Source organism: Bacillus sp. V59.32b, assembly GCF_003429085.1.
GTDB lineage: Bacteria > Bacillota > Bacilli > Bacillales > DSM-1321 > Peribacillus.
In genome coordinates this window covers 1-57671 of the sequence record NZ_QVTC01000055.1, presented here as the reverse complement: position 1 = coordinate 57671, position 57671 = coordinate 1, and the positions used below count along the sequence as shown (strand labels likewise).

Sequence of the window (57671 nt, the reverse complement as noted above, 5' to 3'; positions counted from 1 at the left end):
TTATATTTTAAAAACCTTATAGCCATGCATGTGTAAGCGTATACAATTTCCGTGACTAATTTGAATAGTCAAATAATTCTAAAAAAATGTTGACGTGCCAATGAAATGAGCGTAATATAATCCACAAATAACAGGAAAATATTCAACTTCAGAATTGTTCAACACATTCATAACGCTGAAGTGAGGACTGTATCACAGACAATAACTTTAGTCTTTTAAAGCTTTTTATCATTAAAAGAAAAATAAGTGAATAAGCAATCGCATTGATGAGGATAAGTAGTTTTTTGTCGAAGCATTCACAGAGAGCCGGGTAGCTGAGAACCGGCAGTGCCACAAAAAACGAACTCCCCTCGGAGCTTCAGCTTGAACGTCAACCAGTAAAGCTGAACGGGTATACCAGTACCCGTTATCAAAAACAGAATGGCGACAGTCATTCAAAAGTGCGCGCAGGATCGGTCCAGCGCGAATAAGGGTGGTACCGTGGATAGGCCGTTAAAACCTTTTCACCCCTTAGCTTGCTAATAGCGGGCTTATTTGGGTGGAGAGGTTTTTTGTTGTTGTTAAAAGAGTGCTTGAGAGTGATTTAGGTTATGGGAGGAGGAATTTTTCATTATGATTGAAAAGGCAGTAGTGGCGGAAAGAAAAGGTGAAAAAGTGAAGAAAAGCGGTGCGGAGTTTTTAATTGACGCATTAAAAAGGCAAAATGTTGAAGTCATTTTTGGATATCCGGGAGGTGCTGTACTCCCTATTTACGACACGCTGTATGATTCAGGTGTATTCCATGTATTGTCAAGGCATGAACAGGGATCAATCCATGCGGCGGAAGGATATGCGAGGATAACAGGAAAACCGGGAGTGGTAATCGCGACTTCAGGGCCTGGGGCAACCAACATCGTAACTGGACTCACGGACGCGATGATCGATTCTATTCCGCTCGTTGTGCTTACCGGCCAGGTTGCTACAAGTGTAATCGGCTCAGACGCTTTTCAAGAAGCCGACGTACTTGGGATCACAACTCCGATTACCAAGCATAATTATCAAGTTAGAAAGCCGGAAGACCTTCCAAGAATCATAAAAGAAGCATTCTATATTGCTTCGACTGGACGACCTGGACCGGTTTTGATAGATATTCCGAAGGACGTGGCCGTGCTGTCAGGGGAAGCTGAGGAAGATCCAGCGATGGATTTACCGGGCTACCAGCCTACGATGCAGCCGAATTACCTCCAGATTAGGAAGCTGGTTGAAGCAGTAAGCGGCGCGAAGAAACCGGTAATTTTGGCAGGAGCCGGTGTCCTTCATGCAAAGGCATCTGAAGAGTTAAGGAAATATGCAGAACAGCAGGAAATCCCGGTCGTTCATACCCTTCTCGGCCTTGGTGGTTTTCCGGCTGATCATCCATTGTTTGTCGGGATGGGGGGCATGCACGGAGTTTACGCAGCGAATATGGCCTTGCACGAATGTGATTTATTAATAAATGTCGGCGCAAGATTTGATGACCGGCTTACAGGAAACCTTGCCTCATTTGCACCTGATGCTACCGTAGCTCATATCGATATTGACCCTGCTGAAATCGGCAAAAATATACCAACGAAAATTCCGGTCGTAGGAGATGCCAAAGAAGCTCTGAATCAATTAATCTCCCAAAATGGAAAGCTGCCTGAAGCAGCCGCTTGGGTCCAACAGGTTAATGACTGGAAGGAAAATTATCCTTTATTTTATGAAGATAACAGCAGCGAGTTGAAGCCACAAAAAGTGGTTGAAATGCTCCACAAAAAAACAAATGGTGATGCGATTGTCGTGACCGATGTCGGACAGCATCAAATGTGGGCAGCGCAATATTACACGTTTAACAAACCCCATGCCTGGGTAACGTCGGGCGGACTCGGGACGATGGGCTTCTGCGTTCCGGCGGCAATCGGTGCACAGCTCGCTGAACCTGATGCGACAGTGGCAGCAATTGTTGGAGATGGCGACTTTCAAATGACCAGCCAGGAGCTGGGTGTTATCGCCGAATTGAATCTGCCTATCAAGATCATCATTTTAAATAACCAGTCTCTTGGAATGGTTAGACAATGGCAGGAGATTTTTTATAAAGGCAGGTACTCTCACAGCTTGCTCCAGAATCAGCCATCCTTTGTAAAACTGGCAGACGCATATGGCATTAAGGCTTACAAAGTGACAACAATCGAGGAAGCTGAAGAAAAAATGAATGAAGCATTGTCGATGAATGGACCGATTTTACTAGATATGCATGTAACTCCAGGAGAAAACGTCTATCCGATGATTGCTCCGGGCAAAGGGCATCATGAAATGGAAGGGGTAGTAAAGAAATGAAAGGAATCCTCACGCTGACGGTAAACAACAGGCCGGGAGTTCTTAACAGAATCACCAACCTGTTTTCGAAAAGGAATTATAATATCGAAAGCATTACAGTTGGACATTCAGAGCAAGAAGGGATTTCTAGAATTACCGTAGTCGTTCAAGTGGACGATGAAAAAGTAATCGAACAAATGACAAAGCAGCTAAATAAGCAGATCGATGTATTAAAGGTGATGGATATTAGCAATCAATCCATTGTAGCGAGGGAACTTGCGCTAATAAAAGTGTTAACCACATCTCAAAACCGGTCTGAAATCTATGCTTTGATAGAACCTTTCCGGGCTTCTGTCATTGATGTCAGCAAAGATAGCCTAACGATTCAGATTACTGGTGAATCAGACAAAATCGAAGCTTTTATCGAATTATTAAATCCTTACGGAATTAAGGAACTGGCAAGAACAGGTACAACCGCATTCCCGCGCGGAACCCAGCGTAGCGGCGGCAGTAAAAGTCTACTAATCGTGTAAGTAATCCAATTTATATACTAGGGAGATGCAAAACTATGACAAAGGTTTATTACAATGCAGATGGAAACGAAGCTTATTTTGAAAACAAAACGGTAGCAGTAGTCGGGTATGGCTCACAGGGTCATGCTCATGCACAAAACCTCCGCGACAGCGGCGTTAGAGTAATTGTTGGTTTAAGACAAGGCAAGTCTTGGGATAATGCTGAGCAGGATGGTTTCGAGGTATATCCAGTACGCGCAGCTGCTGACCAGGCAGACGTCATCATGATTTTATTGCCGGATGAATTGCAGCCGAAAGTATATAAAGAAGAAATCGAGCCTGTATTACGATCCGGCCAAGCATTAATGTTTGCCCATGGTTTTAATGTACATTTCCATCAAATTGTTCCGCCGGCAGATGTGGATGTCCTCCTCGTAGCACCTAAGGGTCCCGGTCATCTCGTGCGCAGGACATATGAACAAGGTGCGGGTGTACCGGCACTATTTGCGATTCAGCAGGACGTAACCGGTCAAGCGCAGGAACTAGCCTTGTCATATGCAAAAGGAATCGGTGCGCTACGAGCGGGTGCATTGGAAACAACCTTCAAGGAAGAGACTGAAACGGATTTATTCGGAGAGCAGGCTGTTCTGTGCGGAGGATTGACTTCCCTTGTGAAAGCCGGTTTTGAAACCCTGACAGAAGCAGGATACAAGCCAGAGGTTGCCTACTTTGAATGCTTGCACGAATTGAAATTAATCGTTGACCTTATGTATGAAGGCGGTCTTGAAGGAATGCGTTACTCCATTTCCGATACGGCGCAATGGGGAGACTTTGTATCAGGCCCGCGTGTTGTCAATGAAAATGTAAAAGAAGAGATGAAAAAGGTATTAAAGGATATTCAAGATGGTGAATTCGCTAAAGGATGGATTCTTGAAAATCAAGCGAACCGCCCGGTATTTAACGCAATTAACGAAAAAGAAAAAGAGCATCCAATCGAAACGGTTGGCCGTGAATTAAGAAAAATGATGCCTTTCGTACAACAACAACAAAAGAAGAAAGAAGTGGTGTCAGTTGCGAAAGATTAATATTTTCGATACTACGCTGAGAGATGGGGAACAATCAGCTGGCATCAATCTTAATTTTTCCGAAAAATTAGAAATTGCGTATCAGCTGGAAAGACTGGGCGTTGATATTATCGAAGCGGGTTTTCCGGCTGCGTCAAAGGGTGATTTAAATTCCGTCCGGGAAATTGCCACTAAGATCCGAAACAGTTCGGTAACAGGACTAGCGCGTTGTATTCAAAGTGATATGGACGCGGCCTGGGAAGCTTTAAAGGTAGGGGCAGAACCAAGAATTCATATTTTTCTGGCCACATCGCCGATCCATCGTGAGTATAAGCTTAAGCTTTCAAAAGAACAAGTGATCGAAAAAGCAGTGGCATCTGTAAAATATGTGGCTGAGCGCTTTCCAATCGTGCAATGGTCAGCTGAAGACGCAAGCCGTACTGAACTGGACTATCTTGCTGAAATTGTAGAAGCAGTGATTCGAGCGGGAGCGAAAGTCATTAATATTCCTGACACGGTAGGTTACGGAACGCCGGTGGAATACGGCAGCATTTTTAAATATTTAAGAGAGCATGTTCCTTCTATTAATAAAGTCGATCTTTCCGCTCATTGCCACGATGATCTAGGCATGGCAACGGCCAATTCCTTGGCGGCAATTGAAGCGGGTGCCACGCAAATTGAAGGAACAATCAATGGCATCGGCGAAAGAGCAGGAAATGTCGCTCTTGAAGAGGTGGCTCTCGCTCTTTATACACGAGCAGACTTTTATCATGCGGAAACTAGATTGCAGTTAAATGAGATTAAGAGAACGAGTGACCTGATCAGTAAGTTGACCGGAGTTTCCGTGCCGCCGAATAAAGCGGTCGTTGGACAAAATGCTTTTGCCCATGAATCAGGAATTCACCAGGATGGCGTGTTAAAGGAAAGAACCACTTATGAAATCATTTCGCCTGACCTTGTCGGTATTTCAACGAATGCCATGGTTTTAGGGAAGCATTCAGGACGCCACGCGTTCAAAAGCAGGCTTGAGGAGCTCAATTTAGCTGTGACAGATGAAGAAATGAACCGTTTGTTCGAGCAATTTAAAGAGCTGGCTGATAAGAAAAAAGAAATGACGGATGATGATTTGGCTGCCCTTGTCCTGGAAGAGAAGCTGTCAAAAGACAACCATTTCTTTGAATTGGTATCGATGCAGATTTCCTATGGAACGAACCAGGTTCCAACAGCAACCGTGACCTTAAAGGGAAGCGAGAATGAAACAATCCAGGAAGCGGCAACCGGAGCCGGCAGCATTGAGGCCCTCTATAATACTCTCGAAAGATGTGTCGGGGACAAAGTGAATCTCCTGGATTACCGAATTCAATCTGTTGGTGCCGGACGGGATGCGCTGGCGCAGGTTTTCGTAAAAATGAAGTACCGTGACACGGAAACGAGCGGGCGCGGACTTGCGCAGGATGTGCTTGAAGCATCAGCTAAAGCCTATTTAAATGCTGTGAATCGCGTAGTTTACTTGAATGATAGAACAACTGTTTTACAATAACTAAAATGAAAGGAGAAGATTCATATGAGAAGGACAATTACTGTCTTGCCCGGTGACGGCATTGGAAAAGAAGTAACAAGGGGTGCGGTTGAGATTCTGGAAGCTGTCTCGGAAAGATATGGCCACGAGTTCCAATTTCAATATGGAGAAATTGGCGGTGGAGCCATCGACAATACAGGTTCACCGCTTCCAGATCAAACGGTCGAAATTTGTAAAAGCGGTGATGCGGTCCTTCTCGGTGCAGTAGGAGGTCCGAAATGGGATAACCAGCCATTGCATTTAAGGCCGGAAAGAGGTCTGCTTAAGATTCGCAAGGAATTGAACCTTTACGCTAATCTGCGGCCTATCAGCTATTATTCCAGTCTTTCCGAGTCTTCTCCATTAAGAAAAGAAATTATTGAAGAAGTAGATTTTGTTATTGTAAGGGAACTGACTGGCGGCTTGTATTTTGGCAAGCCGAGTGAAAGAACAACGCACGAAGGAAAAGAAGCGGTAGTCGATACGTTGTTTTATCAAAAAGATGAAATTAAAAGAATTATCGAGTGTGCCTTTGAACTAGCCAGTAAACGAAGAAAGAAAGTTACATCGGTTGATAAGGCCAATGTGCTGGAATCAAGCAGGCTATGGCGCGAAACAGCGGAGGAAATAGCGAAACAGTATCCTGATGTGCAGCTTGAGCATATGCTTGTAGACAATGCAGCGATGCAGCTAATCCGCAATCCTAAACAGTTCGATGTAGTGGTCACTGAAAATATGTTCGGCGACATCCTAAGTGATGAAGCTTCAGTTCTAACCGGGTCGCTTGGAATGTTGCCTTCAGCCTCCCTTTCGATTCAAGGCCCGAACCTTTATGAACCGATCCATGGATCAGCTCCAGATATTGCCGGCAAAAACATCGCGAACCCGATTGCGATGATTCTATCGGCGGCTTCGATGCTCCGTCTATCCTTTGGATTAGAAGAAGAAGCCGAAGCAATTGAAAGAGCGGTAAGAGACACATTGGATACCGGTGCCCGAACAAGCGATATCGCGGGGAACCAAACGAGAAATCTTTCAACTAAAGAAATGATTGCCGAGATAAAGGAGGCAATCCTCGATCAGGGTGCTATCTCTCATATTATGGGGGCCTATGCGTAATCACAATTTATTCATGCACGGCCTAATCAGTTAGGCCGTGTTTTTTAAACACTGAAAGGGGTTAAGAATCGTGAAGAAGTCAATCATCGAAAAAATATGGGATCGCCATGTTGTCGTTCAAGAAGAAAATAAACCCGACTTGTTATATATAGATTTACATTATATTCATGAGGTCACCTCACCGCAGGCCTTTGAAGGATTACGCCTAAAGGGGCGCAAAGTAAGAAGGCCTGATAAAACATTTGCGACGATGGATCATAATGTACCGACAATCAACCGCTACTTTATTAGTGACCCGGTCGCCAAGAAGCAATTAACCGCGCTTGAGCAGAACTGCAAGGAATTCAATATTTCATTGGCTGACCTTGATAGCCCGGATCAAGGAATCGTGCATGTTATCGGTCCTGAACTGGGATTTACAAAACCAGGCATGACAATCGTCTGTGGCGACAGCCACACTTCCACTCACGGCGCTTTTGGAACGATTGCTTTTGGGATTGGAACAAGTGAAGTCGAGCATGTTTTTGCGACACAAACACTATGGCAAACGAAACCGAAGACGCTGAAGCTTGAGATAAATGGAGAGCTTGGGACCGGCGTCTCTGCCAAAGACGTGATCCTTTATGTGATTTCGAAATACGGAGTGAACTTCGGGAATGGACATATCGTGGAATATTGCGGTGATGTCATCCGCAATATGTCAATGGAGGAAAGAATGACAGTGTGCAATATGTCCATTGAAGGCGGAGCCCGGGCCGGTCTTGTCAGTCCTGATGAAACCACCTATTCCTATTTAAAAGGAAGAAAACATGCGCCAGCACCGGAGGAATTCGAGAAATATGTTGAAGATTGGAACAGTCTGGCCAGCGATGAAGGTGCTGTCTATGACAAAGAGATCGTGATTGACGGAAGCGAAATTTCTCCAATGGTCAGCTGGGGGACAAACCCTGGAATGGCGAGCCCGGTCGATGGAAATGTACCGCAGGAAGGCGCGGCAGACAGGTCTTTACAAAGGGCGCTTGAATATATGGGATTGACGGGAGGGATGGCGATTACAGATATCCCCGTTCAACACGTGTTCATTGGTTCCTGTACGAACTCCCGGATAGAAGATCTAAGGCAGGCTGCCGGTATCGTAAAGGGGAAAAAGGTATTTGATGGGGTTAAGGCGATGATAGTACCCGGCTCGCAGAACGTTAAGAAGAAAGCCGAGGAAGAAGGGCTGGACAAGGTGTTTATCGAAGCGGGGTTCGAATGGAGGGAATCGGGCTGTAGTGCCTGCCTTGGTATGAATCCTGATATCGTACCGGCGGGTGAGCATTGTGCATCCACCTCAAACCGAAATTTCGAAGGCAGACAGGGGAGCGGAGCACGAACACATCTTGTGAGTCCAATGATGGCCGCCGCCGCCGCATTGCATGGCAAATTTGTCGATATTCGTGAATGGGAAGGTAATCGCGAAAAGGTTGAGCTAGCTTATTAAACAAGATTAGGAGGTGCTGATACACATGAAACCTATTTCAGTGTATAAAGGTAAAGCGGCAGTATTGGACAGAGATAATGTAGATACAGACCAAATTATCCCCAAGCAATTTTTAAAGCGGATTGACCGGACCGGTTTCGGTGAGTTTTTGTTTTATGATTGGCGCTTTGATGAGGCCGGGAATGAACGGAAAGATTTTGAACTGAACCAGCCCCAAAATAAAGGGGCGGGAATAATGCTTGCGGGTGAAAATTTCGGCTGTGGTTCGTCGAGGGAGCATGCCCCCTGGTCGCTTCAGGACTATGGCTTTGATATTGTCATAGCCCCTTCATTCGCTGACATTTTTCAAAATAATTGCTTGAAGAATGGGATGCTGCCAATTGCTTTAGAGAAGGATCAAGTTTCTTATTTAATGGAGAAAGCAGCTAATCAGGGATATGAACTTAAAATCGACCTGCCTAATCAGACGGTAACTGACAACGAAGATTTTACAGCTTCCTTCAATATTCACCCTTATTGGAAGGAAATGCTCATCAATGGCTGGGATGAAATCTCGATCACGCTTCAATATGACTCCCAAATCGCTGAGTTTGAAAATAAAGAAAATCCAGTTTCTACTATATAAAAGGTGATAGAAAACAGACTGCGCAATTATGTGCAGTCTGTTTTCATGTTAATTTTGTATTTCCGCCCATTACATGCTAAACTGATTTTCATTAAAAAGGAAAAAATGAGGCGGAGTTACCGATGAGCGGAAAAGACAAACCAAATAATAAAGATAATATCATCCTTTTTCCGAATCTTGCTGGACGGCTGGTGGACAAAGGATTGGATCAGCTTGCGAAAAAGGATTTCAGACAAGCGGCCGATTTGTTTACCCAAGCAAGAGAGCTTGAGCCGGAAAATCCGGATTTGAACGTTGGGCTGGTCGTTTCTCTAGTGGAATTGGGTTATTATTCAGAAGCAAAAGATTTGTGCAAGGAGTTGCTGAATAAAGGGATAGGCGATTATTTCCAGGTTGTAAATATCTATTTGATGGTGCTTCTTCAATTAAATGAGCATGACGAAATGGCTTCAACAATCAAGGTGCTGCTTGAAGATAACCATATTCCCTTTGACAAGGTCGAACATTTTGAAAAAATGCTTCAATTCAGCCAGCGTGTTACTGAGGAAAAACAAAACCAAGAAATCATAAGGGAAGAAAAAATTCACCATGATATTGAGAAAGACGGCTTGTTTGAGGACAAAACGGAGAGCGAGATTTTAGTAACGATTACAAGGCTTACTGAAGTCAATATCCGGCCGTATGTACTTGAAATCAAGCGATTCCTGCTTGATGAACAGGCGAATCCATTTTATAAGACACTGCTGATTAATATTTTGAAAGAGCAGGAATACGACAAGGAAGTAGATGTCTGGAAGTTTGATGAAACGGTAACGTTAATCCCTATCGATTTAGGCGATGTACTTGAAAGCAAATTTCTAGTCGGAGTCACGAAACTTGTCGAGGAGCGTCTTGGACAGAAAAATCCAACTCTATATGAGATGGTTAAAAGCTTGATTGAAAGACATAATTTCATCTTGTATCCGAACGACCCCTCGGACGGCCGTTTTGAAGAATGGGCAGCTGCTTACCAAATGCTTGCGGAAGAATACCAGGGCATCAATCTGGATGAAGAGGATAATCGATCGGACCCCGATTCTGTCAGGCAGATTGTCGCCTTTTTAAAGCGGATTGATCAAATTTCTTTCCCGATAATTTAACGTATTGTTATTGAAACGAAGGAAACCTGTGTTATAATGTAATGGCTGTAAAATATACAATTTATTCGGGTATAATTGAAGGATGACTTTTTTTAGATCTTTCATCCTCATGAAGTATATAGATTTTTGGAGGGAAACACATGTCTGTAAAATGGGAAAAGTTAGAAGGGAACCAAGGGGTTCTTACAGTTGAAGTGGAAGCGGCTAAAGTAAGCGAAAGCTTAGACGCTGCATTTAAAAAGGTTGTCAAACAGGTAAATGTACCTGGTTTCCGTAAAGGCAAAATGCCGCGCCAAATGTTCGAGAAACGATTCGGTGTGGAATCTTTATACCAGGACGCGCTTGATATCATGCTTCCGGATGCGTATGCAAATGCTGTTGAAGAAGCAGGAATCAGCCCGGTTGATAACCCGGAAATCGATGTTGAGCAAATGGAAAAAGGACAAGACCTAATTTTCAAAGCGACTGTTACGGTGAAGCCGGAAGTTAAATTAGGCGAGTACAAAGGCCTCGAAGTTGAGAAATTCGATGCCGAAGTTACAGACGAAGATGTAGAAAACGAATTGAAAAGCCAGCAGGAGCGTCATGCTGAGCTTGTTATTAGAGAAGAAGGAACGGCTGAAAATGGCGATACAGTCGTAATTGATTTCGAAGGGTCCGTTGATGGGGAACTATTTGAGGGAGGCGCTTCTGAAAACCATTCCCTTGAGCTTGGTTCAAACTCTTTCATCCCTGGTTTCGAAGAACAATTAGTTGGTCTTGAAACAGGAGCGGAAAAGGAAGTTGAAGTAACATTCCCTGAAGAATATCACGCTGCTGAGCTTGCTGGTAAAAACGCGGTATTCAAAGTGAAGATTCACGAAATCAAAACGAAACAGCTTCCTGAATTGGATGATGAGTTCGCGAAAGATGTCGATGAAGAAGTAGAGACATTGGCTGAACTTAGAGAAAAATTAAAGAAAAACCTTGAACATGATAAGAAACATCAGCAAGAGCACCTGGTTCAGGATACGGTTGTAGAAAAAGCAGCTGCGAATGCTGAGATCGATCTTCCGGAAATTATGATTTCCAACGAAGTAGACCGTATGATGGATGAATTCGAACAGCGCCTGCAAGGTCAAGGCATGAACCTCGAATTATACTATCAGTTCTCTGGACAGGATAAAGAAGCGCTTCAAGGACAAATGAAGGAAGAAGCGGAAGGCCGTGTGCGTACAAGCCTTACTTTAGAAGCGATTGCAGATGCTGAAAACATTGAAGCAACTGAAGAAGACGTCAATGAAGAAGTAGAAAAAATGGCTGGAATGTACAACATGGATGCTGAAACAATTAAGCAAGCTCTTGGAAGCATGGACGGAGTAAAATCCGATTTAAGAATTCGTAAAGCAATTGACTTCCTTGTTGAAAACAGCAAAACAGTAGAATCCGAATAATCATACGTTATCATATGGGACAAGGCGCGAGTGATCGTGCCTTGTTTTCATACATAACTGTTTATTGACGGGTAGGAAAGTAAAAAGTGTAAGTCTTCCAAGCCTTGAATTGACAAATTTTCTTTAAATATAGCGGCAATTGCTGTCGATGGTTTCCTAATTGATTTTTTCTGCATTTCAGTGTAGATTTATTTTAATAAAGCATATACATATTTAATACCTCCCTTCCTTTTTTTATTTGAAAGGTTTGGGATTGCCGGCAAAGGGCAAAATACATATTAACGAATTTTTTCTTGCAATTATGGGACAACTTGCATGGTGTCAGGCATTTTTATTACAAAACTTCCAAGAACATGCTACAATGCAATTCATACCTTCAAAAAATAGAAGGATAAATTTTTCTTTTACCGAATTATTACCTTCTTGAAGATAAATTGGAAGAGTTAAAAGGGGTGAAGTTCATGTTTAAATTTAATGATGAAAAAGGACAGCTGAAGTGCTCTTTTTGTGGTAAAACTCAGGAACAAGTACGTAAACTGGTAGCTGGCCCTGGTGTATATATTTGCGATGAGTGTATTGAACTTTGCACAGAAATCGTAGAAGAGGAACTTGGAACGGAAGAAGAAGTTGAATTTAAGGATGTACCTAAGCCAAAAGAAATTCGCGAAATTCTTGATGAATATGTAATCGGTCAGGAACAAGCTAAGAAATCTTTGGCGGTTGCTGTTTATAATCATTATAAGCGTATTAATTCCAACAACAAAGTCGACGATGTTGAGCTTGCCAAGAGTAATATTTGCTTAATCGGACCGACAGGGAGCGGTAAAACCCTGCTTGCCCAGACACTTGCACGTTTATTGAATGTTCCATTCGCGATTGCGGATGCTACTTCTTTAACAGAAGCGGGATATGTAGGGGAAGATGTGGAGAATATCCTGTTGAAATTGATTCAGGCCGCTGATTATGATGTCGAGAAGGCTGAAAAAGGGATTATTTATATCGATGAAATTGATAAAGTGGCCCGTAAATCAGAAAATCCTTCTATCACACGTGATGTATCCGGTGAAGGTGTACAGCAGGCATTATTAAAGATTCTTGAAGGCACGGTCGCCAGCGTTCCGCCTCAGGGAGGACGCAAACATCCGCATCAGGAATTCATTCAAATCGATACAACCAATATCTTGTTCATCTGCGGCGGAGCATTTGATGGCATTGAACCAATCATCAAACGCCGTTTAGGACAAAAAGTCATTGGCTTTGGCTCTGATATGAAGAAAGATGATGTGAAGGAAAAAGAATTATTATCAAAGGTTCTTCCTGAAGACATGTTGCGTTTTGGCTTGATTCCGGAATTCATCGGACGCCTTCCAGTCATTGCTACACTTGAGCAATTGGATGAAGCTGCGTTGATTGAAATCCTGACAAAACCGAAAAATGCGCTTGTCAAACAATATCAAAAGATGCTTGAGCTTGACAATGTCGAGCTTGAATTTGAAACTGACGCACTGGTTGAGATTGCCAAGAAAGCAATCGAACGTAAAACAGGTGCCCGCGGACTGCGTTCCATTATCGAAGGCAATATGCTGGAAGTGATGTTTGATTTACCTTCACGTGATGATATTGAGAAGTGTGTCATCACAGCTGAAACGATCACTGACAACAAGCCACCAAAATTGGTTTTGACCGATGGTACAACTGTTAAAGGTAAGGAAAAGAAAACTTCAGCGTGATAAATAAATAGTGAAAAAAAGCTGCCGAATTTATCGGCAGCTTTTTTTATGGAGGAAAGGAAAGTAAATTCTCGCTACAAAAGATGAAATATAGCTACAAAGAGGAGAAGTCGACTACAAAAAGAGAGATGCCCGCTACAAAAACGGCCCTCGGCTACAAAAAGTAAATTCCCGCTACAAAAGATGAAATATCAGCTACAACCCAGAAGAAGTCGGCTATAAAAGGAGAGATGTCCGCTACGAAAAAGGTCCTCGGCTACAAAACATAAATTCCCGCTACAAAAGATGAAATATCGGCTAAAACCCAGCAGAAGTCGCCTACATAATGAGAAATGCCCGCTACAAAAACGGGCTCGAGCTACAAAAAGTAAACCTTTCCTTTCTGCATAAGTGCAATTACGTCTAATCTCCCCTTAGGCTCGCCAAATAGGCGGATTTTCTTTATAAACGTTAGCTGCGACGTACAGACCACTTCCGCTTTTCTTACATGAACGGTAGAAATTAGCATTCAATAATCGTATAACAGACCCCGAAATGTTGGAGTAATTCCATCCTGCCACGGAGATACTAGCATTATTACTTACAAGGTATCCAGGAGGGAATATGATGGGCTGGACAGGTATAGCATTGTTTATCCAACTGTTTTTTGGGGTTGTAATTGGATTATATTTTTTGAATCTGTTAAAGGGACAACGAACCCAGAAAGTCACCATCGATCGCGAGTCTAAAAAAGAAATGGAGGTCTTAAGGAAGATGCGTTCGATTTCATTATCGGAACCTCTTTCAGAGAAAGTGAGACCTGCTTTTTTTTCAGACATCGTCGGTCAGGAAGATGGAATCAAAGCATTAAAAGCAGCCTTGTGTGGACCGAACCCGCAGCATGTGCTGATTTACGGTCCTCCTGGGGTTGGAAAAACAGCGGCAGCCCGGTTAGTATTGGAGGAAGCCAAAAAGAATTCAAAATCCCCCTTTAAACATTCATCGGTTTTTGTGGAAATCGATGCAACAACGGCGAGATTCGATGAGAGAGGAATAGCGGATCCGCTGATCGGCTCCGTTCATGACCCGATTTATCAGGGAGCCGGAGCGATGGGACAGGCGGGGATTCCTCAGCCAAAACAGGGAGCCGTCAGCAATGCCCACGGCGGTGTGTTATTCATAGATGAAATCGGTGAGCTCCACTCGATTCAAATGAACAAGCTGTTAAAGGTGCTCGAAGACCGAAAAGTATTTATGGAGAGCGCTTATTATCAGGAAGACAACACAAATATCCCGACACATATTCATGATATCTTTAAAAATGGATTTCCTGCAGACTTTCGGTTGATCGGGGCAACGACAAGAACGCCAAATGAAATTCCTCCGGCGATCAGATCGCGTTGCATGGAAGTGTTTTTCCGTGAGTTGGACCGGGAGGAAATCATCCAGATTGCCAAAGGGGCAACAGAAAAAGTGAAAGTAGCGATAAGTGACAAAGGACTGGAAACGATATCTGAATATGCCCGAAACGGCAGGGAAGCGGTCAATATGGTACAAATATTGGCGGGAATTGCGATAACGGAGGAAAGGCCCTACATCAAGGATGAAGATATTGAATGGATTGCTCATAGCAGTCAATTAACCCCAAGGCTTGATCGGACAATTGGTTTAAAACCAAAGGTGGGGTTGGTGAACGGATTGGCGGTACACGGACCGAACAGCGGATCCTTGCTTGAAATAGAGGTGACCGTCATCCCGGCATTAGAGAAAGGTAGCATAAACATTACGGGGATTGTTGAAGAAGAAAGCATCGGCGGCAGTGGAAAATCGATTCGCAGAAAGAGCATGGCTAAAGGATCTATCGAAAATGTCATCACCGTCCTTCGGACAATGGGGGTGCCTGCCGATCAATTCGACATTCATGTGAACTTTCCGGGAGGGATACCAATTGATGGACCATCAGCCGGGATTGCGATGGCAACGGGTATCTATTCAGCGATATACAAAATCCCCGTTGACCACTTTGTAGCCATGACCGGGGAAATCAGCATTCATGGGAATGTTAAACCGATCGGCGGGGTTGTCCCCAAAGTAAGGGCGGCAAAGCTTGCCGGCGCGAAGAAGATCATTATCCCGCAGGAAAACATGCAATCGATTCTTCATGATATAGAAGGAGTCGAAATCATTCAGGTCAAGAGCATAAAGGAAGTATTTGAAAAAGCTTTGAAAAAAGATGTGATACCTGATCAAATTATGCCTGAATTAAATGCGAAGAAAGAAAGTGTATAAAAGATATGGCCTCGGTTTTCCCGTGAACCGGGGTTTCTTTTGAAGTATCCTTTATCTCAAGTAAGTTTTATCACGTGCGTTTCGTCGTTTTATTGTACATAATAGAGGGAAGAAAAGTATTATATCAAAGATTAGACACTGCATTATAAATAGGATAGAATTGTTAAAAGGCTCGCAGCATTGGTGAAAAACTATAAAATGATGCAATAAATGAGTGGAGGTGTCATGCTATGGCTGACAATGAAATCATCGTCCCCCTCCTGCCGCTTAGAGGATTGCTTGTATATCCGACTATGGTGTTGCACTTGGATGTCGGACGTGAGAAGTCTGTACAAGCTCTGGAAAAAGCTATGGTAGAAGACCATCTTATCTTTTTAACGACACAAAAAGATATATCACTGGATGAACCAGGTGAAGATGACATATATAGAACAGGTACACTTACGAAGGTTAAGCAGATGCTGAAGCTTCCAAATGGAACGATCCGTGTTCTCGTCGAAGGATTAAACCGGGCGCAGGTAGTCTCTTTTTATGACAATGATACACACTTTTCCGCGAAGCTCGAAGTGTATGAAGATAGCCCGGAAAAGGAAATTGAACATCAGGCACTGATGAGAACGCTGCTCGAATATTTTGAACAGTATATTAAAATGTCTAAGAAGATATCCACAGAGACATTTTCCTCAACGTCTGATATTGAAGAACCAGGCAGATTGGCTGATATTATCGCTTCACATCTTCCGTTAAAGCTGAAGGAGAAGCAGGAAATCCTTGAGACCATCGATGTGAAAAAGCGTTTAAGCCGCATAATCGAAATCATCAATAATGAAAAAGAAGTACTGAACTTAGAGAAGAAAATAGGACAGCGCGTCAAACGTTCCATGGAAAGAACCCAAAAAGAATACTATTTGCGTGAACAAATGAAAGCCATCCAAAAAGAACTAGGCGATAAAGAAGGCAAGACAGGTGAGGTAGCCCAGCTCACTGAAAAGATTGATGAAGCTGGAATGCCTGACCATGTAAAAGAAGCAGCATTCAAGGAATTGGACCGATATGAAAAGGTCCCAGCAAGCTCGGCAGAAAGCTCTGTCATCCGTAACTATATTGACTGGCTCATATCCATTCCTTGGTCCGAGGCGACTAAGGATGACTTGAATATCCATAAAGCCGAGAAAATTCTGGATCGTGAACACCATGGTTTAGAGAAAGTAAAAGAACGGGTGCTTGAATATTTAGCGGTTCAACAGCTAACCAAATCATTAAAGGGACCAATCCTTTGCTTGGCCGGGCCTCCCGGTGTCGGGAAGACAAGTCTCGCAAAATCGATCGCGACCTCTTTAAACCGTAATTTTGTAAGGGTTTCACTTGGCGGTGTCCGAGATGAATCCGAGATACGCGGGCACAGACGTACGTATGTCGGTGCCATGCCGGGCAGAATCATTCAAGGCATGAAAAAAGCTGGCACGGTAAATCCTGTCTTCCTGTTGGATGAAATTGATAAGATGTCAAACGATTTCAGGGGAGATCCTTCATCAGCCATGCTTGAGGTGCTCGACCCAGAACAAAACAACAATTTCAGTGATCATTACATTGAAGAAACGTATGACCTATCCAAGGTTATGTTCATAGCGACGGCCAATAATCTTGCAACCATCCCGGGACCACTTCGCGACCGGATGGAGATTATTCAGATTGCCGGCTACACGGAAATTGAGAAGCTGCATATTGCCAAAGATCATTTGCTTGCCCGCCAGTTGAAAGAACACGGTCTGCAAAAATCACAGCTGCAAATTCGCGATGACGCATTAATGAACATTATCCGCTACTATACCAGAGAAGCCGGTGTCAGAAGCCTTGAACGCCAGCTTGCAGGCATCTGCCGCAAAACAGCAAAAATTATGGTTTCAGGCGAGAAAAAGCGTGTCGTCATCAATGAAAACAATATTGTCGATTTTCTTGGCAAACCTATTTTCCGATACGGTCAGGCAGAGCTCGAGGATCAAGTTGGCGTCGCAACAGGATTGGCTTACACCACTGTCGGCGGAGATACGCTGCAAATCGAAGTTTCCTTATCCCCGGGAAAAGGAAAGCTTGTACTGACTGGAAAACTCGGAGACGTCATGAAGGAATCGGCACAGGCCGCTTTCAGTTATATACGCTCGAAGACAGAAGAATTAAACATCGATCCAAACTTCCATGAAAAACATGATATCCATATTCATGTTCCGGAAGGCGCTGTACCGAAGGATGGCCCTTCAGCCGGGATTACAATTGCCACTGCCCTCATTTCTGCCCTGACAGGCCGCCCGATCCGCAGGGAAGTAGGCATGACCGGGGAAATTACTCTCCGAGGGCGCGTGCTTCCAATCGGCGGGCTGAAGGAAAAGTCATTAAGTGCGCACCGTGCAGGCTTGACGAAGATTATCCTGCCTAAGGACAATGAGAAGGATATTGACGATATACCGGAAAGCGTACGAAATGAATTGGAGTTTGTTCCTGTTTCCCATCTGGATGAAGTGCTTAAGCATGCATTGGCAGGTGGCAAAGAGTGAAGGTAACGAGTGCAGATATTGTCATCAGTGCCGTCAAGCCTGAGCAATATCCTGCAGAAAAGCTACCCGAATTCGCTCTTGCAGGACGCTCAAACGTCGGAAAATCCAGCTTTATCAACAAAATGATAAATCGGAAAAGCTTGGCCAGAACCTCATCGAAACCGGGCAAGACGCAGACGCTTAATTTCTACATCATTAATGATGAGCTGCATTTCGTCGATGTTCCCGGTTACGGGTATGCGAAGGTATCTAAAACAGAGCGGGCGGCATGGGGACGGATGATTGAAACCTATTTCACGTCCCGCGAACAGCTTCGCGCGGCCCTTTTAATTGTGGATTTACGCCATCCCCCATCCAAGGATGATGTCATGATGTACGATTTTCTGAAGCATCATGGTCTCCCTTGTATCGTAGTTGCGACAAAAGCGGATAAGATTCCGAAAGGAAAATGGCAAAAGCATTTAAAGGTAGTCAGGGAAACGCTTGATGTGGATCCGGATGATCAATTGATCGTATTTTCCGGCGAAACCGGGCAAGGTAAGGAACAGGCGTGGGGCGCTTTAAAATCGTTTATGTAAGGCAGGGGAATTTTCTCCTGTCTTTTTATTATGAAAAATAAAAAGCTTGAACATTATTTCAACGTTAAATTTCGAAAGTGTAGAATTTGCTTATTTAATTAATGATAATAAGAAAGTGATCATTCCAATATATCGAAAGAGAGTGGATGTAGTATGGATACTCAAGTAACTACGAAATTTAATATCCTCAAGCCAGCTAAGGAAGTGTTTGAAGCAATTGTAGACCCTGAAAAAATCGGGAATTTTTGGTTCTCATTGAGTTCTGAAAGATGGGAACAAGGCAAGACGATTACATTGAGATATGACGAATATGATGCTCAAGGGGATATAAAAGTGTTGGAGATAGAGGACGATAAGAAAATCGTATTCTCGTGGGGGGAGGATGGTCAAGAGACGATTGTTGCCATTACTCTAAAAAGGACGGATGATTCGAGTACCATTATTGAAGTAACCGAATCAGGTCTGAAAGAAGATGACCCCGAAATCGTAAACAAAATGCTTGGGAAAAAAGAAGGCTGGGTTTATACGTTGATTTGTTTAAAGGGTTATTTGGAAAATGACGTTAGTACTTTGAGGGCATCATTGATTCATTAAATAAGTTTAAATCGTTTATGTAGGCAGGAGGAGTTCTCTCCTGTCTTTTATTATGAAAAATTCCCTCTTGGAGTGATGGCGCTTTTTTTGTCCTAAAATTTTAAAATATTTTTAATAAAATTGTAATATTCTGTACTTTGGACCTATTTATTGTCATATAATTCACCTGTTATAATTACAAAAAAAGGAATCATTCCTAAATATAGGAGGTGATGGTATAAGATAACTATCAAGGTGGAACATATTATTTATTTTTTTGTTTTTTATTGGGAAATCGGATTTCAAGTGCTTTATTTTAATCTTCCTTTTATCGAACATATGTTCTATAATATTATTGAGAGAAACCAAGAGGTGGAAAAAAATATCTGATGTCCAATTTTGAATAAACAATTAATCTTTTACTATTTAATAATTCTGCTCTCATTTTATATGAAACAAGAACCTCTTAAATTTCGCCTGTATATCATTAAAAGAAAGGTAGGATGATATGTATAAAAAGTGGAAGCAATGGTTAATAAGGAGCCTAGTTATTCTCTTGGTAATCAGCAGCATACCACCAATTGAGACAATCGCTGAAACTACTGATAGTAAACGAATTTCACCAAATTTGACGGTACCATCAGTTGAAGAACCTGCTGTGGGAGAAGTGATAGAACAACGAACGGAAGATGCAAAGGTTTTTTATGAAGGGAAAGGTAAATATAGAAAAGATATTTTTTTTGAACCGATTCATAAAAAACAAAAAGGAAAAAAAGGATACGAAGAAATATCCGCAGATTTAGTGGATGATTCTGCAAATGAAAAAGAAGTAAAAACCGAAAATACACTGATTGATACCACTTTCAATAAAAAAATGGAAAATGGCTCATATGCTAAGTTTGATATTAATGGTAACAAGATTAATTATTCACTGATTTCAGCGTCAGGAATTGATATTGAGCCTATTACCGTTAAAGACGCAAAAGCACAATTTAAAAAGAAAACCAATAAAATTATTCACAAAGATGTTTTCCCAGATATAGACTTACAGAACATTACGTTTGGTCAAAATATAAAAGAAGATTTAGTGATGAATTCATATAAGGGGTTACATATATTCAAATTTAAACTGGAAACTGACCTTAGTGCAGAACCACAAGAAGATGGTTCCATTATCTTTAAGGATGAGAAGTCTAAACAGGTATTCGAGCTTCCGAAACCATTTATGACAGATTCTAATTATGATGACCAAAAAGGAGAACCTCAAAAATCTGAAAATGTTAAATACGAATTAGCAAAAATTAATGATGGATACACACTAACGGTGAATGCAGATCCAAAATGGCTAGAGGATAAAAACCGTAAATATCCAGTGCATATAGATCCAACGACATCCATCACTACTTCTACTGATACATTCGTCATGAGTGCTTATCCAACTACGAATTATAGTTCTTCATCCAGCAAATGGGATGCAGGACAAGGTCAATATGTATTAAAAACGGGATATTATGATGGTACAACTGGGACAAACTATGCATTCTTGAATCATAGTATCACCAGCTTTCAGAATATGAATGTGACTAGTGCCACCTTCAATGTATACGTGACTCACTCATATTATGCGACTACCGCAAATGGGCTGTGGCTGGATGCTGTTAATAGTTCATGGTCTGCTGGATCAATGACTTGGAATAATAAGCCTGCTTCTACCAACATCACGAAAGATGATGTAGCAAGAGAACAATGGGCCCAGTTTAATGTAACGAATAAGGTAAAAGAATGGGCAACAGGTGCTAAAGCAAATTATGGCTTTAAGCTTCACACTAATGGAAACGGAATGGACCATTGGAAAAAGGTTGTTTCCTCAACAAACTCAACCAATAAACCTTATCTTTCTGTCACTTATACGATACCAACAGCAAGCACTCCAACCGGTAAAGTTTATTCAAACGGAAATGGAACCGGTTATGCAGATCTTTCCTGGCCGGCTGTAAAAGGTGCAACAGGTTACAAGGTTTGGATTTTTAACGGAAAAGATTATGAGGCATTCAATGTAGGAAATGTAACCTCATGGTCAACGAAAGGCAAAAAAATCTGGCCAACAGCAGCTGAAATTAGCAGCGGGAAGTTTGACTTGCATCAAGACTCTACTGGAGCTGAACTTGCCATTGATCCTTCCCCGGTATATAAAAATTCAGGTGGAAGCTATCCAACGAATAAAAATTACTGGTTTAGGGTTAGTGCTATTTTTGCGCAAGGTGAAGGCGCACAATCCGGTGCTTACCAACCAACTTTGCCAAATCTAACATTACCTTCCACCCCTGCAGGAACCAGTTATTCTAATGGGAATGGCACCGGTTATGTTGACTTTAAATGGAATCCGGTAAGCGGCGCGACAGGATATAAAATTCTATTATTTAACGGTAAAGAATATGAATCACTTAATGTTGGTAATGTAACATCTTGGACTACAAAAGGCAAAAAGTATTGGCCAACAGCCAGTGAAATTAGTGCAGGGCGCTATAAACTTCATTTGTCTGATGGTCTTGGTACAGAGTTAGCTGTTAATCCAGCCCCTGTCTATAAAAATTCGGCGGGAAATTATCAAACAGCTACAAACTACTGGTTTCGAGTAATTGCGTATAATGCCCAAGGAGAAACCGTAAACTCAAACGCTTACACACCTTCGATAACATCAATGCCTAAACCAGCCGCTCCTACTGGATTTACGTATACAAATATGCTTACCAGCAATTCTGGATATGTTGTTTTAAACTGGAATGAAATTGCTGGAGCTGCAGGATATAAAGTCTGGGTGTTTAATGGGAAAGAATATCAAAGTTTTGATGCGAAAAATCAAAATACATGGACAACACAAGGCAAAGGTATCTGGCCAACAGTCTCGGAAATCAGTGAAGGAAAATATCAACTGCATACGGATGGCAATGGAGCGGAATTGGCACTTGATCCTTCTCCTGTTTACAAAAATTCTGCTGGAAGCTATCAAACTAGTAAAAATTATTGGTTTAGAGTCAGTGCCTATGATACTAAAGGGGAAACGATTCAATCAAATGTTTTCATGCCGACATTCGGTCAACCAGTTGAGTTCCTTGGTGAAGAAGAGTATTGGTCAATTCTTGATGTTCCCTATAGCAAGGTCAATATGGCCACGGGAAACCTTATTGTTGATGAAGAAGACTTTTCAATTTCCGGAAGAGGCCCGGAGTTAGGACTAAACCGATCGTATAATAGCTTGTCAACTTCAGTTGGAATGTTCGGCCCGGGATGGCACTCAGATGCTGAAATGTCAGTTACTAGTTCTCCTGAAAACAATAAGGCAACTTTGGTGGATGAAGACGGCACTGTTCATATCTTTACCAAGTTAACGGATGGTACGTATAAAGCACCAACTGGCGTTTATTTAGAACTGACTGAAGACAGCACACATTTCATTTTAAAAACTAAAGACCAAACAAATGCTTATTTTTCTAAACAGAATGGTCGACTTGTAAAAATAGCAGATGGATATGGTAATACATTAACTTACACATACGATGAAGCTGATAAGCTCACTACTATGACTGATGCATCAGGCAGGGATTTGAAATTCTCATATAACACGGATGGTTATGTAACAAATGTTACGGGTCCAGAAGATAGAAAAGTTTCATATTCTTATCAAGATGGATTTTTATCAAAAGTAACCCAAACAGCGGATGAAATTACTTCTTATGAGTATAATGCAGGGAAATTAGTGAAGTCCTATGAGCCAAATCATACAGAAACGAAACCTGTGGTTAATCAATATATTTATGAAACTGAAACTGATCATCTAAAGGAAGCTATCGATCCAAAAGGTAATAGGTATCTATTAGAGTATGATTTAACCAATAAAACACTTTTATTTAACCAGCCAAACGGTAGGAAGATTCAATATTCGTATAATGAAGCTGCTAATCCTACTGAAATGATCGAGGATGTTGATGGATTAAAAATCACGACAAGTTATAAATACGAAGGTAATAATCTTATTGAATCAAAAGATCCTAATGATCAAAATTCAACCACACCTACAGAGAGCTATAAATATGATTCAAACGGTAATGTCATTTCGGCAACAGACAGCTACGGTACAGAATCCTATGAATATAACAGTAATAACGATGTTACTTCAGTTACTGATACTGAAGGGGACCAAACTACCATAGCTTACGAAGGCTTGGATGCTGTATCTGAAACTGACCAAACGGGAAAAACTTCTTCTGTTGCCAAATATCAAAAAGATGAAAACGGAAACAGTAATGGAAATCTTCTTGAATCAAGTTATGCCTTAGGTGTTGCAAACAATGTTGTTCAAAATAATAATTTTGATAGCGATTTAAGTGGCTGGAATAAACTAAGTGCGAATGATTCAGGAAGTATAACTGTAGACAATACAACGAAAACCTATTTTGGTCTTTCAGGCAATAAATCATTAAAATTAAATGTTCAATCGACTAGTGCTACAAGATCATATATCGCTGCCGTACAGGAAGTCCCTGTGAAGGCTAACAGCAATTACTCGCTAAGCGGGCTAATTAAAACGGATACGAATAAGGCTAATGCCTTCTTTAATGTAAAATTTTTGGACGCTAATAATGCACATATTTCATGGGTCGACAATCGCTACAGTCAAATTAGCGGTACTCGGACATGGACTGAAAGGCAGTTGTCCTTTAAGACACCTGAAAATGCTGCAAAAGCAATAATATATCTGGAAGCAGAACATACAGATGCCGATGCGTCTGGTGAGGCCTGGTTTGACATGATCCAGCTGGAACAAGCAGAAGTCTCTTCGAGCTACAACCCTCTCAACAATAGCGGCTTTAGTAATGCGTTAACCGGTTGGACAGGGTCAGGAGGAACTGCTGATTCTTCAGGTGGTTTTGAGGACAATACTTCATTAAAGTTAGCAAGAACTGCAGAAACACAGGCGGCAAGCGAATACAAACAAACGATTAATATTGGTCAAAGTGCGTCAGATGAAGCATTTGATATGACATTAACAGGTCTATCAAAAGCAGAAAATGTATTGAAAAAAGGAAAAGTTACAGACCGCGATTATTCATTAGTGGCAAAGGTGTTTTACACAGATGGTACAACAAAAGAATATGTCGCTGGTTTCCCGGCAGGAACACAAGAGTGGAACAGGGCAGCTGTCAAGATACCAGCTACGAATCCTGTCTCAAAAATTGAAGTTTCTACAATTTTCAAAGGGAGTTACACTGGTTCTGTCTGGTTTGATGGTATTCGTTTATTGAAGGGCTATGTAATATCTAAATACATTTATGATTCTAATGGAAATTATGTTATACAAACTGAGGATGAGTTCGGATATAAGGTCAAAAGCTCTTTTGATACGTATGGCAACAAAACGAGTGAAACAGATGCTAAAGGCATAAAGAAAACTTATGAGTACAATCTTGCAAATCAGCTTCAAAAAATATTGTTTGAAAGTGAAACCTCTATTAATTATCAATATGATAAAGATGACAACATAATCTCGAAAAAAATTATACTATCTAATGGTGCATCTCAGGATTATAGCTATGATTATGATGAACTTGGAAATTTAACGGAAGCCGTGGGGTCATTAAATCATAAAATTGTAAATGAATATGATGAGAATAGCAATAATGTAAAAACTATTCTTCCAAATGGCAACACTCTTACTTGGATTTACGATGCCAAAGATAGAATGAAAAGCGTGGCCTATAATGGGAACCCAACATACTCCTATACTTATGACAAGAATGGAAATGAAACATCTGTTCTATATTCTAAAGAAGGTCGTTCGAAAAATAGAACGTACGATTCATCAAATCGAGTGGTTAAACAAGAGGATAGAGGTGGCACTCAAGAATGGAAATACTCTGCTTCATCAGATAAATTAAAAGAATTCTTGTTGATACATGAGGATTTCGTTCTTAAAAATACGTTCCAGTATAATGAATTAAATCAAAACATTATTGTCAGTGACGGTGAATTGAATTATCGTTTTGACTACGATGAACGAGGGAATATTAAAACGTTTACCACTGGAAACGGAGGAGGCTCCTCTTTAAAGTATGATGATAAGGGGCTAATTCAACAGTTGGCAGTAGGAATGATTAATGGAAAGGATATTACTGATGAAACCTACGAGTATGATGCTAATGGCAACCGTACACAGATAAAATACCGAGACGGCAAAACAATATCTTATGAATATAGTAAGCTGGATCAACTCGAAAAAGAGTCATTAAAAGATGGAACAGTAATAGAGTACACTTACGATGGGTTTGGAAACCGCACCCTAATCAAGCAGACACAAAATGGAAAAACAACAAGCACAGCTAGCGAATATAATGCCGCCAATCAACTGACAAAGTTTGGAACAGAAACAATCACATATGATGCAAATGGTAACCGTAAAGAAGACGGAAGCTTAATCTACACTTGGAATTCACAAGACCATTTAGAATCTGTTACGAAGAAGGGGGAATCGTCTCCTTTTGTCACGTACAAGTATGATGAAGATGGCCGCCGAATTCAAAAGACTGTAAATTCGCAAACTACCAACTATTTTTATAGTGGGGATAGTTTGAATGTTTTATATGAAACAGATGAAAAGGATCAGGTTTTAAGATCATACATTTATTCCGAATCTGGGGAACTCCTTGCGATGCAGAAAGGTGCTGAAAAGTTTTTCTATCATTATAATGCACATGGAGATGTTATTGCATTATCTGACAAACAAGGTAACGCTTTAGCAACCTATGAATACGATGCTTGGGGTAATCAAATAAAAATTGAAGAAAGCGATCAAGTCAAGGATAATCCTTATCGGTATGCAGGTTATCGATATGATATTGAAACTGATATGTATTACTTAATTGACAGGTACTATAATCAAACCCAAGGAGTTTTTTTATCCGTAGATCCAGATCCTGGTGAGATTGATGACGCACTCACTCAAAATGATTATGCATATGCTAACAACAATCCAGTTATGCTTGTTGACCCTGATGGGAATGCAGCTGTTGTTGCAGTTTATTTTGTACCAGGTATAGGTCAAGTAGCGTTAATGGCAACAGGTGTAGTTATTTTAGGAGGAGTAGCATACAAGGCTGGAACCTGGATTGGTAAAAAGGCAAAGGATTATTATTACAAAGCTCAAAATAATAAACAAATAAAAAAGAGAATAGAAGGTTTAGAAAAACAAGTTAGAAAACATAAACAAAAACTAGCTAATAACCCACGTTCTAGAGATAGGAATCACTGGGAGAAAGAAATTAGAGCTTGGGAAAAGGAGATAGCTAGACTAAAAAAACGATTAAAAAAATAACGGAGGTAGAAAAATGTGTATGATATTAAATTAGAAGAGATTAAAAAAAACTTTCACTTTTATCGCATACAAAAAAACCGGTTAAATCTGCAGTTGATTTATATGATATCTATGAAAGTAGTAATGACCTAATGAAATTAATTAATGACATTGAATCTATAAAAGATAAAGACGCATTGGTAGAAAAATTAATCGAAATTGAGATTGAACTCGATCACATTAACTGGCACTATAAAAGCTTGAAAAAAGATTTAAAAAGGTTATTTAAGCTTAATTGATTGCAAAAAAAGAAATTCATAGGAGTAAGCCTACTTAGCAATCAAGTCATTGAACACACTTATGTATTGATTATTATTTGATCATCAAATCATCTGAAAAACCGTGTAGATTATTCTACACGGTTTTATGTGCGCTTGGCAGCGCTTCGCTCTAATGGGTGAAAGTCCCTAACATGACGTTGTGGCGGTCGTTGGTCCCCCGTTCACAGGAAATACAGGGGTGGGTGAAATGGACTTCGGCCCACCTTTTTTATTAATGGTTTAGAAAACCCCTGGCTATGCCGGGGGTTCCAGAAAGCTTATAGCGTGGTAATAAAAAAACCTCACTTCATGGTAAGATAAAGTTGGTTTCCCGACCACTTCATTTCACCATAGAATGAGGAGTGCCCTATGAAGGACATGAACAGTAGCACATACAACATGAAATTGTAAGTATCACGTTGTATTTGCCCCAAAATATAGAAGACAGATCATTTATGGAAAATATAAAAAAAGCATAGGACAAATTATCCGAGAATTATGTGAATGGAAAGGTGTAACGATACACGAAGCAAATGCCTGCCCTGATCATATCCATATGTTAATTAGCATTCCACCAAAACTAAGTGAATCTCAATTCATGGGCTATTTAAAAGGGAAGAGTAGTCTCATAATATTTGATCGACATGCCAACTTGAAATATAGATACGGGAATCGCAAATTCTGGTGTCGAGGCCTCTATGTAATATATTAGAAATCAGCTGAGGATCCCGTTACACAAAATGGGTACACGTATGCAGTTAATAATCCTATCAAATTCATAGACCCAGATGGAAGGAAACATGCATATACTGGTGGAGGCAATTATGGATACGGTGCCTCCTTTGGTAGATATTCTAAGCCTAAATCTGCGGGTAAAAACCAAAAAAAATTCATGGAAATAGTAAAAAAAGTAAAAAGATACATCATGGTTATGAAATATATGAGAATGGAAGAGGAAAGAAACGAATTGTAAAAGTCGGTATAAGTGGAGGAAAACTAAATAAAAATGGAAGTTCTCCGAGAGCAAATGGTCAAGTGAATAAATGGAATAAACAAGCGGGTTATAAGAAATACTCTGCAAGAGTTGTAAAAAGAAACATAAGGGGTAGAGAGAGGGCTCTGAACTGGGAGAGGGGAAGATCAATCGCAGTTAGAAAAGCTGGAGGTAAAATGTACCGTCATAGTAGACCTTAATACTTAAAGAGGGAGAAAAAAATGTATTTAAAAAAATTTCTTTTATTTGGTGAAGAAGGAGTAGCAAAAGTAAGTGAAAGTTTCTCTTATCAAACTAGGTGTATTACAAAATTATACGAAAATGTTTTTACTAAAAAATTCAAAACAATGGATTGTAAACAATTAAATTTTCATTGTGGTGATTATTCAAGCTATAAAAGCTTGGGGAATGTGGATGGATTTTGTGATGTACAAGTTCCTTATGATATAGAGTGGTTTTTAAATTTATCCGATGATAGAAAAAAAAGAGAGACACTAGAATTGATATTAAGAAGTATAAAATATGTGTTAGAAATTAAGAAATGGGACGAAAAACCTTTCTTAGAAGCCTATAATAGAGTTATAGATTTAAATTATCAAAATCAATATATTTGGGGAAAACCAAAAAAGAGCCCAGATAAAACATACACTGCTGAAGTATTTTGTGTTCATGGCTTATATGAGTTTAAAATTAATCTTATTATAAGAAATAATAGTGGTCACAAAGTAGTAGAGCAAAATGTTATTTCAGCAGAACCTGACGAATTGATATATAGTAGATTTCTCGGTGAGCTAAAATGGGTAGATAAAAATAAGGTTACCTTATTTGAAAATTATTCATCAGGAAGTGTATCTATTTCACTACCTTCATAAAAAAGATTTCTTTTGAAGTTGGAAATTAAAGAACTTAAAAATGAATGCTATTTAATGAATTTTAGAACTGGCCAATTTATATAAGCCAGTTCTATTCTGTTTAAGTTGATTTACACATGAAATGAAAAAAATTTGCTCTTCTCGGTAACATTCCGAATTGGCCAACTGTTTGCGATGCAAAAAGGAACAGTAAGATACTTTTTATCTACAATGTTTTAACGTCTACAGAAAATGATTCTGTAAAAGACAACCCATATCGATATGTAGGGTATCAATTTGAACACGAAACCGGCATGTATTACTTAATAACCTGATATTACCTGCCGGAGCAGGGAGTATTATTATCCTTTGATCCAGATGGTCATTATGTACAGTTTGTTGTAATGGAATGACTCTGTCGTTAATTTCTTCGTATAGTAATCTAATTTCATCATTTTTACCTGTTCTTCAAATAATGGAAGATTTATTGGTGAAAACCATTGTCCAAATGAAGTTTTTCGTGTAATCTTGTCCATGAGTTTGGTCCTTTTTTAGTGGATTTGGACGGGTTACCACCTGACTTTATCCATTATAAAGGACTTTTTCTTTGCACGAAATGAAATTATTGAAGATTTTGAGTGTTTTCAATACTTAAATGATATTAGTGCAACACTAGTGGTATTAAATTATTGAAATATTTTTTGGACACCCATCCAAACAGCAATGACAAGTTTGGATGGGTGTTTTTATCAGTTATATAGGCAAACATCATATGCATGTAGCAAAAGGGTTATAATAGTTTCAGGAGGTGCAAACCCTTTGAATAACCAAGAAAAAATCGTACAACTTAAAATCTGGATCGATGAGGCGGACCGGATTGTCATTTTGACAGGAGCCGGAGTCAGCACCGAAAGCGGGTTAAAGGATTTCAGGTCCGAAGATGGAATCTTTACTGATGAAGAACCCATTGAATATTACCTATCCCGCGATTACTTTAACCGGAATCCGGAGGAATTTTGGGAGAACTACAAAAAAACATTTCAGTTGGAGCATTTACATACGTACGAGCCGAATCTTGCTCATACTTTTTTTGCCGAGCTTGAAAGAAGCGGAAAAAGAGGCACCATTATTACCCAAAATGTAGACGGACTGCACCAGAAAGCCGGAAGCAAGAATGTAATTGAGGTGCACGGGACCGTCACAAACGCGACATGCCTTGATTGCGGCAAACATTTTGATTTTAATCATATTATGAAAACTGATCTGCCGGTTTGTTCAGATTGCGGGCAAATATTAGATCCTGATATCGTGCTGTACGGGGATGCGATACACGGCTGGCATGAGGCGGAAAAAAGCGTGCGAGACGCTGATCTTTTCCTCGTAATGGGGACGTCGCTTTCAGTTACGCCGGTAAATATGTTCCCGGCGATTGCCGAACAGGCAGGAGTCCAGCGCAAGGTATTGCTAAATAATGAATCGACAATTATGAATCGATATTTTGATTTATTCATTGAGGAAAAGCTGGGGGTTATCTTTGAGGCAATCTCTAAATGAAAAAACAGGACCAGGATAACCCCTGGTCCTTATTTCTTTTTAATGAAAATCAAATAGGCACCAGCCGCGATCAGTACATAGGGCAGGAAGTTAAAACCGGTTTCCAAAAGTCCCAGCCAGCCAATAAGTTTGTCATAATATAACATGATAACGGCAATAACTAATAAAAGAATCCCCTGCAGCATGCCGCCGTTTGTTTTTCTGGCATGAAGGATCAGGCCGAGGGCAATGATCAAAATAAAAATGCCGATATGATCCGGCCAGATCTGTAGCTTGTTCACGACATGGAAGTGGAAGCCGAATCCAAACAGAATGACACCAGGGACGATTGCGTCATGGTCTTTCCCAGCGTATGCCTGGCCCAAAAAAGCGAGGCCGACGATGCAAAGCAGGGTGGGCCATGTATAAAATCCAGGGAACATTTCGATATTGGATTGCTGCAGAAAAAAATAAAGCCCGAACCCGATTAAGATGGTTCCGGGAAAAATGCGCTTCGCTTTCATAAGTTACCTCCTGAGGCAGTTCGATTACTTGAAGAAATCTATTATTTTTGATATGGTACTTTTGTATCGCATTGTCGAAATATGTATAGGTGTTACCCTGTTTTATATACATAGTAGCACATCATTCACGAACTGTTCATAATTTTTTCAGTTTAAACACTATGTGCATGTTATAATAGTATAGGTTTAAATTTCATTCATTCTTGGGGGTGCGAAAAAGAAATGCATATTGTATCAATAGGACTAAACTATAAGACTGCCCCTGTAGAAATTCGTGAAAAACTTTCATTTGATGAAGCCGAACTTGCAGAGGCAATGAAGGCGCTAAAAACTAAAAAAAGCATTTTGGAGAACGTGATTGTTTCCACTTGCAATAGAACGGAAATTTACGCCGTAGCGGATCAGCTGCATACAGCGCGTTATTATATTAAAGAATTTCTTGCAGAATGGTTTAACATCGATCAGCAGGAAATTTCGCCATATCTCTTCATTTACGATGGAGAGGGTGCGATTGAGCACTTATTCCAGGTCAGCTGTGGTTTAGATTCCATGGTTCTTGGGGAAACGCAAATTCTTGGACAAGTCCGTTCAAGCTATTTGCTTGCTCAAAAAGAAGGAACGATCGGAACTGTGTTCAACCATCTGTTCAAGCAGGCCTTGACTCTTGCGAAAAAAGGGCATGCTGAAACAGAGATCAATACGAATGCTGTTTCTGTCAGCTATGCAGCGGTGGAACTTGCTAAGAAGATATTCGGCAGCCTGATCGGCAAGAATGTTTTAATCCTTGGTGCCGGAAAAATGGGTGAGCTAGCAATTCAGAATCTTCATAGTAATGGCGCGGACAACATTACGGTCATCAACCGGACCTACGAAAAAGCCGTCGCCCTTGCCGAACGTTTCTCTGGGCATGCCAAGCAGCTGCAGGAGCTTCAATGTGCCCTGGTTGACGCGGATATCTTAATTACCTCAACAGGCTCGAAGGAACTTGTGATCACACAGGAAATGATGACCTTTGTGAATAAACTAAGAAAAGGCCGACCTATTTTCATGGTCGATATCGCGGTGCCACGCGATCTGGATCCACAGCTTGCAGAACATGAAAATGTGTTTCTTTATGATATCGATGATCTTGAAGGTATTGTAGAGGCCAATATGCAGGAACGGAAAAAAGCGGCTCAAAAGATCCTGCTGATGATCGAAGCGGAAATCGTAGAGTTCAATCAATGGTTAAGCCTTCTAGGCGTTGTGCCTGTCATTTCGGCGCTTCGTGAAAAAGCGCTTGCCATTCAAACTGAGACGATGAACAGCATTGAAAGAAAGCTTCCGCATTTAAGCGAGCGCGATAAAAAAGTCCTGAACAAGCATACAAAGAGCATCATTAACCAAATGCTTAAGGACCCAATCCTTTATGCAAAGGAATTGGCGGGCGAACAGAACGCTAATGATGCATTGAACCGATTTGTAAAAATCTTTGATTTAGAGGAAATCGCTGAGGCCGAAGCCGGGACTCCTCAAAAAGAGTCCGTTCCTAGTGCTGCAAAACTCAGTTCATTTCCCGCCAAGGCATAGGGGTTTATATGCTGGAATTATTGATGACAAGATTACATGAAGCTACCGTTATTTTGTATGCATTCAGTGTGCTCTTATACTTTACTGATTTTCTTCATAATAACCAGAAGGCAAATCGTATCGCCTTCTGGTTGCTTGCGATTGTTTGGGTTTTTCAAACAATTTTTTTATTTCTCTATATGTTTGAAACGGGCCGGTTTCCGGTTCTGACCATATTTGAAGGGCTTTATTTTTATGCCTGGATTCTCATCACCCTGTCATTGGTCATTAACAGGCTGCTGCGGGTGGATTTTATCGTCTTTTTTACCAATGTTCTTGGCTTTATCGTTATGGCGATTCATACGTTTGCGCCGGTCCAGATTGAATCAGCTGTGCTGGCGGAAAGGCTCGTATCGGAGCTTCTGCTTATTCATATTACAATGGCGATCTTTTCGTACGGGGCGTTTTCGCTTTCATTTGTGTTTTCGCTGCTCTATCTGATCCAGTACGATCTGCTTAAAAGAAAGAAATGGGGTAAACGGCTTTTACGGCTGGGGGATCTGGCAAAGCTCGAGCAAGCGTCGTATATCCTTGCGGTCATAGGGGTGCCGATGCTTGGTATTGCGCTAATATTGGGTTTGCAATGGGCGTATATAAAAGTTCCCGATATCTTTTGGTATGATCCGAAGATTATCGGTTCGTTCGTTGTTCTGGCCGCTTATAGCGTGTATTTATATGTGAAAGTTCGGAAACAAATGTATGGGAAGACATTGGCTTATTGGAATATTGGTTCTTTTTTAATTGTAATCATCAACTTCTCCCTGTTTGGGAGTCTTTCAACCTTCCACTTTTGGAATACATAGGAGGAAATCATGAGAAAAATTATTGTCGGTTCCAGACGGAGCAAATTAGCAATCACCCAGACGAAATGGGTCATCGATCAATTGAAGCAGCTTGGTGTTCCTTTTGAATTCGAGGTGAAGGAGATTGTGACAAAAGGGGACCAAATCCAGGATGTGACGCTTTCCAAAGTAGGCGGCAAGGGCCTTTTTGTAAAAGAAATCGAACAGGCAATGCTGAACAAAGAAATCGATATGGCGGTACACAGCATGAAGGATATGCCCGCCGTGCTCCCTAGCGGATTGACGATAGGCAGTATTCCTCCGAGGGAAGATTATCGGGATGCCTTAATTTCAAAGAATCATATTCCTTTTGAAGAACTAAAAGAAGGGGCTGTCATCGGGACGAGCAGCCTGCGCCGCAGTGCCCAGCTGCTTCACAGGCGGCCGGACATTGAGATTAAGTGGATTCGCGGCAATGTCGATACCCGTCTGGAAAAGCTGGCGAACGAAGACTATGATGCCATCATTTTAGCGGCGGCAGGCCTGTCCCGTCTCGGCTGGAAACAAGAAGTCGTGACACAGTTTCTGGAAGCCGACCTTTCTTTGCCTGCAGTTGGACAGGGAGCCCTCTCCATCGAGTGCCGCGAGGATGATCATGAACTCCTTGCAGAGCTAAAAAAGCTGACCTGCGAAGAAACGAGATTAGCTGTCGAGGCGGAAAGAGCGTTTCTTGATAAAATGGAAGGCGGTTGCCAGGTACCGATTGCGGGATTCGGAACGGTCAACGAAGACGGTACGGTTTCTTTAGCCGCACTAGTAGCCTCCCCGGACGGGAAAACGATTTACAAAGAAGTCGTGGAAGGAAATGATCCGATTGAAGTAGGAAATGAAGCCGCCCGCCGATTAAGCTTAATGGGCGCGAAAGCATTAATTGATCGAGTTAAACAGGAGTTAGATCAGTAATGCTTAAAGGCAAGCCCCTAAAAGGATATAATGTCCTGGTTACCAGAGGGAAAGAGCAGGCGGCAGACCTGCTTGAAAAAGTCGCTGCAAACGGAGGGATCCCGCATGCGATTCCTCTTATTGACTTTGTTCCGGTGTCCGGGGAGATAGAACATTTAACTCGTCTGGATGACTATGATTGGCTCGTTTTTACAAGCCAGAACGGTGTGGAGTTTTTCTTTCGCTTGTTGGAACAAATGACAAAACCGGCTTGTATGCCTAAAATGGCAGTTATAGGGAATAAAACCAAAGAAGCGCTTGAGAGATTCGGATTTCTTCCTGATTTTATGCCTGACGAATATGTGGCTGAGGTGTTTGCCGCGCAATTCCTAGAGCATTTAGATCAAAATGATAAGGTACTGATCGCAAAGGGAAACCTTGCCCGTTCCGTTATTTGCGATGAGATCAGCCGTTTCGGGGCGGTTTGTGAAGAAATCATCGTCTATGAAACCATATTTCCGGCAGCAAGTGAGCGTTTATTGATTGAATTGCTTCAGACTGGAACAATGGATATTGTTACGTTTACGAGTTCTTCGACGGTACATCATTTTATCGAAGCCGTGAAAAAGCATGGAATGCAGAAGGAAATTGAGAAGCTTATAATTGCTTGCATCGGACCGGTAGCCAAAAAAACCGCAGAAAACCGTGGCCTGGTTGTCGATGCGTGTCCTGAAAATGAATATACTGGTAACGCAATGATAGAATCGTTGATACAATATTTGCAAGATAAGAATGATAAGGAGGAAAAAAATGAGTAACCTTCGATTTAACCGCCATCGCCGCTTGCGTTCAAGCGAAAGCATGAGAGCATTGGTACGTGAAACCTATCTCCATAAAGAAGATTTGATTTATCCGCTTTTTGTCATTGACGGGGAGCAAGTGAGAAATGAAATCTCCTCGATGCCTGGTGTTTTTCAACTATCCATGGATAATTTGAAGTCTGAAATGGAGGAAGTGACAGGCCTTGGGATTAAATCTGTCATTCTGTTCGGTGTGCCCCATGAACACGATAAGGATGAACAGGGAACAGGTGCGTTCGACCATAACGGACTCGTTCAGCAGGCGACCCGTCTCATTAAGAAAGAATTCCCTGATGTCATGGTTATTGCTGATACTTGCTTATGCGAATACACAAGCCATGGGCATTGCGGCATCGTCGAAGACGGGAAAATCTTAAATGATGCCTCGCTTGATATGCTCGCGAAAACGGCAATCAGCCAGGCGGAAGCGGGTGCGGACATCATCGCTCCTTCCAACATGATGGACGGGTTTGTAGCAGCGATTCGTGCCGGATTGGATGAAGCGGGCTATATCGATATTCCGATCATGTCTTATGCCGTGAAATATTCATCTGCCTATTATGGTCCATTCCGTGAAGCAGCAAACGGTGCTCCACAGTTTGGCGATCGTAAAACCTATCAAATGGATCCGGCCAACCGAATGGAAGCGTTCCGGGAAGCGGAGTCCGATGTCATGGAAGGCGCCGATTTTCTGATTGTCAAACCGGCTCTATCATACATGGATATCATCCGGGACGTGAAAAATAATTTTACCCTTCCGGTTGTTGCCTATAATGTGAGCGGAGAGTATTCGATGGTGAAAGGCGCGGCCTTGAATGGCTGGATTGATGAAAAGGCAATCGTCACGGAAATGTTAACAGGCATGAAACGAGCAGGGGCCGATTTGATCATTACGTATTTCGCTAAAGATGTTGCTCGTTGGATAAAGTGAAACTAACCATCGGTGGGGGTTTTGTTTATCCCCCATCCCCACCGATGGTTAGTTGAACCAATCGGACTTTTACGGGCAGTTATTCCCCCACTTATCCTTGTTTTTCATCCAAGTCTTGAAGTGGGGGTCTTACTGCCCGTTAAAGCGGGATAAACGAAGAGAAATAGTCGAGGAGATGAATGTATGCGTTCTTACGAAAAATCGAAGCAGGCTTTTGCAGAAGCTGTGAACTTGATGCCCGGGGGTGTAAACAGTCCGGTACGCGCGTTTAAATCAGTCGATATGGACCCGATTTTTATGGAACGGGGCAAGGGATCGAAAATATATGACATTGACGGAAATGAATATATCGATTATGTCCTGTCTTGGGGCCCGTTGATTTTAGGGCATACAAATGACAGAGTCGTAGAAGCGTTGAAAAAGGTGGCTGAAACGGGGACAAGCTTTGGGGCTTCCACTTTGATTGAAAATAAATTGGCACAGCTGGTCATCGACAGAGTGCCTTCCGTTGAAATGATTCGGATGGTATCCTCAGGCACGGAGGCGACAATGAGCGCCCTTCGTTTGGCCCGCGGCTACACAGGACGCAATAAGATCCTTAAATTTGAAGGCTGCTATCATGGCCATGGCGATTCGCTTCTGATCAAAGCTGGTTCCGGTGTCGCTACACTCGGTTTGCCGGACAGCCCTGGGGTGCCTGAGGGGACAGCGAAGAACACGATTACTGTTCCTTACAATGACCTGGAAAGCGTGAGAGTTGCTTTCGAACAATACGGTGATGACATCGCCGGTATTATTGTTGAACCAGTTGCAGGCAACATGGGCGTTGTACCGCCACAGCCGGGATTCCTGGAAGGACTCCGTGAAATCACGAAAAATAATGGCTCGCTGCTCATATTTGATGAGGTCATGACTGGTTTCCGTGTCGGCTATAACTGCGCGCAAGGCTACTTTGGCGTCGATCCCGATATTACTTGTCTTGGCAAAGTAATCGGCGGTGGTCTCCCGGTAGGGGCTTTCGGCGGTAAGAAAGAAATCATGGAACAAATCGCTCCAAGCGGTTCGATTTACCAAGCGGGAACCTTATCGGGAAATCCGTTGGCGATGACTGCCGGATATGAAACGCTTAGTCAATTAACACCGGAAGTGTATGAGGAATTCAAGCGAAAAGGCGATATGCTTGAAGAAGGCATTGGTGCCGCGGCGAAGAAATATGATATCCCGCACACGTTTAACCGTGCCGGTTCGATGATTGGTTTGTTCTTTACGAATGAAAATGTCATCAATTACGAAATGGCAAAAACTTCGGATCTGAACTTCTTCGGCACCTATTATCGTGAAATGGCGGAACAAGGAGTGTATTTGCCTCCGTCTCAATTCGAGGGGCTATTTCTGTCCACCGCACATTCGGATGAGGATATTGAAAAAACAATTACTGCTGCTGAAAAGGCATTCTCTAAGCTGAAAAAATAACGGAATGTAAGGGTCTTTCTTTTATCGAGTCGGTGATAAAGGAAGGGCCTTTTATATAGAGTCGGCATAACTATTGATTTTAGTGGAAATATTGGTGATTTTAGCGAAAATCACCACCATTTAAGCGGAAACGGGGGCGATTTAAGCAAACCACCCAGCCATTTAAGCGAAACTCAAGATGTCGATTCGCTCCTCTGCTTATCCTTATTCTCATAGATGTCATAAATAAATTTATTGCTTCATAGATTGTTAATGGCATAGTCATTGTTTCTCTAAGGATGAGAGGAGGAGTTGTTTTTGTCGAAAGAAAATCAATCGTATTTACGATTTTCATTAGAAGAAGCCGTTTGGTTTCAGAAGGGACAGGAAGTTGCTGAGCTTTATTCGATTTCGCTGGACCCAAACATTACAATCCAGGAAAGAGATCAATATGTCGTGATTAAAGGGACACTTGATTTAAGCGGGGAATACAAAGAGGAACAGCGCTCTGGAGAATCAGAGCCTAAAAATTACATCCAAAACTATCATCCAAAGACAATCCAGGAAGTAAACAGAGGGGAAAATGACGTTAATGTTTTTACCCACTGCTTTCCGGTGGATATCACCATTCCCTATAATAGAATCCATTCGATTGATGATGTCGATGTAGAGATCCAAACCTTCGATTATACATTGCCGGAAAAAAATTGCCTGAAGCTTCAGGCTGATTTGCTAATCACCGGCATCTACAAGGAGCAGCAAACGGATATAACAGAAAAAGAGGAAGAGATTGCCCGGGAACATGAATATGAAATATCAGAAGAAAAACCTGAAGAAGTGCACTTTAGAGTATATCCGGTCCCTCAGGAAAATGAGGATGAACACATGGGGTCCCCCCGTATCGTCCACGAAAAAGAGGATAGCGGCCCGATTCCCTATATCAATGAAGAAGCATTTGAAGAGCAGGTCAGAGACTCAAGTATGGAGGAAGAAGAAGATTATCCAGCTGAGCAACCAGTTAGAGAAACCAATGATGAGGATCTGTATGCACCGTTTTTTGCAGAAGCAAAGAAACTCCCGGAAGATGAAAGAGTGGAAGATATAGAACCAGTTGCACAAAGCGTTCCTATATTTGAAATTCCGGTAGAACCACTGCAGGAAGAAAGTGAAAAAGAGAATAGAGAACCCGAAACTCTGCATCCTATGACCGATATCGAACAAGAAAGCGAAGAAGATGTCGAGGCAGAACAGGAACGTTATTCTCATATAGAACAGGAACAGAACGCTGAAGTGCAAGAACACAATGATTATGCACCCATTTTAAATCTTGCAAGAAAAAAAGATAAATCTGCTGCTTCCGAAAATGAGGAAAAGGAAAGAAAGCATGAAAAGGATGCTGAACAGGTTTCACTTATGGATTTCTTTGGCCGCAAGCAGGAAGAGGAATTAACAAAGGTAAAAGTGTGCATTGTCCAGCAAGGAGATACACTTTCCACCTTGGCGGATCGTTATGATATCAGCGTCCAATCGATTCAAAGCAGGAATTCTCTTGATCCAGGTCATGATGTTTATGAAGGCCAAGTGCTTTATATCCCAAAGACAGCGAAAGCTAAAGTGTAGGCCAAAGAGCAGAGACGACGCGCTCTGCTCTGCTGTTTTTTAATTCAATTAACGTTAACTTTCTTGACTTTGACAGATATCTAGCTAAGCCACCCTGTTTCAGAATCAGGATTTCCTGCGCAGTGCGTCTTATGCCTGTCGAGGCTGACCAGGGCGCTTGCGCTTTTATTTCATCATGAAGGCGAGTGAATCTCGTGAATAAAAACGAGAATCGAATCAATGAAACGGAAGCCATTTTACGTCATTATGCGTTGAAGGTGAACTACGTGGAGAACTTCGGCAAAGTTAAAAAGGTGTATAGCGATAATGGCGTTTTTGCCTTGAAGGAGATTTCTCCACATGCAGGAATCGATTTTATCAAGAATATTCAGCACCTATATCAGCGGGGCTTCAACCGGATTGTCCCGATTTACCCGGCGATGGACGGCAGATACGCGATTCTTGAAAAAGGAAGATTGTATTATTTGATGCCATGGCTGCTGAATCAAGAAACAGATGAGCGAGACCAACGTCATATGCAATTATTCAGGGAGCTTGCGAGAATGCATACTCTTTCCGTAAAAGAGGTGCCGGTGAGTCAAGAAGAAAGAGAAGGGCATTTCGAACGGACGGGTGTGCATTGGAAGAAGCAGCGGGATTTTATTGAAGAATTCGTCCGCAACAGTGAGAAGAAGTGGTATATGTCCCCATTCGAGCTTTTGTTCTGTATGTACTTCTCAGACATTTTACAGGCCTTGAACTATGCAGAAAGAAAGCTGGGAGAGTGGTTTGAGAAGACAAAGAATGATGAAAAAGTCAGAAGCGTCGTTACCCACGGCAAGCTCGCTATTCAACATTTTATTTATGATGACAGAGGCTACGGCCATTTTATAAATTTTGAAAATTCCAAGATAGCTCCGCCTCATTTTGATTTACTACCTTTTTTGGTTTCATCGGCAAGGACTTATCCGACCGAGTATGAGGATGGCGTCAATTGGATTTACAATTATCTTAAATATTTTCCGATGAAAGAAGAAGAAATGTTATTGTTCCAAAGCTATTTAGCTTATCCGGGGTCATCCATCCAAAGCGTAAGGAATTACTTTGATAAAAAAGGAGACAAAACAGAATTATATTATGTCAGCCAGCTACAGCGGCAATATTGGCTTTTAAAGAATACTGAGTATATTGTTATGAAAATTGAAGAAATCGAACAACGGAAAAAAGCGACTGCTCAAGCTGAACAGACGCCGGACTAAGAAATTATATGAGTTGAAGATGAAAGGCAACAGCAATAACAATTAAGATAGCGAGCAGCAGGATATCGATGGCTGTCGGAAGCAATAAGGTTCGGATTCCCTGGAATACCGTAATAGGGATGATGAATTGGGCACAAACGCGGCGTGTGGTCCTGAGCCATGGGGGCAAAGCGTACGGAGAGTATCTTCGTTTCATTTGTACATCCATCCTTCTTAACTTAATAAACTGTAGTAGCATCTTATGTACGCTGGATGAAAAATGTGCCTTTTGCCTATTACAGACCGAAAGACCTCTGTATAGAATATTAGAAAAATGGAAAAGATTATTGACTATACAACAAGTTATTCTGTACTATATAAATTGAACTGAAGAAATGAATAGATAAAGACTATGAACAGGAATAGTAAGGTGTTTATACCGCTTTTTAGAGAGGAAACCATTAGCTGCGAGGTTTCTAAGCCGGTACCATCAGAAGTCGCCTGTGAGTTGTTTCTGTGAATGATAAGTAGCAGGAACCGGTAAAGAGCCGTTATTTCATTTGAGAGCCGGGCAAGAATCGTGTTTTGATTCTGATTCGGAAAAAAGGTGGCACCGCGAACAACTTCCTTCGTCCTTTTATGGATCAGGAAGTTTTTTTATTTTCGTCAGACTGATATAGGAGGAAAAAGTATGGAAGAGAAAGAACAAATGCCGACTAAATATGACCCGCAAACCATTGAAAAAGGCCGTTATAAGTGGTGGCTGGATGGGAAATTTTTTGAAGCGAAAAGCGATAAGAAAAAGCAGCCGTATACAATTGTGATTCCTCCTCCAAACGTAACCGGGAAGCTGCATTTGGGCCATGCCTGGGATACGACGTTGCAGGATATTTTAACCCGGATGAAGCGAATGCAGGGGTACGATGTATTATGGCTTCCAGGAATGGACCATGCCGGGATTGCAACACAGGCCAAGGTGGAAGAAAAGCTGCGCAGCGGAGGGAAAAGCCGCTATGACTTAGGCCGTGAGAAATTTCTTGAAGAAACATGGAAATGGAAAGAGGAATATGCAAACCATATCCGTGAACAATGGTCAAAGCTCGGGCTAGGGCTAGATTATTCAAGAGAACGGTTCACGCTCGATGAAGGACTTTCAAAAGCGGTTCGCGAGGTTTTTGTATCTCTTTATAACAAAGGCTTGATCTACCGTGGCGAATACATCATCAACTGGGATCCTTCCACGAAAACGGCTCTGTCTGATATTGAGGTCATCTACAAAGATGTACAGGGAGCCTTCTATCATATGAAATATCCGCTTGCAGATGGATCCGGACATATTGAGATCGCGACGACCCGTCCGGAAACGATGCTTGGCGATACAGCCGTTGCTGTCCATCCTGAGGATGATCGCTACAAGCATCTGATTGGGAAAAACGTCATCCTGCCGATAACGGGAAGAGAAATTCCAATCGTTGGAGACGATTATGTCGATATGGAATTCGGTTCAGGAGCGGTAAAAATCACCCCGGCTCATGACCCTAACGATTTTGAAATCGGCAACCGCCATAACCTCGAGAGAATCCTTGTCATGAATGAAGACGGGACCATGAACGGCAGAGCAGGAAAATACGATGGCATGGACCGGTTCGAATGCCGCAAGCAAATCGTCAAAGACCTGCAGGAGGAAGGCGTCCTCTTTAAGATTGAAGACCATCTTCACTCCGTTGGCCATTCAGAGAGAAGCGGGGCGGTTGTAGAGCCCTATCTTTCAACGCAATGGTTCGTCAAAATGCAGCCTTTGGCCGATGAAGCTGTTGCGCTTCAACAAAAATCAGATAGCGAAAAGGTTCATTTCATACCCGATCGTTTCGAGAAAACCTATTTGCACTGGATGGAAAACATCCGTGATTGGTGTATCTCCCGCCAGCTATGGTGGGGCCACCGGATTCCTGCTTGGTACCATAAAGAAACAGGTGAAATATTTGTTGGTGAGGAAGCGCCTGCAGACATTGAAAACTGGGAACAGGACAACGATGTTTTGGATACATGGTTCAGTTCGGCGCTATGGCCTTTCTCGACAATGGGCTGGCCTGATACGGAATCAACCGATTACAATCGATACTATCCGACTGCAGCCCTTGTAACCGGATATGATATCATCTTTTTCTGGGTATCCCGGATGATTTTCCAAGGACTTGAATTCACTGGTGAACGGCCATTCAAAGATGTGTTGATACACGGGCTTGTCCGTGACGAACAGGGACGTAAGATGAGTAAATCCCTTGGCAACGGCGTCGACCCAATGGAAGTGATCGATCAATACGGTGCCGACTCCTTAAGGTATTTCTTATCGACCGGAAGCTCACCGGGACAGGATTTGCGCTATAGTACGGATAAAGTGGAAGCTGTCTGGAACTTTGCCAACAAGATTTGGAATGCCTCCCGTTTCGCTTTAATGAACATGGAAGGACTCAAGTATGAAGAAATTGATTTATCTGGTGAGAAATCAGTTGCAGATAAATGGATTTTGACTCGCTTAAACGAAACCATTGAAACAGTAACAAGACTTGCCGATAAGTATGAATTTGGAGAAGTCGGCCGTGTGCTTTATAACTTTATCTGGGATGACTTCTGTGACTGGTATATTGAAATGGCGAAGCTTCCGCTCTACGGAGAGGAGGAAGCCGCCAAGAAAACAACCCGCTCCATTCTGGCTTATGTCTTAGATAACACGATGAGATTGCTTCACCCATTCATGCCGTTTATTACCGAGGAAATTTGGCAGAACCTGCCGCATGATGGTGAATCAATTACGACAGCTGCTTGGCCGGCCGTTAACGCCGAACTTACAGATACAGAAGCAGCAGAAGAAATGAAGCTGCTTGTGGAGATTATCCGCTCTGTACGAAATATTCGTGCAGAAGTAAACACGCCGATGAGCAAAAAGATTAAGCTGATTTTGAAAGCGAAGGACGAAGCGACATTAAACAAGTTAAATAAAAACAGCGCCTATATCGAGCGCTTCTGTAATCCAGAAGAATTAACAATCGGTATAGAAGTCGAAGAGCCGGGACAGGCCATGACAGCTGTCGTAACCGGGGTCGAGCTGATTCTTCCGCTCCAGGGCTTAATCAATATCGATGAAGAAATCAACCGTCTCGAAAAAGAACTCGATAAACTGAACAAAGAAGTAGATCGCGTTCAGAAAAAACTAGGCAACGAAGGCTTTGTAAAAAAAGCTCCTGCCAATGTGATTGAAGAAGAACGTGCAAAAGAAAAGGATTACAGCGAAAAACGTGATGCCGTAATCCGCAGAATCAGTGAATTGAAGCAGATGTAATAGAGAAAGGATGAACCGGTTTGCGGTTCATCCTTTTTTAGATGGATTTTAATCGGTTTGGGTAATGAGCGGAGCTCTTTTTTGATTTATGAGCGGTGATCAGAATATACGAGCGGTGATCAGAATATACGAGCGGTAATCAGAATATACGAGCGGTAACCGGGATTTACGAGCGATTACCAGAATATACGAGCGATCTCCAAAATTCACGAGCGATTCCGCTCCATCGTCATTTCTTTTTTGATATGTAACATATATTCCCGGACGATATTTATCTTTGATAGAGCACTCAACGTCCTGCTTCCGACGATATCCTCGATTTCGTTTAACCAAAAGCTGCCTTCCTCTGAAAATACAAAATCAATGCCAACCATGCCAAAATCAATAGTGTTGATAATCTTTTCAATCAGGTCTTTTTCCTGATCTGATAGCTTATACAGCGAAGCGCTGCCTCCGAGGGTGAAGTTTGCTTTGAAATCTGTTTGTGACTGTCTTAAAACCGCAGCGATTATTTTTTTGCCAACAACAAAAACCCGGACATCTTTCCCAAGCACGGCAGGTTTTTGAATGATCCATTGACCTGGCGTCCCTTTTAATACGCCTTCATCCGCTTCGTTTTCAATGAGAAATACCTGTTTTCCGCCACGAGCAGAGACTTCCTTCGCGATGTAAGGATACTGCAATGGAACATCATTATAGGTAAAGGTATTTCCCGGGCAGTAAAGGGTATCGGTCATTGGAATGCCAAGCGTCGCCATATATTGATGGGTTTTTGCTTTGTTGTTACATATTTCGGAAACTAATGACGTATTAAAGCATTTTATCCCGAGCAACTCCAGTTGTCTGGTGAATAGGGGATCGATCGTCCGGACGATGGCGAAGGAAGGCAAATCCACCGTTTTTCCTTGATGAAAAATCGCCAGTTTCGAATCACAATGTCCGAGAGCAAAGTCTTCACGGAAACAGAGTATCAAGTTCATATCTAACTGCTTTGCCTCCTCAATCATCCATTGGATATAAGATTGATTCCGTGCAGCGTCTTCAGAAGAATATATCAGCCAGCCACTCTCATTCATTTCGTTTCACCGCCTCTTTTTGCAAGATGTAATCGATCATATAATCGGCAACGTTAACACCCGTACATTCATAGATATTTAACAAATGCGAATTCGAATTAACTTCACAAAGCAATGGACCGTTCTCTCCAAACAATAAATCGATTCCCGCAAAATCGACTCCAAGGATGTCCGCACATGTAACGGCGAGTTCGATTTCTTCAGGAGTCGGGGTATACGCTAGCATTTTTCCTCCATTCGTTACGTTTGCGCGAAAATCAGTTTCAGAGGTTCGGAGCATCGAAGCAACAACCTTACCCCCAACCACATTGAGACGGATATCCTTGCCCTTGCTGCTTTTCACAAACTCCTGCAGGATAAACGGTTTATGGGCGATCCTTTTTACCAATTCTATTAATTCGGTTTCGTTCCGAGCAAGATAAACCTGCTCACCGAAGGAGCCATATGCTTCTTTAATGACCAACGGATACCCGAGGTATTTTCCGATATTCTTAAATGCCTGAAAGTCCTCCCGCTTGATGCCTTCGTATGTAAAAGGCGGGAATACGGTTCTCGGCATTGGAATCCCGTGGTTAGCGAGAGCTTGATGTGTTTTGGCCTTGCTGTCACAGATTTCGATAGAAGCACTACCGTTATAGACAGGAATGCCCATCATCTCCAAGTGACGCGCCAATTGAATATCCTTATCCATGAACATGATAAAATCAGGAAGCGAATCGGAGAAGCTTCCTTTTAATCTTGGTATTCCATTATCAAGCACAGCGATTAATTCCGTATGGCGGACGATGCTGGTCGAAACGTTTTTTCTCTCTGCGGCATCTTTCATAAAAATCGCCAGATCGGAGAATTTTTTTTGTTGCAAATAGCCGTTGACGACGATCCAACAACCACTCATACTGGAACACTTCCTCTGTTAGGTAAATAGGGTACATATAGATGATATAATTGTATAGGATATTTCGAAACAAAGTAAGTTGTTTGGGGGCATTTATATGAAAAAAGAGACGATGGCTGAAATAAATGAGTACATGCAGAACAGGCAGCTTCAATTGGGAATGGATTTCGGACTTACGCGAATGGAAACGCTTCTCACCTGCTTGGACAATCCGCACCACCATATGAAATTCATACATATCGCAGGCACGAACGGAAAAGGTTCGACCTTGAATTATCTGAAGGAAATTCTGCAAGCGGAAGGAATACGTACCGGGGCGTTCACTTCTCCGTACTTAGAATCGGTAAATGAACAGCTTGCGGTCAACCAATCGATAATCAGTGACCGGGAATTCATTTCACTTTTTAATCAAGTACATAAAGCGGTTAAAGTAATGGATAGGTCGGGAAATGGTCCGACTCACTTCGAAATACTTACGGCGATGGCTTTTTTATATTTTAAACAAAAAGAAGCTGATATTGTTTTGCTTGAAACAGGACTTGGAGGCAGGCTCGATTCAACCAATGTGGTGACTCCAGTGCTATCGATCATTACTTCGATCTCTTTAGAGCATACGGATATTCTTGGCCATTCAATCGATGCGATAGCGAGAGAAAAGGCGGGAATCATCAAAAGGGGGGTACCGGTGATAAGCGGCGCAGCAGAACAAGCCATACAGGATAAGGCTGCGGCTGAAAATGCCAAACTCTATCAGTTGAATAAGGATTTTTTCATAGAAAATCTAAGCAGTGAAGGAAGCATGCAGAAATTTTCCTACCGCTCAGGAACATACAAGCTTGATGAAATCGAGCTTTCGATGTTGGGCAAGCACCAAGCAGAAAACGCATCCCTCGCTGTAACGGCGATCTTGCTAATAAATGAACGACAGGAGTATTCAATCCATGAAGAAAGCATCCGACATGGATTGCGTCATGCAGTGTGGGGTGCCCGTTTAGAGCTGGTCTCAAAGCAGCAGCCATTCATTTTATTGGATGGCGCACACAATCCCGCTGGCATATCGGCATTAATAGAAACACTTCAACATTCCTTTCCGGGTAAAACATACCGTTTTATTTTCGCTGCGCTAAAAGATAAAAACTATCAGGAAATGATATCCACTCTCGACCAAAAGGCTCACAGTATTATTTTTACCGAATTTCCGCACGAACGTGCCGCCGCTGCGGAGTTGCTCTATGAATGCAGCAAGACGGAAAATATAAGGGTGACGAAGGATTGGCAAAAGGCAATTGATGATTCTTTGGGAAATGCTACGGATAATGAAGTCTTGATCATAACTGGTTCACTTTATTTTCTATCGTTGGTAAGGCCATATTTGAATAAAAAATATTAAAATAAACTTAAGCATTCAGTGTGACAAATTTGAGAATATTTGCTAAAATTATCTCGAATGCAGACTTTTTTACTAGATTTATTTATATGATATAGGAAATAAGTTGGAGAGGGGGAATGTAATGGAGGTCAAAAAGCATAAACGGATAGGAGTTTGGCTATTATGGCTATTGATTGTTCCTGGGGGGATCATGCTGACTTTTCATTATGATCCTCCACACATCAACGGTGATGAATGGGACATTTTCGCCTTCCTTGTTTTAATGTGCACCCTGGCGTTAATTCCAATGATCATTAATAATACGCCGATCTCAGCTGTGCAGGGAGTGTCACTTGCGGTCTCCTCATATATGGCTTGTCCGTTGAAATGGTACTGACTCAAATTTCCTTCATCTTCATGCTGCTGATGCTGAGACTTAGACGGGATGAAATTTACCGTCTGCCGCTTAATTCGCTGATTTTTTTCTTGGTTTGCCTGGTAAGTGGTCTCATTTACTATGCAATCGGTGGAACACATGACTATAGTACTGTAGTTCAGCCGGCCAATCTATGGATGATTATCGTCTATCTCTTCTCTTATTATATCTTGAATACTATCTTTGTGTTAACAGCTAGATATTTTTTAATAAATCAGAAACCTCAATTCTTTACCAAAGATGCCATATGGGATTTGGCTTCTTCTTTAATCGTACTTCCTATCGGCATTATTTTATTTGATTTGTACCAGCAACTGGGGTACCTTGCGATCTTGTTTGGCGGGGTTCCTTTAATAGGCATCGCTTTCGTCATGAGACTCTATAACTCTTCGCAGGAAATCAACAGGAGACTAAGAAAAGCCAGTGAAATTGGACATCAGCTTACCCAAAGGCTGCAGGTTGAGGAAGTTCTTCATCTTTTTGTCGAGAAGATTTCAGCGATCCTCCCCTCAGAACAAACATACATTTTCGATGTTTTTAATAAGGAGAATAAAATTCATCTCCTTCGTTATGCTGAGCAAGGGATCGAAAAGGAAAAAGAAATACAGCCGTTTCCAATTAATGCAGGAATATGCGGGTTTGTGCGGATAACCAAACAGGGAATTATCTATAACTCCAAGAAAGAATGGAAACATCTTGATAGAGGAGGTTTCCTGCCCAAAACAACACAAAGTGTCCTGGCTGTCCCGATTGTCCGTAATTCCCTCGTCGTAGGTGTATTAATCCTGGCGTCAGAAAAAAAACGGGCATATGAGCAATATCAATTGATGATTATGAATATTTTGTGTTCCTATTTAGGGGTGGCGATAGAAAATGCCCGTCATGTAGAAGAAACAAAAAAACAAAGTGAACGCTGTGCTTTGACTAATCTCTATAATTATCGATATTTCGAATCAGCGATTGAGGAAGAATTTAATAAGGAATATAGCCATCTTTCATTAATTCTTCTAGACATCGATCATTTTAAATCGATCAATGATACATATGGACATCAGGCAGGAAATGAAATCTTGATCGAGCTGGCCAGGAGCCTAGAGCTATTAATTTCAAATAAAGGAGTCCTTGCCCGTTATGGAGGGGAAGAGTTTGTGATTCTCTTGTCCAAGGTTGATAAGGCGGAAGCTTATGACTTTGCTGAATTTATCAGGAAATCCATCGAGATCCAGCCCTTTTCCGTTCACTCAGATTTAGATGAACTCCGCAGTAAGATTCTTATTCCTATTACTGCAAGCATTGGTGTTGCATCAGCGCCCGATGACGCAGAAGATGCGCAAACGTTAATTCGCCACGCAGACCGGGCCATGTACACCGGAGCTAAGCAAGCGGGCAGGAATAAAGTTGCCGAATATGTAGGATGACAAGACAAAAGCTTACTTTTCCGTAGATTAGGATAAAAATTGGTATTTTATAGAAATTGATAGAAAAATATTGTATGATGAGTCTATTAAAACGGTAAAGGAACCTACTATTCTATGACTCTTATTTATCTGTATTTATTCATACTAGGTCTTGTGTTGGGGTCTTTTTATAATGTCGTTGGTCTGCGGGTGCCGGAAAATGTCTCGATCGTGAGGCCTGGGTCACATTGTCCGGCATGCCATAGAAATTTGGGGAAATTGGATTTGATACCGTTTTTTTCTTATCTCTTCCTTCGTGGAAAGTGCCGAGGCTGCGGCAAAAAGATTTCCATGATTTATCCTGCTGTCGAACTTGTGACCGGATTATTGTTCATGGTGGCTTGCTATCAGTTCGGACTGGGCGGAGAATTGGTAGTTGCGCTCACTCTTATTTCGCTTTTGATGATTATTTTTGTATCGGATGTCTTCTACATGGTTATCCCAGATAAAGTGCTTTTGTTTTTTATTCCCCTTATTCTTCTTGAGAGAATATTTGTGTCCTTGGTTCCATGGTGGGATATGTTCGCCGGCGCTTTAATGGGTTTTGCGCTTCTATACCTGCTCGTGATCATAAGCAAGGGTGGAATGGGTGTGGGGGATGCTAAACTATTTTTTGTTATCGGTCTAGTGCTCGGTCTGAAATTGACGCTTTTGTCTCTCGTTGTAGCGATATTTATAGGAGCTGCTTATGGCATTTTCGGCCTGGCCGTGGGCAAATTCAAGAAAAAACAAGCCATTCCGTTTGGGCCTTTCATCGCTGCTGGCGCTTTTGTCTCTCTATTTTATGGAGATGCTTTAATCAATTGGTATATAAGCATGTGAGGTAGTGAAATCAATGTCAAAGTTAGAATCTCAGGTATAAGACGAATATTCCCGCTAGAAAAATTTGACGAAACCTATTGAGAACAAGGCGACAAAAGTCTTGTTCTTTTTTTTTGCCCCTATGATAGGATGAGGAAAATGAGGTCGAAGGGAGCCTGTACGATGGACAAGTCCGGCAACAGAAAAAGTATTACAATCAAGATCAATGGACAGGAAAAAACATTCGAGGAAAACAAGAAAGACAGGCTCAATCCGGAGAATCAACTCGCTGCAACAAGGGAGAAGGCTGAGGAAGAAAGTTTTGATTGGATATTAGCTGATCATGATGATGAAAAAAGAAACGAAATAATAAACCCTGTTCCGTTAAAAAAAAGCAAAGCACTGATAGATTTCAGTGGAAACACAAAAAATAGGCTCAGCCTGATTGCCATACTTTCCGCGATTCTTTTGGGGACATGCTTTGGCGTTATAATCTTAAAAACGATCACTACTGATGACGGAACAACCGCTACTGAAAAAGCTCCGGCGTCCCTTGCTCCTAAGGAAACGCAATCCGCAGAAAGTGTAAATACAAACCTCAAAACATACATGGTCCAAGGAGGGGTATTCAGTACGGAGAGCAGCGCCCGGGCGCTTCAGAAAAATATTAAACAAAAAGGCGTGCCAGCAGAAATTTTCGCATTGGACGGGAAGTATTACATATTTGTGGGAACGGCCGGAAGCCTGGAGGAAAGTAAGGGACTCGCTTCTTATCATAAGCAAAACCAAGTCGATGCTTTCTGGAAGGAAGTATCGTTTTCAACTGCGATTAAGGGTGGTGAAAAAGAAAGAGAACTTCTGAACGAAATGTCCACGCTCTACGGCACATTGTCGCAGTTTACCTCTGGTCTTTTGAATGGTTCCGTATCCACGTGGGACCAAGAGGTTCTCAACAAGCAAGTAAAGGCGGTTAACAACAGTTCCGAAAACGTATCAGCAGAAGCACTTGTTACTATGAAAAAGAATATCTCTTCAGCAGCGGAGCTTCTCAATAAATATAAATCTTCAAAAGATCCTGAGCAGTTAGTCCTAGCCCAGGAACAGCTTCTGCTATACTTGAAGGGCTATCAAAGCATCGGAGGCAACTGATTGTCAGGAGATGTTTATTTTCCGGGAAATAACTCGTGTATTGTCGAAAAAAGAATGTGTGGTATACATGATTTAGGTATAAAAGTCATGTGATATCACAGATTCTTTTTTTTATAGAGAAATATCTTGTCAAAGATTGTTAGTTCTTCTGTAATTTGTTACTATAAGTGTGTATCTCCCAAAACGGCTTTTAGTGAGGTAAGGTGGAATTCATGTATCGGTTGATATTAGCTTCTTCATCACCGCGTCGTAAGGAACTTCTCCAATTTCTCCAAATTCCCTTTCAAACGATTCACGTAAATGTTGATGAAAGCATTGAGCCTGCTTTGACTGCCGAAGAGGCTGTCAAAGATCTGGCATTAAGAAAAGCAACGAATATCGCAACTGAACATAAAGAAAGCTGTGTCATCGGCTCAGACACAGTCGTTGCGGTTGACGGCGGAATTTTAGGAAAGCCTGTTGACCGTGCAGATGCAAAGAAAACGTTGGAAATGCTTTCAGGAAAAACACACTCTGTGTATACGGGTGTGGCAATCATCAGTGATAAAGACAGAACCGTTTTCGCAGAAAAAACGGATGTAACGTTTTGGGAGCTGTCTGACGAGGATATTGAGGCCTATCTCGAAACTGGAGAACCATTTGACAAAGCGGGCAGCTATGGTATACAGGGATACGGTTCACTTCTTGTGAAGGGAATCACTGGTGATTATTATACGGTAATGGGCCTTCCGGTAGCCAGGCTATCACGTGAATTAAAGCGTCATATGATGTAGGGTTTCTCTTCAGGCGGCATTCTTTCCATATAAAAAGTATGAGAGGATGTTGGATCAATGCTAATTCGTGACGTTCCGAAAGAAGAAAGACCCCGGGAACGATTTTTACAGGAGGGAGCCAGAAGCCTTTCTACCCAGGAACTGCTTGCGCTCCTGCTTAGGACCGGAACCAAGGATGAATCAGTCATTCAGCTGGCGAACCGGTTAATCAGCACATTTGAAGGATTACGGCTGTTAAAGGATGCTTCCATTGAAGAAATCACGGCGATTAAAGGAATCGGAGAAGCCAAGGCGATTCAGATTCTCGCATCCGTGGAACTTGGCAGAAGAGTCAGCAGTTTAAATTACAATGATCGCTATGTGATTCGTTCTCCCCAAGATTGTGCAAACTATTGCATGGAAGAAATGCGGTTTTTATCCCAAGAGCATTTTGTTTGCTTGTATTTAAATACAAAGAACCAAGTGCTGCATAGGAAAACTATTTTTATCGGCAGCTTGAATGCCTCTATCGTGCATCCTCGCGAGGTATTTAAAGAAGCTTTTCGCCGTTCGGCGGCCTCTATCATTTGTCTTCATAACCACCCCTCAGGAGACCCCACTCCAAGCAGAGAAGATATCGAAGTAACGAAAAGGCTAGCTGAGTGCGGTAAAATAATTGGCATAGACCTGCTCGACCATGTTATCATCGGTGAGCAAAAGTATGTCAGTCTAAAGGAAAAAGGTTATTTATGACACTACCAAAAACTTTGACGATGCGATATAATAATGTTTATGATTTTTGGGGGAAATCTTTTTAAAGTCTTCTGTTCTGGAAAGAATGTCTGGATATTAAATTGAATTCTTACTATAAAAGCAATCGTTATGAAAGGGAGATACCAGAATGTTGGGAATTGGCACTAGAGATATTGGAATTGACTTAGGGACAGCAAATACGCTCGTTTATGTAAAAGGGAAAGGCATCGTTGTGAGGGAGCCATCCGTAGTGGCGTTCCAAACGGATACTAAAAGCATTGTAGCTGTCGGGAATGATGCAAAGAATATGATCGGCCGTACACCGGGAAATGTGGTTGCATTGCGTCCAATGAAAGATGGAGTCATTGCTGATTACGAAACAACAGCAACGATGATGAAATATTACATGAAGCAAGCCCAGAACAAAGGCGTTTTTGCCCGTAAGCCTTATGTAATGGTCTGCGTGCCATCTGGAATCACTGCTGTAGAAGAACGAGCTGTCATTGACGCGACAAGACAGGCGGGTGCACGTGATGCTTACACGATCGAGGAACCGTTTGCTGCGGCAATTGGTGCGGATCTTCCAGTTTGGGAACCTACAGGAAGCATGGTCGTTGATATCGGAGGCGGAACAACTGAAGTGGCCATCATTTCACTTGGCGGTATTGTTACAAGCCAGTCCATCCGCATTGCCGGCGATGAAATGGATGATGCCATCATTAGCTATATCCGCAAAAATTATAACCTGATGATCGGTGACCGTACGGCAGAAAACATCAAGGTTGAAATCGGTTCTGCAGGAGTCAATGAAGGAATCGGCAGTATGGAAATTCGCGGACGTGACTTGCTTACAGGACTTCCAAAAACGATTGAAGTCTCGGCTGAAGAAATTTCAAGAGCGCTTCATGACACAGTATCTGCGATTATCGATTCCGTGAAGAACACTTTGGAAAAAACTCCGCCTGAACTGGCGTCCGATATTATGGACCGTGGCATTGTTTTAACCGGAGGCGGTGCTTTGCTGCGTAATTTGGACAAAGTCATCAGTGAAGAAACGAATATGCCTGTCCTGATTGCGGAAAACCCGCTCGATTGTGTTGCGATCGGAACAGGAAAAGCATTAGACCATATTCATTTGTTCAAGAATAAAGCAACAAAATAATCTTGTAACGGGGACTCCTTTGGGGTATCCCCGTTTATAGCTATGTCCAATTCATTTAAGAACCAACTCAGGAAATAGATAGAGGTGAAAACCATGCCACAGTTTTTCAATAAAAGATTAATATTATTGCTAGTAGGTATAATCGTGCTCGTGGCATTGATCGGGTTTTCGTTAAGAGAGAGGGAAGAGTTATCCTGGCCGGAACAATTTTTGAAAGATACAACCGGCTGGTTTCAAAATGCTTTTCATAAGCCCGTATCATCAGTGACGGGGTTTGTTGAAAATCTGAGTGATCTTCAAGATACACATGAAGAAAATAAAAAGCTGAAATCCCGATTAGACGAATATGTCAAATTAAAGACAGAGGTTCAGGACCTTAAGAAAGAAAACGAGGATATGCGAAAAATCCTTGATAAGGAAGACGACGATCTTAGGGAAGGTACACATATTCAAGCTACTGTCATCGGACGAAACCCGGCTCGCTGGAACGAAATGATTACAATCAATAAGGGAACTTTGCACGGAGTGGAGCCGAATATGGCTGTTGAAACATCACAAGGCATAATCGGTAAGATAAAAAGCAGTAATAAATTCACGTCATCCGTTCAGCTGTTAAGTTCGATTGATCCGACTAACCGCGTTTCCGCAGTCATCCAGGGCGATGAGGATGCCTACGGAGTAATAGAAGGGTATGATAAGAAAACACAAAACTTACTCTTAAAACGTATTCCGTATGATAAAAAAATTAAAAAGAATTCCAACGTCATTACCTCTGGATATGGCGGCGTATTCCCAAGAGGCCTTGTTGTCGGAAAAGTCATCGAAGTGAAGCCCGATCAATTTGGTTTAAATCAAACCGCTTATATCGAGCCTGCGACAGATTTCTATGATATTAGAAATGTGATCATTGTAAAACGTACTATTCCACAGGCAGAAGAAGATCAACTAGAAGAAGATCCGCTTGAAGAAGAACTGCCTGCTGAGGGGCAGGAGGGGGATGATGGACAGTGAGCCGCTTCGCCCTTCCTTTGATTGCTTTTCTGTTTTTTATTTTTGAAAGCATTTTCGCCAATATTTTTTCAGGAAGCGAACTGATTTTCGTTCCCCGTTTTATTGTGCTGTTTATTGCTTTTTTAACCATTTATGGCTCTAAGAAGTCGGGTGTTTTATACGGGTTTATTTTAGGGATCGGTTATGATGTCGTCTATACGGAAATATTAGGGATTTATACATTTTTATTGCCGGTGCTGGCATACTTGATTTCTAAGGCGATGAATGTGCTGCAGTCGAATTTATTGATCGCGATTATGGTTTCGGTCTTTTTCGTTGGTATTCTCGAAGTGGTTGATTATCAAATGAATGTGTTGATTGGTTTTGCACAGATGAGCTATCCGGAGTTTGCTCAAATAAGACTCCTGCCCACATTGTTGCTTAACCTGGGTATCGTCATCATTATTTCATACCCTTTAAGATTATTGATAGAGAAATACGAAATAGAAATGGACAACGATTAAATGGAAAGATTTTTTCTTTCTCTTTTTCATTACACGAGAAAAAGGAAATTTGTTTCGCGATGTCGAATTATATTTTCATTGAGGTGAAACTGGCGCCATGAATAAAAGAAGTCAACAAAATGTAATGATAAAAGGCACAAAAGACGGGCTGACGTTGCATCTCGATGATTCCTGTTCCTTTTCAGAGTTGTTAAAAGAGCTAGAAAAAAAGCTTTCCGCCAACTATCAATTCCAGGAAAGCGACCCGTTAATCGCAGTAAAAGTACATACTGGCAACAGATATTTATCAAAGGAACAAAGAGAAAAGATAAAAGACTTGATCCGCCAAAAAAAGAAACTCGTTGTCGATGACATCCTTTCCAATGTCATGACCGTGGATGCGGCTAAGCAATGGAAGGAAGAAAACCAAATCACGACTGCCGTGACAATTGTCCGGTCCGGCCAGGTTTTTAAGGTAGAGGGTGATCTTTTACTGATAGGCGACGTTAACCCCGGGGGTACCGTCGTTGCCGGGGGCAATATTTATATCATGGGAGTTTTAAAAGGCATCGCCCATGCCGGAGTGAGTGGAAACAATGGAGCCGTCATTGCAGCTTCTGTCATGAAACCGGCACAGCTGCGAATCAACGATATCGTCAATCGCGCCCCTGATAGCTACACAGAGGACGGACATGACATGGAATGCGCGTATATTGATGAAAACCATCAGGTTATCGTTGAAAAATTGCGAGTTCTGAAGAAACATAGACCTGATTTAAATAGATTAGAAGGGGGACTCTAATTGTGGGAGAGGCAATAGTTATTACTTCCGGCAAAGGTGGAGTGGGCAAGACAACTACTACTGCCAACTTGGGAATATCCTTGGCCATTTTTGGTAAAAAGGTATGCTTAATCGACACGGATATCGGTCTGCGCAATTTAGATGTTGTCATGGGTCTAGAAAATCGGATTATCTACGATTTAGTGGATGTAGTAGAGGAGCGATGCAAGATTCATCAGGCTCTTGTCAAAGATAAACGATTCGATGACTTGCTATACTTGCTGCCGGCCGCCCAGACAAGCGATAAATCTGCGGTTAATCCCAGTCAGATGAAGAAACTTGTCGAGGAATTAAAGCAGGACTATGATTATATCCTCATTGACTGCCCTGCCGGAATTGAACAAGGCTTCAAGAATGCAATCGCAGGAGCTGACAGAGCGATTGTTGTGACTACTCCTGAAACATCTGCAGTACGGGACGCAGATCGGATCATCGGCTTGCTCGAAAAAGAGGAAGACATAGAGCAGCCTAAACTAGTCATCAACCGAATCCGCAGCCACATGCTCAAAAACGGAGAAATGCTCGACATTGACGAAATCACCGCCCATCTTTCCATTGATTTAATCGGCGTCGTGGTCGACGATGACCAAGTCATCATGGCATCCAACCACGGAGAGCCCATTGCACTCGACCCAAATAACCGCGCATCGATCGCCTATCGTGACATTGCCAGAAGGATTCTCGGGGAATCCATCCCGCTCAAGCCTCTGGAAGACGAGCCAAAAGGATTCGTAGCCAAAATTAAAGCGATGTTTAGCGGACAATAAGAGTGAAGAGGGTGCATTCCTTTGGGGTGTGCTCTTTTTTGTGGAAATTTGTTGATACATGCAGGATTTTTTATGATTGTACAGAACATCTAATTAACCATGAAAGGAGTGATAGATTGATTGCCAAAAAAGAGAGATTCCATTAAGAATTCAGGTGAATGAAGCATTGCTGCGCCGTCTTCTGCAAAACCATCCGAAACGAATTGCCGTGAAAGAAGATTTGTCCAAACGGAAAGTTGGATTTCAGGGCGAAGAAAATGTAGACTTTCATTTAAAATTCCTCGCCCCGAATTATTACTCCATTTTCCACGATCTGCGGTTACAAAATGGGCAAGGTCATTTTCAAATCGATACGCTGCTTTTATCCCGAAAATTTGCCCTCATAATCGAAGTCAAAAATCTCTATGGCACTTTATTCTTCGACAAACATTTCAATCAAATGATCCGAATTGCGAACAACAAAGAAGAAGGATTTCCAAACCCAGTCATGCAAGTGGCCAGGCAAAAAATGCAGCTTCAAAAATGGATGGCTGAACAGCATTTGCCCACCATACCTATCGAATATTTAGTTGCCATAAATGATTCGAGAACACTGATCAAAACGGATAATGAGAATTCGGACATTCTGGAAGTCGTTTGCCATGCTGATCATTTAATAAACAGGATAGCTACTATCCAAGAAAAGATCACGAAAGAAAAATATAAACCAAATGAGGTGCGCACACTCACCAATCTTCTAATTGCAAAACACAAGCCTAGATCAGAAGACATCAAGCAATTATACGGGATTCATAAGACTGAGTTAATCACCGGGGTCCAATGCCCGATTTGCAAAATTAGCGCGATGGAGCGGAAATCCGGCAAGTGGTATTGCAAAGCCTGTCAAGCCAAATCCAAAGACGCACACTATCAAGCAATTGAAGATTATTTTCTCTTGATCAATCCAACGATAACAAATCCACAACTTCGTTGGTTTCTGAATATTTCCTCGAAATACGTCGCCTCCAAATTATTATCCACGCTTAATCTTCCATTTACAGGTGAAGGGAAAGGAAGAGTATATTTTCAGGCACCCCTGAAGTAGGGAAACAAAAAATCGAAGTTACTGTTTTCTACTACAAAAAAAGTCCAGGCAACAAAAATAAAATTCCGTCAACGAAAGTCCCTGTTCCGGCAACAAAACGAGAAAAGCGGCAACGAAAACGGAAGTTCCGGCAACAAAAAAGGTCTTGGCAACAAAAATAAAATTCAGGCAACGAAAGTCCCTGTTCTGGCAACAAAACGAGAAAAGCAGCAACGAAAACGGAAGTTCCGTCAACAAAAAGAGGTCTTGGCAACAAAAATAAAATTCCGGCAACAAAAGTCCCTGTTCTGGCAACAAAACGAGAAAAGCAGCAACGAAAACGGAAGTTCCGTCAACAAAAAGAGGTCTTGGCAACAAAAATAAAATT

At 41.8% G+C, this 57671-nt stretch carries 45 protein-coding genes, 3 pseudogenes and 2 other annotated features; of the genes and pseudogenes, 42 read left to right on the top strand and 6 right to left on the bottom strand.

Going from position 1 to position 57671, the window contains the following annotated elements; genetic code table 11:
- The first annotated feature begins 254 nt into the window (after nt 1-254).
- Nucleotides 255-514: a binding site (T-box leader), on the top strand.
- A gap of 98 nt (nt 515-612) precedes the next feature.
- The 19 genes and pseudogenes from ilvB to D0463_RS13255 all read left to right on the top strand — a co-directional run bounded on the left by ilvB (nt 613) and on the right by D0463_RS13255 (nt 28481).
- The gene (ilvB, locus tag D0463_RS13345) at nt 613-2334 is read left to right on the top strand and encodes an acetolactate synthase large subunit (protein ID WP_117307887.1); all 1722 of its coding nucleotides are present in this window, start codon (nt 613-615) and stop codon (nt 2332-2334) included.
- Entirely contained in the window at nt 2331-2846 is a 516-nt protein-coding gene (gene ilvN, locus D0463_RS13340; RefSeq protein ID WP_117307886.1) for an acetolactate synthase small subunit, read from the top strand. The genes ilvB and ilvN overlap by 4 nt, the downstream gene beginning before the upstream one ends.
- 35 nt (nt 2847-2881) lie before the next feature.
- Nucleotides 2882-3910 carry a ketol-acid reductoisomerase gene (ilvC, locus tag D0463_RS13335; protein WP_117307885.1) on the top strand — a complete coding sequence of 343 codons (1029 nt, stop codon included), beginning with the start codon at nt 2882-2884 and terminating at the stop codon, nt 3908-3910.
- Nucleotides 3897-5429, top strand: a complete 1533-nt coding sequence (locus D0463_RS13330; RefSeq protein WP_117307884.1) for a 2-isopropylmalate synthase — start codon at nt 3897-3899, stop codon at nt 5427-5429. Before ilvC ends, D0463_RS13330 begins: the two co-directional genes overlap by 14 nt.
- Before the next feature lie 24 nt (nt 5430-5453).
- Nucleotides 5454-6566, top strand: coding sequence for a 3-isopropylmalate dehydrogenase (gene leuB, locus D0463_RS13325; RefSeq protein WP_117307883.1), 1113 nt, complete (start codon nt 5454-5456; stop codon nt 6564-6566).
- A 70-nt stretch (nt 6567-6636) separates the two neighbouring features.
- Entirely contained in the window at nt 6637-8049 is a 1413-nt protein-coding gene (gene leuC, locus D0463_RS13320) for a 3-isopropylmalate dehydratase large subunit (protein WP_483295741.1), read from the top strand.
- Nucleotides 8050-8074: 25 nt separating this feature from the next.
- The gene (leuD, locus tag D0463_RS13315) at nt 8075-8674 is read left to right on the top strand and encodes a 3-isopropylmalate dehydratase small subunit (protein WP_117307881.1); all 600 of its coding nucleotides are present in this window, start codon (nt 8075-8077) and stop codon (nt 8672-8674) included.
- Between the two features lie 122 nt (nt 8675-8796).
- Nucleotides 8797-9813 (top strand): tetratricopeptide repeat protein, encoded by a 1017-nt coding sequence (locus tag D0463_RS13310; RefSeq protein ID WP_117307880.1) that lies wholly within the window; start codon nt 8797-8799, stop codon nt 9811-9813.
- A 140-nt stretch (nt 9814-9953) separates the two neighbouring features.
- Nucleotides 9954-11246: a trigger factor gene (gene tig, locus D0463_RS13305; RefSeq protein WP_117307879.1), complete on the top strand. Its 1293-nt coding sequence runs from the start codon at nt 9954-9956 to the stop codon at nt 11244-11246.
- Between the two features lie 461 nt (nt 11247-11707).
- Nucleotides 11708-12976, top strand: a complete 1269-nt coding sequence (clpX, locus tag D0463_RS13300) for an ATP-dependent protease ATP-binding subunit ClpX (protein ID WP_117307878.1) — start codon at nt 11708-11710, stop codon at nt 12974-12976.
- Nucleotides 12977-13582: 606 nt separating this feature from the next.
- Nucleotides 13583-15244 carry an ATP-dependent protease LonB gene (lonB, locus tag D0463_RS13295; RefSeq protein ID WP_117307877.1) on the top strand — a complete coding sequence of 554 codons (1662 nt, stop codon included), beginning with the start codon at nt 13583-13585 and terminating at the stop codon, nt 15242-15244.
- 230 nt (nt 15245-15474) lie between these two features.
- Nucleotides 15475-17796 (top strand): endopeptidase La, encoded by a 2322-nt coding sequence (gene lon / locus D0463_RS13290; RefSeq protein ID WP_117307876.1) that lies wholly within the window; start codon nt 15475-15477, stop codon nt 17794-17796.
- The gene (gene yihA / locus D0463_RS13285) at nt 17793-18374 is read left to right on the top strand and encodes a ribosome biogenesis GTP-binding protein YihA/YsxC (protein ID WP_117307875.1); all 582 of its coding nucleotides are present in this window, start codon (nt 17793-17795) and stop codon (nt 18372-18374) included. Before lon ends, yihA begins: the two co-directional genes overlap by 4 nt.
- A 153-nt stretch (nt 18375-18527) precedes the next feature.
- Nucleotides 18528-18968 (top strand): SRPBCC family protein, encoded by a 441-nt coding sequence (locus tag D0463_RS13280; RefSeq protein ID WP_117307874.1) that lies wholly within the window; start codon nt 18528-18530, stop codon nt 18966-18968.
- 487 nt (nt 18969-19455) lie between these two features.
- Entirely contained in the window at nt 19456-26316 is a 6861-nt protein-coding gene (locus D0463_RS13275; RefSeq protein WP_117307873.1) for a DNRLRE domain-containing protein, read from the top strand.
- 44 nt (nt 26317-26360) lie between these two features.
- A pseudogene (locus D0463_RS19930) lies at nt 26361-26594 on the top strand (hypothetical protein); the annotation flags it as partial.
- 390 nt (nt 26595-26984) lie between these two features.
- Nucleotides 26985-27318, top strand: a pseudogene (gene tnpA, locus D0463_RS13265) (IS200/IS605 family transposase); the annotation flags it as partial.
- Nucleotides 27319-27503: 185 nt separating this feature from the next.
- Complete coding sequence (locus tag D0463_RS20290) at nt 27504-27809, top strand: hypothetical protein (protein WP_117307872.1); 306 nt, start codon at nt 27504-27506, stop codon at nt 27807-27809.
- Between the two features lie 21 nt (nt 27810-27830).
- Nucleotides 27831-28481, top strand: a complete 651-nt coding sequence (locus tag D0463_RS13255) for a hypothetical protein (RefSeq protein WP_117307871.1) — start codon at nt 27831-27833, stop codon at nt 28479-28481.
- A gap of 386 nt (nt 28482-28867) precedes the next feature.
- On the opposite strand, the pseudogene D0463_RS13250 reads toward D0463_RS13255, so the two are convergent.
- A pseudogene (locus D0463_RS13250) lies at nt 28868-28996 on the bottom strand (DUF4372 domain-containing protein); the annotation flags it as partial.
- A 283-nt stretch (nt 28997-29279) separates the two neighbouring features.
- Between D0463_RS13250 and D0463_RS13245 the strand changes: the two are divergent.
- Nucleotides 29280-30014 carry an NAD-dependent protein deacylase gene (locus tag D0463_RS13245; protein WP_254052802.1) on the top strand — a complete coding sequence of 245 codons (735 nt, stop codon included), beginning with the start codon at nt 29280-29282 and terminating at the stop codon, nt 30012-30014.
- A gap of 29 nt (nt 30015-30043) precedes the next feature.
- Here the strand turns inward: D0463_RS13245 and D0463_RS13240 are convergent, their stop codons facing one another.
- On the bottom strand, nt 30044-30517 hold the full coding sequence (locus tag D0463_RS13240) for a LiaI-LiaF-like domain-containing protein (protein ID WP_117307869.1): 474 nt from the start codon (nt 30515-30517) through the stop codon (nt 30044-30046).
- 222 nt (nt 30518-30739) lie between these two features.
- Here D0463_RS13240 and hemA point away from each other — a divergent pair, with 222 nt between their 5' ends.
- The 8 genes from hemA to ysxE all read left to right on the top strand — a co-directional run bounded on the left by hemA (nt 30740) and on the right by ysxE (nt 39950).
- Nucleotides 30740-32086 carry a glutamyl-tRNA reductase gene (gene hemA, locus D0463_RS13235; protein ID WP_117307868.1) on the top strand — a complete coding sequence of 449 codons (1347 nt, stop codon included), beginning with the start codon at nt 30740-30742 and terminating at the stop codon, nt 32084-32086.
- A gap of 8 nt (nt 32087-32094) precedes the next feature.
- Nucleotides 32095-32928, top strand: coding sequence for a cytochrome C assembly family protein (locus tag D0463_RS13230; RefSeq protein ID WP_117307867.1), 834 nt, complete (start codon nt 32095-32097; stop codon nt 32926-32928).
- 9 nt (nt 32929-32937) lie between these two features.
- Nucleotides 32938-33870, top strand: coding sequence for a hydroxymethylbilane synthase (gene hemC, locus D0463_RS13225; RefSeq protein ID WP_117307866.1), 933 nt, complete (start codon nt 32938-32940; stop codon nt 33868-33870).
- Nucleotides 33870-34667, top strand: coding sequence for a uroporphyrinogen-III synthase (locus tag D0463_RS13220; RefSeq protein WP_117307865.1), 798 nt, complete (start codon nt 33870-33872; stop codon nt 34665-34667). Before hemC ends, D0463_RS13220 begins: the two co-directional genes overlap by 1 nt.
- Nucleotides 34660-35640 (top strand): porphobilinogen synthase, encoded by a 981-nt coding sequence (hemB, locus tag D0463_RS13215; RefSeq protein ID WP_117307864.1) that lies wholly within the window; start codon nt 34660-34662, stop codon nt 35638-35640. Before D0463_RS13220 ends, hemB begins: the two co-directional genes overlap by 8 nt.
- Nucleotides 35641-35823: 183 nt before the next feature.
- Nucleotides 35824-37113, top strand: coding sequence for a glutamate-1-semialdehyde 2,1-aminomutase (gene hemL / locus D0463_RS13210; RefSeq protein WP_117307863.1), 1290 nt, complete (start codon nt 35824-35826; stop codon nt 37111-37113).
- Nucleotides 37114-37410: 297 nt separating this feature from the next.
- Nucleotides 37411-38712: a stage VI sporulation protein D gene (gene spoVID / locus D0463_RS13205; protein WP_160118435.1), complete on the top strand. Its 1302-nt coding sequence runs from the start codon at nt 37411-37413 to the stop codon at nt 38710-38712.
- A 194-nt stretch (nt 38713-38906) separates the two neighbouring features.
- Nucleotides 38907-39950, top strand: coding sequence for a spore coat protein YsxE (gene ysxE / locus D0463_RS13200; RefSeq protein WP_117307861.1), 1044 nt, complete (start codon nt 38907-38909; stop codon nt 39948-39950).
- Nucleotides 39951-39954: 4 nt separating this feature from the next.
- On the opposite strand, the gene D0463_RS13195 is transcribed toward ysxE, so the two are convergent.
- Nucleotides 39955-40146 (bottom strand): hypothetical protein, encoded by a 192-nt coding sequence (locus D0463_RS13195; RefSeq protein ID WP_117307860.1) that lies wholly within the window; start codon nt 40144-40146, stop codon nt 39955-39957.
- Between the two features lie 186 nt (nt 40147-40332).
- Nucleotides 40333-40569: a binding site (T-box leader), on the top strand.
- A gap of 51 nt (nt 40570-40620) precedes the next feature.
- On the opposite strand from D0463_RS13195, the gene D0463_RS13190 reads away from it, so the two are divergent.
- On the top strand, nt 40621-43269 hold the full coding sequence (locus D0463_RS13190; RefSeq protein ID WP_117307859.1) for a valine--tRNA ligase: 2649 nt from the start codon (nt 40621-40623) through the stop codon (nt 43267-43269).
- A gap of 206 nt (nt 43270-43475) precedes the next feature.
- Here the strand turns inward: D0463_RS13190 and D0463_RS13185 are convergent, their stop codons facing one another.
- Together D0463_RS13185 and D0463_RS13180 are read right to left on the bottom strand one after the other, a co-directional pair.
- Nucleotides 43476-44345, bottom strand: a complete 870-nt coding sequence (locus D0463_RS13185) for an ATP-grasp domain-containing protein (RefSeq protein WP_117307858.1) — start codon at nt 44343-44345, stop codon at nt 43476-43478.
- Nucleotides 44338-45240, bottom strand: coding sequence for an ATP-grasp domain-containing protein (locus tag D0463_RS13180; RefSeq protein ID WP_117307857.1), 903 nt, complete (start codon nt 45238-45240; stop codon nt 44338-44340). The genes D0463_RS13185 and D0463_RS13180 overlap by 8 nt, the downstream gene beginning before the upstream one ends.
- A gap of 97 nt (nt 45241-45337) precedes the next feature.
- Here D0463_RS13180 and D0463_RS13175 point away from each other — a divergent pair, with 97 nt between their 5' ends.
- The 13 genes from D0463_RS13175 (at nt 45338) to D0463_RS13120 (ending at nt 57304) form a co-directional block, all read left to right on the top strand.
- Nucleotides 45338-46630: a bifunctional folylpolyglutamate synthase/dihydrofolate synthase gene (locus D0463_RS13175; RefSeq protein WP_117307856.1), complete on the top strand. Its 1293-nt coding sequence runs from the start codon at nt 45338-45340 to the stop codon at nt 46628-46630.
- Nucleotides 46631-46751: 121 nt separating this feature from the next.
- Nucleotides 46752-47006 carry a hypothetical protein gene (locus tag D0463_RS19925; RefSeq protein ID WP_254052801.1) on the top strand — a complete coding sequence of 85 codons (255 nt, stop codon included), beginning with the start codon at nt 46752-46754 and terminating at the stop codon, nt 47004-47006.
- Nucleotides 46997-48463 (top strand): sensor domain-containing diguanylate cyclase, encoded by a 1467-nt coding sequence (locus D0463_RS13170; RefSeq protein ID WP_254052800.1) that lies wholly within the window; start codon nt 46997-46999, stop codon nt 48461-48463. The genes D0463_RS19925 and D0463_RS13170 overlap by 10 nt, the downstream gene beginning before the upstream one ends.
- 114 nt (nt 48464-48577) lie before the next feature.
- Complete coding sequence (locus D0463_RS13165) at nt 48578-49324, top strand: prepilin peptidase (RefSeq protein WP_117307855.1); 747 nt, start codon at nt 48578-48580, stop codon at nt 49322-49324.
- Between the two features lie 162 nt (nt 49325-49486).
- Entirely contained in the window at nt 49487-50452 is a 966-nt protein-coding gene (locus D0463_RS13160; protein ID WP_160118434.1) for an SPOR domain-containing protein, read from the top strand.
- A 212-nt stretch (nt 50453-50664) separates the two neighbouring features.
- Nucleotides 50665-51225 (top strand): Maf family protein, encoded by a 561-nt coding sequence (locus D0463_RS13155; RefSeq protein ID WP_117307853.1) that lies wholly within the window; start codon nt 50665-50667, stop codon nt 51223-51225.
- 57 nt (nt 51226-51282) lie between these two features.
- On the top strand, nt 51283-51957 hold the full coding sequence (gene radC, locus D0463_RS13150) for a RadC family protein (RefSeq protein ID WP_117307852.1): 675 nt from the start codon (nt 51283-51285) through the stop codon (nt 51955-51957).
- 148 nt (nt 51958-52105) lie between these two features.
- Nucleotides 52106-53119, top strand: coding sequence for a rod shape-determining protein (locus D0463_RS13145; protein WP_117307851.1), 1014 nt, complete (start codon nt 52106-52108; stop codon nt 53117-53119).
- 93 nt (nt 53120-53212) lie between these two features.
- Nucleotides 53213-54130 (top strand): rod shape-determining protein MreC, encoded by a 918-nt coding sequence (mreC, locus tag D0463_RS13140; protein ID WP_117307850.1) that lies wholly within the window; start codon nt 53213-53215, stop codon nt 54128-54130.
- Nucleotides 54127-54633, top strand: a complete 507-nt coding sequence (mreD, locus tag D0463_RS13135; protein WP_117307849.1) for a rod shape-determining protein MreD — start codon at nt 54127-54129, stop codon at nt 54631-54633. Before mreC ends, mreD begins: the two co-directional genes overlap by 4 nt.
- Nucleotides 54634-54730: 97 nt before the next feature.
- The gene (gene minC, locus D0463_RS13130; RefSeq protein ID WP_117307848.1) at nt 54731-55414 is read left to right on the top strand and encodes a septum site-determining protein MinC; all 684 of its coding nucleotides are present in this window, start codon (nt 54731-54733) and stop codon (nt 55412-55414) included.
- A gap of 2 nt (nt 55415-55416) precedes the next feature.
- A complete protein-coding gene (gene minD / locus D0463_RS13125; RefSeq protein WP_117307847.1) occupies nt 55417-56220 on the top strand; it encodes a septum site-determining protein MinD in 804 nt (267 codons plus the stop codon).
- 166 nt (nt 56221-56386) lie between these two features.
- Nucleotides 56387-57304, top strand: coding sequence for a nuclease-related domain-containing protein (locus D0463_RS13120; RefSeq protein WP_254052799.1), 918 nt, complete (start codon nt 56387-56389; stop codon nt 57302-57304).
- An 18-nt stretch (nt 57305-57322) separates the two neighbouring features.
- Here the strand turns inward: D0463_RS13120 and D0463_RS19455 are convergent.
- A partial coding sequence (locus D0463_RS19455) for a hypothetical protein (RefSeq protein ID WP_160118433.1) occupies nt 57323-57671 on the bottom strand: 349 nt, incomplete at its 5' end.

Excerpts from the sequence above, each read along its gene's own strand:
- ilvB (WP_117307887.1), top strand. The coding sequence starts at position 613 with ATGATTGAAAAGGCAGTAGTGGCGGAAAGAAAAGGTGAAAAAGTGAAG.
- ilvN (WP_117307886.1), top strand. The coding sequence starts at position 2,331 with ATGAAAGGAATCCTCACGCTGACGGTAAACAACAGGCCGGGAGTTCTT.
- ilvC (WP_117307885.1), top strand. The coding sequence starts at position 2,882 with ATGACAAAGGTTTATTACAATGCAGATGGAAACGAAGCTTATTTTGAA.
- leuB (WP_117307883.1), top strand. The coding sequence starts at position 5,454 with ATGAGAAGGACAATTACTGTCTTGCCCGGTGACGGCATTGGAAAAGAA.
- leuD (WP_117307881.1), top strand. The coding sequence starts at position 8,075 with ATGAAACCTATTTCAGTGTATAAAGGTAAAGCGGCAGTATTGGACAGA.
- D0463_RS13310 (WP_117307880.1), top strand. The coding sequence starts at position 8,797 with ATGAGCGGAAAAGACAAACCAAATAATAAAGATAATATCATCCTTTTT.
- tig (WP_117307879.1), top strand. The coding sequence starts at position 9,954 with ATGTCTGTAAAATGGGAAAAGTTAGAAGGGAACCAAGGGGTTCTTACA.
- clpX (WP_117307878.1), top strand. The coding sequence starts at position 11,708 with ATGTTTAAATTTAATGATGAAAAAGGACAGCTGAAGTGCTCTTTTTGT.
- lonB (WP_117307877.1), top strand. The coding sequence starts at position 13,583 with ATGGGCTGGACAGGTATAGCATTGTTTATCCAACTGTTTTTTGGGGTT.
- lon (WP_117307876.1), top strand. The coding sequence starts at position 15,475 with ATGGCTGACAATGAAATCATCGTCCCCCTCCTGCCGCTTAGAGGATTG.
- D0463_RS13280 (WP_117307874.1), top strand. The coding sequence starts at position 18,528 with ATGGATACTCAAGTAACTACGAAATTTAATATCCTCAAGCCAGCTAAG.
- D0463_RS13275 (WP_117307873.1), top strand. The coding sequence starts at position 19,456 with ATGTATAAAAAGTGGAAGCAATGGTTAATAAGGAGCCTAGTTATTCTC.
- D0463_RS13255 (WP_117307871.1), top strand. The coding sequence starts at position 27,831 with ATGTATTTAAAAAAATTTCTTTTATTTGGTGAAGAAGGAGTAGCAAAA.
- D0463_RS13240 (WP_117307869.1), bottom strand. The coding sequence starts at position 30,517 with ATGAAAGCGAAGCGCATTTTTCCCGGAACCATCTTAATCGGGTTCGGG.
- hemA (WP_117307868.1), top strand. The coding sequence starts at position 30,740 with ATGCATATTGTATCAATAGGACTAAACTATAAGACTGCCCCTGTAGAA.
- D0463_RS13230 (WP_117307867.1), top strand. The coding sequence starts at position 32,095 with ATGCTGGAATTATTGATGACAAGATTACATGAAGCTACCGTTATTTTG.
- hemC (WP_117307866.1), top strand. The coding sequence starts at position 32,938 with ATGAGAAAAATTATTGTCGGTTCCAGACGGAGCAAATTAGCAATCACC.
- D0463_RS13220 (WP_117307865.1), top strand. The coding sequence starts at position 33,870 with ATGCTTAAAGGCAAGCCCCTAAAAGGATATAATGTCCTGGTTACCAGA.
- hemB (WP_117307864.1), top strand. The coding sequence starts at position 34,660 with ATGAGTAACCTTCGATTTAACCGCCATCGCCGCTTGCGTTCAAGCGAA.
- hemL (WP_117307863.1), top strand. The coding sequence starts at position 35,824 with ATGCGTTCTTACGAAAAATCGAAGCAGGCTTTTGCAGAAGCTGTGAAC.
- D0463_RS13195 (WP_117307860.1), bottom strand. The coding sequence starts at position 40,146 with ATGAAACGAAGATACTCTCCGTACGCTTTGCCCCCATGGCTCAGGACC.
- D0463_RS13190 (WP_117307859.1), top strand. The coding sequence starts at position 40,621 with ATGGAAGAGAAAGAACAAATGCCGACTAAATATGACCCGCAAACCATT.
- D0463_RS13185 (WP_117307858.1), bottom strand. The coding sequence starts at position 44,345 with ATGAATGAGAGTGGCTGGCTGATATATTCTTCTGAAGACGCTGCACGG.
- D0463_RS13180 (WP_117307857.1), bottom strand. The coding sequence starts at position 45,240 with ATGAGTGGTTGTTGGATCGTCGTCAACGGCTATTTGCAACAAAAAAAA.
- D0463_RS13175 (WP_117307856.1), top strand. The coding sequence starts at position 45,338 with ATGAAAAAAGAGACGATGGCTGAAATAAATGAGTACATGCAGAACAGG.
- D0463_RS19925 (WP_254052801.1), top strand. The coding sequence starts at position 46,752 with ATGGAGGTCAAAAAGCATAAACGGATAGGAGTTTGGCTATTATGGCTA.
- D0463_RS13170 (WP_254052800.1), top strand. The coding sequence starts at position 46,997 with ATGGTACTGACTCAAATTTCCTTCATCTTCATGCTGCTGATGCTGAGA.
- D0463_RS13165 (WP_117307855.1), top strand. The coding sequence starts at position 48,578 with ATGACTCTTATTTATCTGTATTTATTCATACTAGGTCTTGTGTTGGGG.
- D0463_RS13160 (WP_160118434.1), top strand. The coding sequence starts at position 49,487 with ATGGACAAGTCCGGCAACAGAAAAAGTATTACAATCAAGATCAATGGA.
- D0463_RS13155 (WP_117307853.1), top strand. The coding sequence starts at position 50,665 with ATGTATCGGTTGATATTAGCTTCTTCATCACCGCGTCGTAAGGAACTT.
- radC (WP_117307852.1), top strand. The coding sequence starts at position 51,283 with ATGCTAATTCGTGACGTTCCGAAAGAAGAAAGACCCCGGGAACGATTT.
- D0463_RS13145 (WP_117307851.1), top strand. The coding sequence starts at position 52,106 with ATGTTGGGAATTGGCACTAGAGATATTGGAATTGACTTAGGGACAGCA.
- mreC (WP_117307850.1), top strand. The coding sequence starts at position 53,213 with ATGCCACAGTTTTTCAATAAAAGATTAATATTATTGCTAGTAGGTATA.
- minC (WP_117307848.1), top strand. The coding sequence starts at position 54,731 with ATGAATAAAAGAAGTCAACAAAATGTAATGATAAAAGGCACAAAAGAC.